A 40,433-nucleotide genomic window follows, 5' to 3' on the forward strand; every position below is an offset into this window, starting at 1 on the left:
GATGCTGACCTCGATGAAGGCGGATGTGTTTGCAGCCCGCTCCATCGCGCTGGCCTGTGCAGTCGCAATTGATATGGAGACCGCGACCGGCCACAAGGACTGGACCACACGGGCGGCGTTTCTGACGCCCATTGCCAAGGCATTCGGCACCGATGTCGGCAATGAGGTCGCGCATACCGGCATTCAGGTGCATGGTGGCATGGGGTTCGTCGAGGAGACCGGTGCCGCGCAATATGCCCGCGATGTGCGCGTGACCACGATCTACGAGGGCACTAACGGCATTCAGGCGATGGATCTGGTGACCCGCAAGCTTTCGGACGGGGGCGAGATGGCGTTCAAGCTGCTCGATGAGATCGAGGCGCAGGCCGAGCAGGTGCGCGCCAAGATACCGGCGCTTGCCGATCTGGCCGAAGGGGTCTGGCAGGCGTCCGAAAGCCTGCGCGAAGCGACCGAGTGGATGGTCGCGCAAGAGGAAGTGACCGACCGGCTGGCCGGAGCGGTGCCTTACTTGCGCGCCTTTGCACGGGTGCTGGGCGGGCATTACCACCTGTCGGCGGCGATGGCCGAGGCGGATGGGCCCCGCGCGGCATTGGCGCGGTTCTATATCACGCGCCTGTTGCCGGAGCATACAGCGCTCCTGACCCATGCGCAGGGCGGGTCGGATGATCTTTACGCATTGAGCCTGGATGACCTCGCGGCGTAAGAGACGCCCAGCAGGCGCCCGCTGAGGGGTCCGCCGGAAAAAGGACAGACATCGTGGACGGATCAGTCGAAGGGTTGCGATACCCCTGGGAGAACGCGCCCGACAGGGGCGAGGCGGTCCAGGTGGCGGACGGTGTGCTGTGGATGCGCTTGCCGCTGCCGATGAAGCTCGATCATGTGAATGTCTATGCGCTGGATGACGGCGACGGCTGGACGGTGATCGACACGGGTTTTGCGTCGCGCCTGACGCGGGAGGTGTGGGGCGCGTTGATGGCGGGGCCGCTTGGGGGAAAGCCGGTCACGCGCGTGATCGTCACCCATCATCACCCCGATCACGTAGGCCTTGCGGGCTGGTTCCAGTCGGAACATGGGGCCGAGCTGATCACAACACGCACCGCCTGGCTCTTTGCGCGGATGCTGATGCTGGACCGGCAAGAGGTGCTGCCCGAAGAGACGCTCGCCTTTTACCGGAGCGGCGGCATGGCCCCCGAGATCCTGGAAAAGCGCAAGGCGGAAAACCCCTTCAACTTTGCCGATGTGGTGGCCCCCATGCCGCTGGGCTATAGGCGGATCAAGCAAGGCGACGTGATCCGCATGGGCGGGCGCGATTGGGATGTGCATATGGGCAATGGCCATGCGCCCGAACACGCCACTTTCTGGAGCCGCGACGATCATCTGGTGATCGCGGGCGATCAGATCCTGCCCTCGATCAGCCCCAATATCGGGGTCTATGCCACCGAGCCGATGGCCGATCCGGTGAGTGATTGGATCGAAGCCTGCGAGCGCCTTGCACCGCTTGCGCGGCCAGATCACCTGGTGCTGGGCGGGCACAAGCTGCCCTTTACCGGTTTGCCAATGCGGATGCGGCAGTTGATCGACAATCATCACGGCGCGCTCAAGCGGCTGATGGGTGCGCTGGACAGCCCAAGGACAGCCGCGGATTGTTTTTTGCCGATCTTCAAGCGTAAGATCGGTGAGGGGGAGTACGGTCTGGCTCTGGTCGAGGCGATTGCCCATGTCAGCCACCTCTATCAGTTGGGCGAGGTGACGCGCAGCCGCCGCGACGATGGCGCCTGGCTGTACCAACGCAAGGGCTAGGCGATGGACAACAAGATCAGGACCACGGCAGAGTTGAACGAGGCAGATGCGCTGCCCCGGGTGCATGAGGTGCATGCGGGGGCCGAGGACCGCGCATGCATGCCGCAGCCGCCCGAAGACATGAAGAAGGCCGTCGAGCGGAAAAGCGCGGCACGCTGGGCCTATGAACGGATCATCCTTTACATCCAGAACTTTGAGAAACAGCTTGATGGTGAGCACGAGGTCGCCATGGGCTTTGCCGGGGGCGAGATCGGCGTGCTGCGGATCGAAGGGATGGGGTATTTCGACCCCGATATCGTGACATTCTACGGCAGCGATCAGGGCAGCGGGCGCACCCAGTTGATCCAGCATGTCAGTCAGTTGAATGTGATGCTGCGGGCGCTGCCCAAACCCGAGGGTCAAAGAGAGCCGCAGCGTATCGGCTTTCGTCTGGCAGCCGATCTGAGCGAGACCGCGACTGCGCCCGATTGACGTGGTGACAGGGGGTCGCGAATCCAGTATCCAGTGCCAAAATCGCGTTGAACAGGACCTATTCGATGGACGAGCATAAACACGGCGAGATGGACGTAACCGGCCAAGAAAAGACTTTTGAAGGGTTCATGAAATGGACAGTTTGGTCCGTTGTCGTGATCCTGCTTTTGATTATCTGGATGGCGATCTTTATCACTTGATCTCAGGTCCCCGGTCGCCGGATCTGAAAAGGAATTGAATAATGCGCGTTTTTGGCCTGCTTTTGGCGGCATCCGTGGCGCTTACGGGCTGTGCGGCGCCGTCCCCCTTTGCCAGTGATGAAACGGTCGCGGCGGTGTCGTTTCGCAATGAAGGGCCAAGCACCCTGACATTGCTGACCATGCTGAACAACCGCACCGATGCGGGGGCGCATACCTCGCTGGTGATCGGCGCGTCCGAGCGTATTCTCTTTGACCCCGCAGGCTCGTTCAAAGCGGCGGGAGTGCCCGAACGCAACGATGTTCTGTTTGGCATCTCCCCCCGAACCGAGCAGATCTATATCAGCGCCCATGCGCGCAGTACGCATCGCGTGGTGGCGCAGACCATCCAGGTGACCCCTCAGCAGGCAGAGCTGGCCTATCGCCTGGCGCTGGCCAACGGTCCGGTGCCGGGGGCGTTTTGTACCAGTGCCACGGTTGCCCTGCTCCGGCAGATCCCGGGGTTTGAGGGGCTCGGCTCCACCTTCTATCCGGCAAACCTGATGGCAGAGTTCGGGCAACTGCCGGGCGTCGAGACAGTCGTGCACCGCGAAAACGACGACCCATCGCTCGAAGCGGCGCTTGCACAGCTGAACTGAGCCCGCGGCCCCGGACTATCCCAGAAGATAGAGCATCCCGTAAAGTGTCGCTGCGCCCGCGCCGACAGCGGCAAACACGTTGCGCGTCACCAGTCCGACGCCCACGGTCGCGGCTGCCGCCGACAGGCGCGCGGGGTCCAGCTCTCCGCCGGTGGCATCGGGCCACAGGATCAGCGGCGCGACCAGGGCCGGCAGGATCGCCACGGCGGTATAGCGCAGGTGCCGCAGCACCCATTCTGGCATTGCGCGGTCGCCGACCAGGCCCAGAAATACAAATCTCAGGCAATAGCTGCCCACGCCCAGACCGATGATGACGATCCAGGTGGTGACAGGATCAAAGGCGCCGCTCATATCCACCTCCCGCGCGCCCTGAGCCACAGCTCTGTCTGTGCCCCGGCCATCATGCCGACCACGCCTGCGATAATCAGGGCCAGATTAAAGGGCATGCCGTTCGCCATGATTGCGACCGCAATCGCCACCAGGGCGGCGACCACATGCGCCGCCGTGCGCAACATCGGCACGGTCAGCGCCAGAAAGGTGATGGGCACCGCGAAATCCAGCGCCCATTCCGGCGGGATCTGGTTGCCCACAAGGGCGCCCACCAGCGTGAAAACATACCACATCGGGCAGACCGGTGCCACGGTGCCAAAGAAATAGGCGACCTTTTGGGCCTGCGTCATGCGGGTGTCTTTTTCATACTGGGCGATCGAGCAGGCATAGGATTGATCCACCAGGAAATAGGCCGCAATCGCGCGCTGCCACAAAGGCGTGCCGCCCAGATGAGGGGTAAGGGAGGCTGAATACATCGCCATCCGCAGATTCACCGCCAGAGCGGAGGCCAGAATGATCGCGGTCGGCGCGTTCTCGACCAAAAGCTGCAGCGCGGTGAACTGTGCGGCCCCTGCGACCACGGCCACCGAAAACAGCAGCGTTTCCAGAACGCTCAAGCCTGCCTCGGTCGCCAGAACGCCGAAGAGCATCGCAAAGGGTGCCACAACCAGAACGAAGGGCGCGCCGTCCCGGAACCCCCGCCAAAAGGCCGATTTCGTGGTGGTGGATGTCATGAGATGTCCCTAGATTGCCGGGAGGGAGTTATCGGCGTTTCGGGAGGGATGCAATTGGCCAAGGCCAGCACGACGGAAGATTTCATAATTGCACCGGATCCGTCCGCTCCGCGCCTGACGCGCGCGGTCGAGGGTGTGGATCAAAACGGCGAGATCAGCCGTATCTCGGTCGTCGAAGAGCGTCCGCTTACGATCTTTCTCAACAGTCAGGAGATCGTGACGGCCATGACCATCGGGGATTACCCGGATTATCTGGCGCTGGGTTTTCTGCTGAATCAGGGCATGCTGAAATCCGACGATCAGATTACGGGCGTGGATTATGATGACGAGCTGGAAACGGTGGTCGTGCGCACAGCCTCGCAGACCACCTATGAGGACAAGCTCAGGAAAAAGACCCGCACGAGCGGTTGTGCGGTCGGGACCGTCTTTGGAGACATGATGGAGGGGCTGGAAGGGGTGACCCTGCCTGCCACACCGGTGCGAACCTCGTGGCTTTATGAGCTGGCTTCGCGGATCAACCGAACCCCGTCGCTCTATCTGGAGGCCGGGGCGATCCACGGCACGGTTCTGTGTCATGAAGCCAGACCGCTGGTCTATATGGAGGATGTGGGCCGCCACAACGCGGTCGACAAGATCGCGGGATGGATGCTGACCGAGGGCGTCAAAGCGGAGGACAAGATCCTTTATACGACAGGGCGGCTGACCTCGGAAATGGTGATCAAGACTGCGATGATGGGCATTCCGGCACTGGCCTCGCGCTCGGGCTTTACCGCATGGGGAGTTGAAATCGCGCGCGAGGTTGGATTGACCCTGATCGGTCGGATGCGGGGGCGGCGCTTTGTGTGCCTGAGCGGTGAGGACCGGCTGATCCGCGATGCCGATCCCGCTTCGGTCGCCGAGGAAGACGGCAAGCATCGCCGCAAAAGTGCGGTCTCATGATGCGGCTATTCGGAGAGAGCTCGTGACCCCGCCGCTTGGAGTGATCCTGGCAGGTGGGCTTGCGCGCCGGATGGGCGGCGGCGACAAAGGGCTGCTCTCTTTGGGGGGGCAGACCATTCTCGCCCGGGTGATCGACCGTCTGTCGCCCCAGGTCGCAGGCCTTGGTCTTAACGCCAATGGCGATCCGGCGCGGTTTGAAGAATTTGGCCTGCCGATCCTGCCCGATACGGTCGAGGGGTTCGTGGGCCCGCTTGCGGGCGTGCTCGCAGGGCTCGAATGGGCGGCGCAAGAGGGCGCGGACAGTATTGTCACCGCCGCGGCCGACACACCGTTTTTCCCCGCTGACCTTGTGCCCCGTCTGCAGCTCGCCTCCGAAGGGATGGCACATCCACTGGTTCTGGCCGCAACCCCCGACCCTGACAAAGGTCAGGTGCGCCATCCCACCTTCGGTCTCTGGCCCGTGGCCCTGCGCGCCGATCTGCGCGCCGCGTTGCAGGGTGGTTTGCGCAAGGTGGTCCTGTGGACCGACCGGCATCAAGGGCGCGAGGCCGTCTTCCCGGTCCACCGGGTCGATCCGTTCTTCAACGTCAATACGCCCGAGGATCTGGCCCGGGCTGAAACGCTTTTGGCAGGAAACACATGAGGCTTTACGGTGTCGTCGGTTGGAAAAATGCAGGTAAGACCGGCCTGATGGAACGTCTGGTGGCCGAAATCACCAACCGTGGCATCACAGTCTCGACGGTCAAGCATGCCCACCATACGTTTGACGTGGACCATCCGGGCAAGGACAGTCATCGCCACCGGGTGGCGGGCGCCACCGAAGTGCTTCTGGCCTCGCGCAACCGATTTGCGCTGATGCACGAACTGCGCGCGGAAGACGAACCGACGCTGGAGGCGCTCCTGCCCAAACTTGCCCCTGTCGATCTGGTGCTGATCGAGGGGTACAAGCGCGACACGCATCCCAAGGTCGAGGCGCATCGCTCCGTGACCGGCAATCCGCTGATCGCGCCCGAGGATCCAACCGTGCGCGCGGTGGCCAGCGACACCCCGCTCGATCTGGATCGCCCGGTTTTTGATCTGAATGACACGCGCGCGATTGCCGATTTCATCCTGTCAGAGGTTGGCTTGTGACACCTTTCGACACCTTTGCGATGGTCGATTGGTCGGGGGGAAATGATACCGGCCCGACCCCGCGCGCCGATGCGATCTGGGTGGCCGTGGCCCGTGCCGGGCAGGTCGACGCGCCGGTCTATCTGCGCAATCGCGGGGCCGCCGAAGCATGGCTGGCAAATTTGATCGACGCGGAGCTTGCCGCAGGGCGGCGTCTCTGCCTGGGGTTTGACTTCCCGTTCGGATACCCCGCCGGGTTTGCGCAGGCCTTGACCGGAGCCGCCGATCCACTCGGCTTGTGGGCCTGGTTTGCCGAGCGGATTCATGACAGCCCCAAATCAAACAACCGCTTTGATGTCGCGGCGATGATCAACCGGGATCTGGGTCACGGCCCGGGCCCGTTCTGGGCGAACGGACTGCGGCGCGATATCGACGGGTTGCCGCGCACGAAGGCAGGATATGCCAACCCGTTCCCCGACCGTCGGGCTGTGGAACAGCGGGCAAAAGGCGCCTTTACCTGCTGGCAGATGGCCGGAGCCGGGGCTGTCGGCTCTCAGGTGATGATGGGCCTGCCGGTGCTGGAGCGGCTGCGGTCCCGGTTTGCCGGCTCGGTTTCGGTCTGGCCCTTTGAGCCTCTGGAACGCCCTGTGGCCTTTGTGGAGATCTGGCCTTCGCTCACTGTTGATGCTGCGCCCGAGGGCTGGATCAAGGATGCCTGGCAGGTCCATGAGGTGGCGCGCGTGCTCGCGGGTATGCCAGATCAGGAGCTGACAACGGCGTTGACCGTAACCGCCCCGGAAGAGGGCTGGATCCTCGGTGTGCCCGCAGCACTGGAGCCACCCCCGCTGCGCAACGATTGCTTTGCCTTGCCCGCCGGGGTGGACTGGACCCCTGTGGATGAGGCGCTTGAGCTTTTGCGGACCCGCCTGGCGCCGGTCACCGGAGTTGACGTCGCGCCGCTGGACCGGGCCTTGGGCCGGATCCTGGCCGGTCCTGTCAAAGCGCTACGCTCAAACCCACCACAGCCCAACACGGCCGTCGATGGCTACGGTTTTGCAGGGCCTGCGCCAGCTGGGCCCCAAGCGATGCCGTTGGTCGCAGGCCGGGCGGCGGCCGGGGTGCCTTTTGCGGGGTCAGTTCCGCCCGGTGCGGCGATCCGTATCCTGACCGGTGCTGCGTTGCCCGAAGGTGTGGATACCGTGATCCTGGAAGAGGATGTGACCACCGATGGCAGCCAGATCGCCTTTCGCGGGCCTCTGAAACGGGGGGCCAATACGCGCAAGGCCGGTGAAGATGTGGTTGCCGGAACCGAAGCCTTGCCTTTAGGTCGGCGCCTGACGCCTGCTGATTTGGCACTGCTTTCGGCAGTGGGCGTCTCCGAGGTCAGCTTGCGCAAACCCCTGCGTGTCGCCGTGCTGTCAACGGGCGATGAGTTGGTGGAACCGGGGGTCGCTGCAGGTGTCGGCCAGATATTCGATGCCAATCGCCCAATGCTTATCTCTATGATGACCTGCTTTGGCTTCGTGCCTGTCGATATGGGGCGCGTACCGGATGATCGTGCGGCGTTGAAGGCGACGTTGAACCAGGCGGCCGAGGTGGCGGATGTCATTCTCAGTTCCGGCGGGGCGTCTGCAGGGGACGAGGACCATGTCTCGGCGCTGTTGCGGGAGGCGGGCGCGATGCAGGAATGGCGCATCGCGGTCAAACCTGGACGGCCACTGGCTCTGGGACTTTGGGAGGGAACCCCGGTATTCGGCCTGCCCGGCAATCCGGTGGCGGCGATGGTGTGTACACTGATCTTTGCGCATCCTGCGCTGGCGGTTTTGTCGGGGCAGAGCTGGGCGGCACCGCAGGGGTTCACTGTGCCCGCTGGTTTTGAGAAGCGGAAAAAACCGGGGCGCCGCGAATACCTGCGCGCGCGGGTCCGGGAGGGACGTGCGGAGGTGTTTGCCTCCGAAGGGTCCGGACGTATCAGCGGGTTGAGCTGGGCAGAAGGGCTGGTTGAGATCGGCGATGACGCGCGCCACATTCACCCCGGCGATCCGGTGCGGTTCATCCCTTATGGCAGCTTTGGCCTCTGATCCGGGTGCTGCGCATTTTCTGACACAGAAAATGGCCAGAAACTGTGTCAGTTTCTGGTGCTTTGGTCGAATGCTGCCATTCTATGCCTGATGCCGGTTGGTGATCCAGCGGCACTGATAGGGTGCGAAATCAAGGGTTCCCGCAACAGGATCGATCCGTTCGCCTGACAAGATATCCACCCACGCGTCGCCCTCAATCAGATTCAGATGGATCGTATCCATCATGACCGTGGCGTCGCTGACATTATGCAGGGCAAAGATGGATTGATCCCGATCAAGGCTCTGCCGCCACACGCCAAAGAGGCGGTCATCGGTTTGCAGGGTGAACTGTGTCGCATTGGGATGAAACGCCGGTTGCTTGGCCCTCAATTCGATCCGCGCCTTCATTGCGGCCAGCATTTGTGCGGTCACGCTGTCTGGATCATCGAGCAGCGCTTGCAGTGCGGGATAATCCCAGTGATGGCGGTTGATCGCGCGTTTCATGCCGGTGCGAGCGACCTTGTCGTGGTCATTCGACGTGGCGAGCAGGGTGTGGATGTAAAAGGCCGGAATGCCTTCCAGCGCCATCACGATGGTTTGCGAGGTCAGCACCCGCGCCATCTGATGTGCGTCTTGCCCCGCAAACGTGCCCTTGAGCGCTTCGAACCAGGTGATGTTCAGCTCATAGACCGATTCCCTGCCCCCCAGCGCCCGCATCGAGGCATCGCCGCCAAAGTCGGCCGTCGCGGTGACCATCGCCTCGATCTGATCGGGGGGCAGGATCCCTTCGGCGGGGCGCATGCCGATCCCGTCATGGCTGGCCGAGAAATTGAGATAGGCACAGCCAAGCTGCGCGGGCGGCATCGCGGCCTGCCATTTGCGCAGATACCGGGCCGAACCCGACAAGAGCGCATGCAGGATCAGCGGCGGCAGCGGGAAGTTGTAAACCACATGCGCCTCGTTCCGGTTGCCGAAATAGCTGAGGTTCTCGGCGCTGGGCACATTGGTTTCGGTCAGCAGGATCACCGGCTCCACCGCGTAATCGCTGAGCAGTCGCATCAGCCGCACGATCGCATGGGTCTGGGGCAGGTGAATCGAGGGGCTGCCCACCTGCTTCCACAGGAAGGCCACCGCATCGAGGCGCAGGATCCGCACGCCATTGTCGATGTGCAGCCGCATGATCCTGAGAAATTCAACAAGCACATCCGGGTTGCGGAAATCCAGATCGACCTGATCATGGCTGAAGGTACACCAGACATGGCGCAGGCCGTTGGCGGTCTCCACCTCGCGCAGCAGAGGGTGGGTGCGCGGGCGCACCACTTCAGAGAGATCGTCATCCGGTGAGGCTTCAAAAAAGAACCGGTCATAGGGTGGGTGCCCCTGGATGTAGTCGTTGAACCAGGTGCTCTGGCTTGACACATGGTTCAGGACCAGATCCGACATCAGCTTGAACTCACCGCCGATGCGCTGGATATCCTGCCAATCGCCCAGCGTCGGGTTCACGGCGGTATAGTCGCTGACTGCGAACCCGTCATCGGAGGTGAACGGAAAGAACGGCAGGATATGCACGCCGTTCACTGTCCCGCGCAGGTTGCGGTGCAGAAAATCACGCAACAGATCCAGGGGTTTATGTGCCCCGTCCATGATCGAGTTGCCATAGGTGATGACCAGCGCGTCCTGCTCGGACCAAAACGAATTGCCCGGAGCGCGCCCGCGCTTGCGCCGCGCGCGGCCTTTGGGCCAGAACGCCTCTATGATCTGGCTGGCCAGGATATGGGCGTCGACATCAGGATAGATCGCGGCGACCAGATCGGCCAGCCGGAGAGAGAAGGCGTCTTTCATGCGGTGTTACGAGGCCGCCTGGGTTTCAGGCAGCGTCAAACCACCCAATGCGCAGATATGGGCCACAACCGCCTCGATACCGTGCCCGTCCTTGAGGCGGGCGAAGACAAAGGGGCGTGTCCCGCGCATACGCGTCGCGTCCCGCTCCATCACCTCCAGAGAGGCGCCCACATGCGGCGCCAGATCGGTCTTGTTGATGATCAACAGATCCGATTTGGTGATGGCGGGGCCACCCTTGCGCGGGATCTCCTCGCCCGCGGCCACGTCGATCACATAAAGCGTGATATCGGCCAGTTCCGGGCTGAATGTCGCCGACAGATTGTCGCCACCGCTCTCGATCAGCACGATATCGAGGTCCGGAAACCGGCGGCTCAACTCCTTGACGGCGGCAATGTTGATCGAGGCATCCTCGCGGATCGCGGTATGCGGGCAGCCGCCGGTCTCAACCCCCTTGATCCGATCCAGTGGCAGCGCCTGCATGCGCATCAGCGCCTCGGCGTCTTCCTGGGTGTAGATGTCATTGGTGATCGCCGCGACCGAGAGATGATCGCGCAGCGCCCGGCACAGACCCGCGGTCAGGGTCGTTTTTCCGGCGCCGACCGGTCCACCGATGCCGACGCGCAACGGTCCGTTGGGGGATGACATGTCAGAAACCTCCGATTGAGAGGATAAAGTAACCGATCCCAAGGGTCAGGCACAATGGCCCATAATATGCACGGTCCAGGCTGGCAAAGGGCTCTTCGGGCGTCAACCTGCGCCAACCGGGCATGAAGGCCGCCAGCCCGCGCGCGATAAAGACCAGCGCGATGAAGGTCATCAAGAGGCCGCGCGCCGGAAACCACATCAGATGGGGCAGGATCGCTGCAAAAAACAGGATCCCCGTCACCGTCGCACAAGAGACCGCGCCGGGCATCCTGGTGATCTCGTGCGAGCCGATCACCGCGCGCGCGAGGGCAGTCTCGTCGTTGATCGGCATCCAGTAACCGATTGCCCATAGCAGGTGAAAGGCGGCAACCACGATCAGAACGCCGGTAACGGAGAGGGCAAGTAAACTCATGAGCGAAAAAGCCTCGTATATTCGATTTCGTGCTGCATCGAGGCGATATCGGCGGCAAAGCATGAGGTGCCGATATCCTCGGTATCCAGATCTGCCGTCTCCCGCGCCAGGGATTGGCAGAGCTGTGCCATCCGCGCCAGCACCTTCTGGCCTTCGGTCTGACCCAGCGGGATCAGCCGTATCGCCGCAGAAGTCAGATTGGCGGCAAAGGCATGCAGGAAGCTGGCCGCTGTCAGGACCGGATCGATCCCGGCAAGCCGCGCAGCGGCACCCACCGCCACGGGATAGGTCGCGGGCGGTGTCGTGGTGTTCCAGATCGCGGCTGTCGTGGCAGCGAATGCCTCGCCTTGCAGGTCCGTCTCCATCCGCCGCTCGGATGACGGGCAGAGCGCGCGCGCCAGGTCATCGATCAGCGGCAGCCGTGCGGTGCCGGTCGCGTGATAGGCCGCGTGCAGCAAAATGGCATCGGATCGGCCCGCGCCATGGGCCAGAACATCTTCAAGCCATGCCTCGAACCCCGCACAATCGACGACATCACCGGCGGATACCGCGTGCTCCAGCCCGTGCGAATAGGCGAACGCCCCCACCGGATAAGCAGGGGAGAGCCATTGCATCAGTGTGAGGTGGGCCAGATCAGTGGGCATGGGAATGCGTCCGCCCATGGCCGTATGCCCCACCTTCGGGGGTGAAGGGTTCGGTGACCTGCCGTGTTTCGGCCCCAAGCAGGGACAGCATTTCGGCAATCACATGATCGGGTTTGATCAGCAGGCGCGCGGGTTCGATCTGGCAGGGGGTGTGGCGGTTGCCGATATGCCAGGCCAGCCGGACCAGATCCGAACCGGTGATTTCCAACAGCGGTTCCGGGGCCGCGATCACAGTAACTTCGCCGCCCCCTTCCAGCAGCAGAACCCCGCCATGGTCCAAAGATGTGGTTTGCGGCAGGTCGACCAACATCTCACCGGCCGAGGTCTCAAGGACTTTGCGGCGCAGGAACCTGTCATCATAGCTGAGTGCGATCTCGGCCACGGGCGTGTCATGGCCATGGGCATGGTACTGACGCGCGATCAGGCGGGGGGTGGTCATACGCACCCCCCGATCCGGATCAGAGGTAGTACATGTCGCCGAACACGTGACGCACGATGTCTTCGCGTTTCAGCCCCTGTTTGGCCAATTCTGCATCGCTCATCGCGTTGAGCGTTTCTACGCGGCGCACGCGGCTGTTGGCTTGTGCGATCATGACCAGCGTGTTGCCGATTGACTGAAAGATCGTGCCCAGGCCAAAGCCGGGGACGGTGCGCGGTGTTTGAGATGTCACATGTGCCATCGTCTTGCCATTCCTTGCGGTTACGGTGTCCTCCCGTTGCAAGGAAATAGTCAGCCACACTGACATAAGCTATGCCCATAGATGCAACCCCGGTCTTCGCCACACACAAGGCTGAGCGTCCTAGTGCAGCAGTTTTGAATAGACATGCGCCGCGATCATCTCGCGCCGCAAGCCGCGCGCCAGCAGCGCCTCGTCGCTGAGGGCCTGGAGCTTGAGATACTCTGGCAGATAGGCGTGGCGGATCGCGCCGGGGTTGAAGCCAAAGCCGATGCTGGAGAGATACCAGTCGATATCGGATGTGTCGTGTCGTGCCTGTCTCATGCGCGGAAACCTCCGGTTTGGTGACGGGTGGCTTCCTCCCCTCGCCCCCAGGATAGGCCAAAACTCTCAGGCAAGGAGATGAATTCTTAGTTAAGTGCGCAGTCGGTGCGGCGATTGGCGCAGATTTCAGCACCTGCCGTGCATTTTGGCAAATCGCAGTCATCTGGGATCCTTTTTAACTGTGAAACCGGGTGGAATATCTGCCGAAATGGGCCTCGCGATGGCAATTGGGGCACAGAGCAAGGGTGTTTTCGACCGTGTCATCGCCATTCTCGGCCAAAGGGACGATGTGATGCACCTCAAGATAAGGCCGATCCGCGTGCGTCGTGAACGGGGCAGGGCGGCGGCATCCGTCGCAGATGCCATCGGCCAGACAAAGCCGCTCGGCCACGACATCCGGGTTCCGACGATAGCGATGAATGACCAAGGCCTCGCGTTCGGGCCTGTTCTGCGCGCTGTTGAGACGGGTCCGACGGCTGGCCGCGCTGTCGGTTCGGGCCGCCGCGATGCGCGCCTGGAAATCGTCTTGCACCTCGGCATATCCGCGCAAGTCGCCCAAGTGCAGCCTGTTTTCAAACCGTTCCACCAGGCGACGCAACCCGGTGCGCCGGGTCTGACGCTGCTGCTCATAATAGGCAATGTGATCCGAAACCGAAGCCAGCCCGCGCGCCAGCGCCTTGGGGCCGTCCTCTTCCAAGATGCGGGTCAATGTGTATTGAACCGTCGCCTCACTGACCGAGCGTTTGTATATTCGCCCTTCGATCATGCAGCGCATCACGCCGATGGTCAGACCGACGCTGCCACGACTGGTTCCAAAGCGCCCATTCACCTGGAGGCGCGCGTTCTCCTTTGACAGCTCACCCGCGATCACCGCGCGCGTGGCCTCGAAACAGGCTGCGATTTCGGGAACAGAGATACGGGCCATGACCGGTCAGAACAGGAAATACCGCTGTGCCATCGGCAGCACCTCGGCGGGTTGGCAGGTCAAAAGCTCGCCATCCGCCCGCACCTCATAGGTTTCGGGGTTCACCTCCACCTGCGGCGTGGCGTCGTTCAGGATCAGATCCGCCTTGCCGATCGTGCGGGTGTTCTCGACAGCCAGCGTCTTTTTGGCCAGGCCCAGAGTGTCCCCGATCCCCGCCGATTGCGCAGCGGCAGAGACAAAGGTGACGGCGGAGTGTTCCACCGACCGGCCATAGGCGCCGAACATGGGCCGGGAATAGACCGGCTGCGGCGTGGGAATCGAGGCGTTGGGATCGCCCATCTGTGCCATCGCGATGGTGCCGCCCAGCAGAACCATCTCGGGTTTGACGCCGAAGAACGCCGGGTTCCACAGCACCAGATCGGCGCGTTTGCCAGGCTCGACACTGCCGATTTCATGGCTGATCCCGTGGGCGATGGCCGGGTTGATGGTGTATTTCGCGATATAGCGACGCACCCGCAGGTTGTCGTTGTCGCCCATTTCCTCGGCAAGCGCACCGCGCTGCTTCTTCATCTTGTCGGCGGTTTGCCAGGTGCGGATGATCACCTCGCCCACGCGCCCCATCGCCTGACTGTCCGACGCGATGATTGAAAACGCGCCCATATCGTGCAGGATATCCTCGGCCGCGATGGTCTCGCGCCGGATGCGGCTTTCGGCGAAGGCCACGTCCTCGGGGATCGACTTGTCCAGGTGGTGGCAGACCATCAGCATATCCAGATGTTCCTCGACCGTGTTGACGGTGAAGGGCCGGGTGGGGTTGGTGGAGGAGGGCAGGACATAGGCCTCGCCACAGATCTTGATGATATCGGGGGCGTGGCCACCGCCCGCGCCCTCGGTGTGAAAGGCGTGGATCGTGCGGCCTTTGAGGGCGGCGATGGTGTTTTCCACGAACCCGGATTCGTTCAGCGTATCTGTGTGGATCATCACCTGCACGTCCATCGCGTCCGCGACCGAGAGACAGCAATCGATGGCCCCGGGCGTGGTGCCCCAATCCTCGTGCAGCTTCATGGCGCAGGCACCTGCCAGCACCTGCTCCTCCAACGCCGCGGGTAGGGAGGCGTTGCCCTTGCCTGCAAACGCAAGGTTCATCGGGAAGGCATCGGCGGCTTGCAACATCCGCCCGATATGCCAGGGGCCTGGCGTGCAGGTGGTCGCCAGTGTGCCGTGCGCCGGACCGGTGCCGCCGCCCAGCATGGTTGTCAGACCCGAATGCAGAGCCTCCTCGATCTGTTGCGGGCAGATGAAATGGATGTGGCTGTCAAACCCGCCCGCCGTCAGAATGCGCCCTTCGCCCGCGATGGCCTCCGTGCCCGGACCGATGACGATATCGACGCCCGGCTGCGTATCGGGATTTCCGGCCTTGCCGATGGTGTGGATGCGCCCGTCCTTGAGACCCACATCCGCCTTGTAGATGCCCGAGTGATCCACGATCAGCGCATTGGTGATCACGGTATCGACCGCCCCTTCGGCGCGGGTGACCTGAGACTGCCCCATCCCGTCGCGGATCACCTTGCCGCCGCCAAACTTGACCTCTTCGCCATACATCGCGGCGTTGGCCCCGGTGCCCCCGTTCTGAGCTGTTCCGGCCCGCTCGGCGGTCAGATCCCGCTCAACCTCGATGATCAGATCGGTATCGGCCAAGCGCACCCGGTCGCCGGTGGTGGGGCCGAACATGGCGGCATAGTCGGAACGGGCGATTTGTGTGGGCATCGGGCAGGCCTATGTTTGGGTCGAGGTTTCACGTGAGGTTGCGATGCGGTTCATGGCATGTTGTGAACGCGCGCTTCAGGACGTTTTTTTTTGATTCAGCAAGAAAGGGAATGGCACGCTTCGTTGATCTGCGAATCGTCCGAAAGAATTGACCGCCCAGACTTGACGAGGAGGGCTATTGGAAAGCCTATCCGATCGAGGCGCTTCGACTGAAGAGACTGACGGCATCTCGTGTCGGCCAATGCGAGTTGTATCGCTGCAATCGTACCTGAGCTCATCGCTGCTATTGCCTTGGGTCTGGCACTTGGCGGGTGAGAGATGTCTCGCCCGGCTCTGTTGCGTATGCGTCACGGTGCAAATCATGCCTGAAACGCCTCATCCACCTCGACCTGGAGCGCGGTCACCAGCCCATTGGTCTGCATGGCCATACCAATGACGGCCAAAAGCTCGCCGTGCTGCGCGGGCGTCATGCCCTTGGCCTTGGCGGCCGCGGTGTGGGAGTGCACGCAATAGGAACATCCGTTCGCGGTCGACACGGCGATATAGATCAACTCCTTGACCAGCGGGTCCAGATCGCCCGGGCCCATGACGACCTTCAGCCGCTCCCACGTCGCTTTCAAAAGCGCCGGGTCATGCGCCAGCGCGCGCCAGAAATTATTGATGAAATCGGTGCCGCGCACCGCGCGGATATCTTCGAAGACGGCCAGCGCCTCGGCGCTGACCTCCTCGTCCGACAAGAGCGGAACCGTCCCCATCAGACCATCGCGAAGATGCGCGCGGGCCCGCCAGAGCCGCCGCGATGTGTGGGTGCGCCCACGACCAATGTGGCGCCCGAGGCAGGCACCTGATCGAGCCCTGCGAGGTTTTCGATCCCGTAGCGGTTGGTGGGCAGCCAGGCGTAATGCGTGGCGAAATCCCCCGACGGGCCGTGATCGAGCGACAGCGTGTCAACAGCGATGGCCACGGCGCCCGTGTTTTCGATCAGCATCTGCGCGGCCTCTATATGAAAGCCGGGAAAATGCATCACACCCTCGCCATCGGCATTGCGAAAACCCGCCCCACCGGCCTTGCCCGCCCAGCCCGAATCCATCGCCACGCAGGCGCCGTCGGGAATATCGCCGTTGGCGGCGATCCAGGCGCTCAGATCGTCCGGCGTCACCTGGGCATCGGGATCGTCCTGGGCCTTGGCGGCGATGTCGATCACGGCCAGGGGGCAGACGAGGTTCGACACCGGGATCTCATCCACCGATTGCCCATCGGCCGAAAAATGCAGCGGCGCGTCGATATGGGTGCCGGTATGCTCGTTCACCGTGAGGTTAAAGAGGTTGAACCCATGTTCGGCGAAATTGAACGCTTGATCGGATGAGATGCCCGGTTCTCCGAAATAGGTCGGGAAAGCCTCGTCATAGACATGGGTCATGTCCACCACGCCGCCATGTCCCGCCGCCAAGCTCGCAGGCGCTGTGGCAAGCCCCCCGGCGGTGGCGGCCACCGTCGCGGCCGCTCCGGCCTTAAAGAAATTGCGGCGCGACAGCATCCTGTCCTTCACCGCGTTCATTATGCATACATCACACATTGTCTTGATCCTCCCGGTTCTGTGTCACCGCTCATAACGGCCCCATGACCTGTTGGTTGAACCCATAGATCGTTTGTGCCCCGGAAACGGGGATCAGCTGAACCTCGCGCCGCTGGCCGGGTTCAAACCGCACCGCCGTGCCCGCGGCGATATCCAGACGATGGCCCCGCGCGGCGTCCCGGTCAAACTCTAATGCGGCGTTGGCCTCGGCAAAATGGTAGTGGCTGCCAACCTGAACGGGCCGGTCCCCGGTATTGGCCACCATCAGCGTGATCGCCGCGCGCCCGCCATTCAGGGTGAGCGAGCCCGGTGCGGCGAAGACCTCTCCGGGGATCATTTGCGGCGCCATACGGCGCGTGCGCGGAGCACCGCGACCCCGCCCGCGAGGGCCAGCAACGCCAGCCCGATGATCCAGGCGGCTCCCTCCTCGGGGTGAACATGCGGACCTTCGCCGGGATGGGCGGCGGCCATTGTGGCGCTCAGCATCAGCGCGGCGGGTAGGGTGAGGTGTTTCATGGGGGTCTCCTGTTGTCGGGAAAGGATGCCGGATCACCGGATCGGGTTGTGAACGGTCACCAGTTTGGTGCCGTCGGGAAAGGTCGCCTCCACCTGCACCTCGTGGATCATCTCGGGCACGCCGTCCATGCATTGCGCCCTGGTGATGACCTCGGCGCCCGCCTGCATCATCTCGGCGACGGATCGGCCGTCGCGCGCGCCTTCGACCACCGCATCGGTGATCAGGGCGATCGCCTCGGGGTGGTTCAGCTTCACGCCGCGCGCCAGGCGGCGGCGGGCCACCTCGGCGGCCATGGCGACCATCAGCTTATCTTTCTCTCTTGGGGTCAGGTTCATCTCAGATCATCCAGACTTTGGGCAGGGGGGCTTGGCGGAACAGCCCGATCAAGGGGATCAGCGCGCGGCGCAGGGCAAAGCCGTCCGGGGCCAGCAGCCGCGCGAATAACAGATCCGGGGCGGGCTGGCTGATGCCGCCGGTGGGCGGCAGGAGGGCACGGGCCGCCTCCAGCAGATCGCCCGCCTCAGGTGCCGCAAAGATCAGGCTGGCCAGCGCGCGCGCGCCCTGACCGGTGGCGCGGCCTGCCAGACGGGCCTGGGCATCGCCCATCATCCGGGTGCGGTCGGCAAAGACGATGCGACCCGCCCGCGTCACCGTGATCCGGTCGTCGAGGTCGAGCTGCCGGACCGTTTCGCCCATCGCGGTGCGGCCGAAAATCAGGCTTTCCACCAGCAGCGCGCGCGCACCTGGGACCAGGGTCACATCCAACCTGCGCGCCAGGGCGGAGCCGTCGTAAAGGATCGTCTCCTGCGGCAGCCAGTCGATGCGCGCACCCTGCTGGACGGTCAGACCGGTGCAGACGCGGCCCCGGCCCGAGGCTGCGCGATAAGCGCGCTCTGCCGCCTGGGTGCTGAGCGTCAGCTGGGTTCCGGGCTGCGCCGTGGCGCGTTGATCGAACCGGTCCCCGCCGGTGATGCCGCCTGCGGTGTTGAGCAGCACAGCGGTCAGCGCCGCGCCATCGGTGCGCGGAAACAATGCCTTGAGAGAGCCTTGTTGATGCAGCCGATCCAGAACGGTGGATCTGTCGCGCGGTTTGACGGACAGACGTACCGCTCCCTGGGCGCGGGGCTGCTGGGTGGCGAGGCGGAGGGGGGCGAGATCTTGAATGGTGTGTCACCCGGGGGATTGTCTGTGTCTGTATCGCCACGCTATGCCACCTGCCCGTGGGAAGCCCAGCAGCCGGGGCGCCCTGCGACGCAGTGTTGGTCCCCATTCGCCGGTTTTGGGTGCTGGGTGATCAAAATTTGAGCATACCCGCAGCCGATTGCACCGGAAGGGCCGTCTTTCTATGCTCTGGTCAGACGAAGGGACGTTTATGGCCGGGCAGACCGAAACAGTGCTGAACGCGGTGGTGGAGGGGATCGATTCCGGTCGTCTGAAGCCCGGAGATGTGATCGAGGAGGCGCCCTTGATGGCCGCGCATGGTGTGTCGCGCACGCCCGTGCGCGAGGCGTTCATCCAGCTTGAGGCCGCCGGTCTGATCCGCCGTTTGCCGCGCAAGGGCGCGGTTCTGTTCAAGCCGACACTGGAGGAGTTTCTGGCGATCCTCGAAGTGCATGCCAAGCTCGAAGGGCTGGCCGCGGGGCTGGCCGCCCGGCGCCTGTCGCCAGCCAATGCGCGCGATCTTGAGGCGGCGGTTCGGGCCTGTGAAGCCCATGCGGATGCCCAAGGCGACGAGGGACCCGCGCAGTATTATCAGCTCAACATGCGGTTTCACGAGGTGGTGGCGATCAGCGCCGGAAATCCGGTGCTGGTGGAGATGATCAAGACCAATGCGCGCAAGCTGATGGCGTATTATCGCGCGCGCTATCGCTATCCCGGCTCGATTGCCGACAGTGCGGCCGAGCATCGCCGGATTGCCACGCTGATCACCGATCATCGGCGCGAGGAGGCCGAGGCGCTGATGCAGCGGCATGTGCAGTTCGATCAGGTGACGGTGATGGATCTGCTGGCGGCCGTGGGGTAGTCGGTGGAGCTTGCGCGTTTGGCGGACGGCGGAGTGGGGGCCGGCCCCCACACCCCCGGGAATATTTAAGGCCAGAAGAAGCAGCAGGTCAGGCCCGTGCCTGCGCGGTCTCGAAGAAGCGGGCGATGGTTTCGGCATAGGCCTTCATGTCGGCGCGCTGTTGCAGCGAGGCGCGGGCGCGGGCCGTGACCTGAGGTCCGAGGTGAGGGGCGATCTCTTCGGTGAGGGCGGCGATGAAATCGGGGGTCATTTCGGGGTGGTGCTGGGTGGTGTAGACATGGGCACCGATGGCCATGCCGGCGATGGGGCAGTCCCGGGAGCTGGCAATCGCCCGCGCACCCGGGGGCAGGGCGGTGACCTGTTCGAGATGGCTGGCATAGAGGTTGACGGTGGCGCCAAGGCTTTTCATCCATGGCATAGGATCTGTGATCCGGTTCCCGGTGAGCCCATGCACATATCCGCCGGGGTTGGGCCCGACCGCGCCGCCGAGCGCCAGGGCGATCGCCTGATGGCCGAAGCAGGCCCCAAAGAGCGGCAGGCGGCGCGCGGTGACCTGGCGGATCAGATCGAGAAGCCGGGCGATCCAGTTCGACCCATCATGGACCGAGGCAGGGCTGCCGGTGATCATCGCCCCGTCGAAACCATCGAGGGTTGCGGGGAAATCCCCGTCTTTGACCATGAAGACCTCAAACGTCCAGCCCGAGCGCACGCGCGCCATCATGGCCGGAAACTTCTCTGCGTCCTTGGGATGCGCCTGAGCGAAGTCGCTTTCATCGGTATTGGTCACCAGCAGGGCCAGATGCATTGGTGTGCGCCTCTCTCAGTCGGATATTTTCGTTTACATATTTATGAGCCTCTATAATATACATATGTTAAGAGCTTGCGGAAAGGGTAAATCATGACCGTTTGGACGCCGACCGATGACGGGTCTGCCGATCTGACCAGCCATGACAGTTATGTCGAGGGTGCGCCGCACAACACCTTTGCGCGGCTCAGGCGGGACGATCCGCTGCATTGGACCGACTATGGGCAAGGCGAGGATTTCTGGTCCGTCACGCGGCATGCCGATATCGAGGCGATGAACAAGCAGCCCGATCTTTTCTCCTCGGCTCGGGGCATCCGGATGGAGGACCAATCCTATGAGGAATACCTCGCGCGCCGGACCTTTCAGGAGACCGACCCGCCCGATCACACACGGGTGCGGCGCAAGCTGACGCGCGCCTTTGCCAAGCCCACCATCGCCGGGTTCGAGCGGGATATCCGCGATATCTGCACCGACATGCTGGACCCGGTGCTGGAGCGCGGCAGGTTCGATGCCACCCGCCTGATCGCGCGGGAATTGCCAATGCGCATGCTGGGCCGGATCATCGGGACGCCGGAGGAAGATCTGCCCTGGCTGGTGGAGAAGGGCGATGCGCTGATCGCCAATACCGATCCGGATTTCACGTCCCATGTGCTCGACAAGATGGAAACGGATGCGTTTCGGATGATGCCGTTCAACTCTCCGGCCGGAGCCGAGCTTTACCAATATGCCAAGGAGCTGATGGCGGACAAGGCCGCGCGCGGCGACACAGACGGGGTGCTGCATCTGATCCTGGAACCGGATGAAGATGGGCAGACGATCTCGGAAGAAGAGTTCCGGAATTTCTTTTGCCTGCTGGTGGCGGCAGGCAATGACACCACGCGGTATTCGATCGCGGCGGGTATCCAGGCGATGTGTCATCAGCCCGAGCTTTTGGGCCAGATGCAGGCTGGGGGTGCGGTTTGGGACACCGCCCCTGACGAGATCATCCGCTGGGCGACGCCCGCCACCTATTTCCGGCGCACCGCCACCCGGGATGTGGACATGCATGGCAAGACTATTCGCGCGGGTGACAAGGTGCTTTATTGGTTTGCCTCGGCCAACCGGGATGAGGCGATGTTCGACGATCCGTTCCGCGTGGATCTGATGCGCAGCCCGAACCGGCATCTGAGTTTCGGACAGGGCGGTCCGCATGTCTGTCTGGGCATGTGGCTGGCGCGGCTGGAGGTCAAGGTGCTCTTTGAAGAGCTTGCCAGACGGCTCAAATCCATCGAACCTGACGGCCCGCACCGCTTTTTGCGGTCCAATTTCGTTGCAGGGATCAAATCGCTGCCGGTGAGCGTGCAGCGCGCCTGAAGGAGACAGACATGAAAGACCGGTTGCGCGCGCTTTTTTGCGATCACCTGAGCATCATGCGCGGCAAATACCTGCCGCATCACAAGATCGGGGATGAGAGTACGCGGTTCTGCCTGTCTGTCTTCGGCACCCACTATGATCGCGATCTGCTGGATGCGCCGGGATCCAAGGTCAAAGCCGGTCTGCCGGATATGGAACTGCGCTGGCGGCATGATGATATCCGCGACAGTTGGGACGGCTCGACAAAGGTGGTGCTGGGCGATCTTTACGATGAAGAGGGCGCGCCGCTTGCCCTCTGTCCGCGGGGCACGCTCAAACGCGCCGTCGCCGCGTGGGAGGCCAAGGGGCTGACACCGAAGGTGGGGATCGAGCTTGAGGCCTTTGCTCTGCAGGCCGATGAGAACGGCCGGTTGCAACCCTATGACGCGCCCGGCGGGGTCGTCTATGGCACAGGGCCCTACGCCGATCCGCTGCGCTTTAACGACCGGATCTGGGAAGTGGCGGATGAGCTTGGCTTCCGGTTGGATATGATCACGGCGGAGTTCGATACGCCGCAGTTTGAGTACACGCTGATCTTTGACGATGCGGTCAAGGCGGTGGATGACATCGTGCTCTTTCGGCTGATGGCGCGTGAGATCGCTCTGGAATACGGTGTCGTGCTGTCGTTCATGCCCAAACCGATTGCCGAGGCGGGCGGGTCCGGCATGCATGTGAATTTTTCATTTACCGATGGGGCGGGGGGGAACGCGCTTTCCACCGGGCCGAAGGGCGGGCCGGATCATATGAACGATCTGGCGCGCGGTTGTCTGGCGGGTCTGTTGCATCACCACAAGGGGCTTGCAGGGCTGATTGCGCCGACGGCCGCGTCCTATCTGCGGCTGCAACCGGGGTCGCTCTCGGGTTATTGGCAGAACTGGGGGGGCGATCATCGCAATGTCACCACCCGGATCAGCGGCGAGGGCGGGGCCAAGGCGCGACTGGAACACAGGATGGCGGATGCCTCGGCCAACCCCTATACGGCTGTCGCGGCGGTGTTGCAGGCATCCCTTTTGGGGGTGAAGCAGGGTTACTCCCTCCCGCCGATTGAGACGGGTGATGGCTTTGACCGGACGGATGCGAAGGCAGGAACGGCGGATGATCTCAAAGGGGCCGTTGCTGATTTGGCGGCAGATACCATCCTGGCCGAGGCCGTTGGAGCTGAACTGGTGGCAAACCATGTCTACATGAAGCAGAAAGAGGTGCGTAAGACGCGCGACCTGGAAGGGGACGCGCTGCGCGACTTCTATGTCTGGTTTGTGTAGGGCGGGACTTGTCCCGCCTTTCTTAACGGGCCGGCGGGACAAGTCCCGCCCTACCGGCCCGAGTACTCCGATCTGGGTGCAAGAGCGAAGGTGGCCGTGCCAGTGCTTTTCCAGGACAGGTTTCGGCGATGCGCTGGCGCCCAGAAAGGCTGGTCTAAGCCGCGGGTGGGTCCGGTGTTGGCTTTTCGCAGGCCACGCATCGCTCGTCTGGTCCGCATGGCAGCTGTAAGGGGTGCGTCATTGCTGCGCTTGCGCCTCGGTGTCGCAGTTATAAGCATCTGAAAAGAAATGAATATAATCGTATGCAAAGGTATTCGGCGCCGTCCTGTCGCAGATGCGCTGAAAGCCGGACGAAAAAGTCTATCTCAAAGATAAGTTTAACAACCAAAAGAGCCTTTGGCGCATGGACACGCTGCTTCTCTCCCGCATTCAGTTTGGAGCGAACATTTCGTTCCACATTCTTTTTCCCACAATCACCATCGCGTTGGGGTGGGTGCTTTTGTTCTTCAAGCTGCGTTTTAACGCGACGGGCGAGACCAAGTGGATGGACGCCTACCGGTTCTGGGTGAAGGTCTTCGCGCTCAGCTTTGCAATGGGTGTCGTCTCGGGCATCACCATGTCGTTCCAGTTCGGCACAAACTGGCCGGGCTTCATGGAGACGGTTGGTAACATCGCAGGTCCGCTGCTGGCGTATGAGGTGCTCACCGCCTTCTTTCTCGAAGCGGTGTTTCTGGGCATCATGCTCTTTGGGTTTTCCCGGGTTCCGGGATGGCTCCACACGCTCGCAACCTTTCTCGTTGCGTTTGGCACGACCATGTCGGCTTTCTGGATCCTTGTGTTGAATAGCTGGATGCACACCCCGGTCGGGTTCGAGATGATCGACGGCGTGGCTCATGCGACCGATTGGGTCGCGATCCTGTTCAACCCCTCCATGCCCTACCGGTTGGTGCATATGTTGCTTGCCTCCGGATTGACCGTGGCGTTCCTGATCGCTGGATTTTCGGCCTTTCGCATGCTGCTCGGGGACAAGGGCCGGGATGTGCGTGCCGCGCTGAAAACTGCTCTGATCATGGGGGCGTCGCTGATCCCTTTGCAAATCCTGGCGGGCGATATGCATGGGCTGAATACGCTGGAGTATCAGCCCCAGAAGGTTGCCGCGATGGAGGGCAATTGGGAGACGGGTACGAACGTGCCGCTGCTGCTTTTTGCCATTCCCGATGAGGACGCCCGCGAGAACCGGATGGAGATAGCGATCCCCAATGGCGCCTCGCTGATCCTGACCCACAAGGCCGATGGTGAAGTTCCCGGACTGAACGATTTTGTCACCGAAGACGGGGAGGTGCTGCACCCACCTGTCGCTCCGGTCTTCTTTGCGTTCCGCATCATGGTGGGTACCGGTATGGCAATGCTCCTGCTCAGCTGGGCAGGGGTGTACTTCATGGCGCGGCGCCGCGATGCCGGAGCTGTGCCCAAGCCGCTGCTCGTGGTGCTGGTGCCCATGGCGTTTTCGGGCTGGGTTGCGACGCTGGCGGGGTGGTACACAACCGAGATCGGGCGTCAGCCCTGGCTGGTTCAGGGTGTGCTCAGCACCAAGGATGCCGTCGCCGACGTGCCGGCCCCATTTGTCGGCATGACGCTGGTAACGTATCTCGCGATCTACGCAGCCCTGCTGGCTGCCTATATCTTTGTACTCTTTTTTCTTGCCACCAAGGCGAGCCGGGGCGAGACTGTGCACCCCAGTGCGCCGCAATCGGGCGAAGCGGTCGCCCGTCAAATCCCGGCGGAGTGAAGACAGATGGGCTTGTTTGGTGATCCCGCATACTGGCTGCCACTGACCTTTGCCGCCCTGATGGGCGTGTCGATCCTGATCTATGTGGTTCTCGACGGGTTCGATCTGGGGGTCGGGGTGCTCTTTCCCTTTGCCGACGGCGCCGAGAAGGACCGGATGGTCGCCTCTATCGGACCGTTCTGGGATGCGAATGAAACCTGGCTTGTCCTGGCAGTCGGGTTATTGCTTGTGGCCTTTCCGGCGGCGCATGGAACGATCCTGACCGCGCTCTACCTGCCGGTTGCGGTCATGTTGATCGGTCTGATCCTGCGGGGCGTTGCGTTCGAGTTCCGGGTGAAGGCGCCGACGCCGCATAAACGGGCCTGGAACGGGGCGTTCTTTGTGGGCTCTTTGATGACGTCTCTGGCGCAAGGCTATATGCTGGGGCTTTACATCATGGGGCTTGAGCAGACCTGGGCAACCTGGGCTTTTGGTGCGCTGACGGCGGTCTTCCTGACCGTGGGGTATTCCTTTATCGGGGCGACCTGGCTGATCCTTAAGACCGAAGGCGCGTTGCAGATCAAGGCCGTGCGATGGGCGCGGGGCGGCATCTGGGGGCTGGTCCTTGGGCTGGGCGCGATCTCTCTCGCCTCGCCGCTGGTGAGCGAGCGGATCTGGGCCAAGTGGTTCTCGGTGCCCGAGATATTCGCGCTTGCTCCGCTGCCGCTGATGTCGGCGGGGCTGGTGGTGCTGCTGTGGCTGGCGCTGCGCCGGTTGCCCACCCGCGATGACAGTTGGGCATGGTTTCCGTTCGTGGCGTCCGTCGTGCTCTTCATGCTGGCGTTCTTTGGGTTAGCCTACTCCTTTTACCCGTATGTGGTGCCCGAAAAGCTGACGCTCTATGAGGCCGCCAGCGCACCTGAGAGCCTTTTCATCATTCTGATCGGAACCTGCGTCGTGCTTCCGATGATCGGCGGTTACACGGTATTGGCCTATACCGTTTTCCGCGGTAAGGCGCGGGATTTGCGCTATGATTGAGGGGCATGCCAGACGTCACGAGGGCGCATTTTCTGACCCAGAAAATGGCCCAGAATTTGATAAATTCTGGTGGCGCGCGGGGTCAGATTGGTCGCAATAGCGGTGGCAGAATCGCGCTGGCCTATGCTAGGTTTTGCGGTATGGCTGCATCTGACCGCAAAATCGGCGATATGCCCCCCGTAATTCGACAGCTGGACGACGGCGCGATCAATCGTATTGCGGCAGGTGAGGTGGTCGAACGGCCCGCCTCTGCTGTCAAGGAGTTGGTGGAGAACGCAATTGACGCGGGCGCCACCCGGATCTCGGTCGATGTGGTCGCGGGCGGCAAAGCGCTGATCCGGGTCACCGATGATGGGTGCGGGATGCTGCCGCGCGATTTGCCATTGGCCCTCGCCCGGCATGCCACGTCCAAGATCGATGGTGACGATCTGTTGGACATCCGCACATTCGGATTTCGCGGCGAAGCGCTGGCCTCTCTTGCGGCGGTCGGACGCCTTACGCTGACAAGCCGCGTATCGGGACATGATGCGGCGATGGTGCGGGTCGCCGGAGGGCGGATGGAACCGATCCGACCTGCCGCGCTGCGCGCTGGTACGGTAGTGGAGCTGCGCGATCTTTTCTACGCCACACCCGCCCGCCTTAAATTCCTGCGCACGGACCGGGCCGAGGGGCAGGCGATCACCGATGTGGTCAAACGGCTGGCCATGGCCGAGCCGGGCGTCTCGTTTACCCTGCGCGACGCAAGCGATGGAGGCAACGACCGTGTTGTATTCCGAGTGGATGCGGAACAGGGGGAGCTCTTTGACGCGCTGCGTGCGCGGCTGTCGCGGATCATGGGAACCGAGTTTGTTGCCAATGCCCTGCCCATCGATGCCGAGCGTGAGGGGCTGCGGCTGGTGGGCTATGCCGCGCTGCCGACGTATTCCCGGGGCGCGGCGGTGGCGCAGTATCTCTTTGTCAATGGACGTCCCGTGCGCGACAAGATGCTGGGTGGCGCGCTCAGGGCCGCCTATATGGATTTCCTCAGCCGGGACCGGCATCCGGCTGCGGCCCTTTTCATCGATTGCGATCCGACGCTGGTGGATGTGAACGTCCATCCGGCCAAGACCGAGGTGCGGTTTCGCGATCCCGGCGTGGCACGTGGGCTGATCGTGTCGGCGCTGCGGCATGCTCTGGCCGAGGCGGGGCATCGCGCCTCAAGCACGGTCGCGGATGCCACATTGGGGGTCATGCGACCCGAGCCATTGGGCGAGCCCGCGCGCGTGTATCAGATGGAGCGCGCTCCGCGCAGTCTTCCGCCCGAGCTTCCAGCCGATCCAGGATTTGCTGAAACGGCCCCTGTCTATGCGCGTGTGGTCGAGGAGGCCGAGCCAGCGCCGGAGGAGACGTCCCACCCGCTTGGAGCCGCGCGCGGACAGGTGCATGAAAACTATATCATCGCTCAGACCGAGACCGGTATGGTCATCGTCGATCAGCATGCAGCCCATGAGCGGTTGGTCTATGAGAAGCTCAAACGCCAGATGGCAGAGACCGGGGTGGCGGCACAAGCGCTGTTGATCCCCGAGATCGTTGAGGTGGGCGCGGACGAATGTGACCGTTTGCTGTCGGTGGCTGAGGATATGACCCGGCTGGGCCTGACGATCGAGCCGTTTGGTGGCGGTGCGGTCGCCGTGCGCGAAACCCCGGCGATTCTGGGGGAGGTCGACGCGCGGGCCATGATCCTCGATATTCTCGATGAGCTTGCCGATCAGAACGAGAGCACCGGCGTTCTGGCCCGGATCGAGGCGATCCTGAGCCGGGTCGCCTGCCATGGCTCCATCCGGTCGGGCCGCCGCATGCGGGCCGAGGAGATGAATGCGCTGTTGCGCGAGATGGAGGCGACGCCGCATTCGGGACAATGCAACCATGGGCGGCCGACCTATGTGGAACTGAAGCTGTCGGATATCGAGCGGCTGTTCGGGCGCACATGAAACCTTTTGTGGCCATAGGACTTCGCGGCTCGCGCTCCCCGAGCTCTCATTCGTGGCCTTTGGACGCGCGGGTTCTACGCCGTGATTGAGCTGGGTGGACAAAGCTATGCGTTCAGCGATCCCGCGGTCCTCGCCGTTCTGGCGGGCGCGGGCGTCCTGGTGTTGATCTTGATCCTGCTGATCGTCTCTGTCCGGGTCGCGGGCCGGTCAGCACGGATGATGGCGCCTGTTTCCCAACAACTGGGCGCTTTGGGCGGACATGTGCAGCAGTTGAGCCTGGGTCAGGAACAGTTGCGCGGCGGGCTTCAGACGGTTTCGGACACCCAGGCCAATGCGCAGACACAGGTGATCCAGACGATGGAGGCGCGACTGGCCACTGTTCAGCAACAGATGCAAGACAGGCTCTCCGACAACGCGATGCGGTCCCAGCGGGCACTGGTCGAGATGCAGGAGCGGATGAAGGAGAGCCTGCACGGATCGTCGAAACAGACTACTGCGTCGCTCAGTCAGTTGCAGGAGCGGCTGGCGACCATCGACAAGGCGCAGGATAACATCACCAAACTGTCCGGCGATGTGCTGAGTTTGCAGGACATTCTGTCGAACAAGCAGACGCGCGGGGCGTTCGGGGAAATCCAGCTCAAGGACATCGTGGGTAAGGCGCTTCCTGCGGACAGCTATGCCTGGCAGGCGACCCTGTCGAATGGCAAGCGGGCTGATTGCCTGATCCGGCTTCCGAATCCGCCCGGACCCATTGTCATCGATTCGAAATTCCCACTGGAGCCCTACGAAGCGCTGCGTCGGGCCAGCACCGACCGAGAGCTCGCTGACGCGGTCAAGCAGATGAAGGTCGCGGTGCGCGCGCACATAAAGGCAATATCAGAGAAATACATCATCGAAGGGGAAACCGCGGATGGCGCGATCCTTTTCCTGCCATCGGAAGCCGTCTATGCGGAATTGCATGCCAATTTCGCCGATCTTGTGCGCGAAGGGTTCGATGCGCGGGTCTGGATCGTGTCGCCCACGACCTGTATGGCGACGCTGAACACGATGCGGGCCATTCTCAAGGATGCTCGGATGCGAGAACAGGCCGGCGCGATCCGCAAGGCCCTGCGCCTGCTTCACCGCGATGTGGAGATCGTGGGGCAGCGGGCCGCCAAGCTCGACACCCATTTCCGGCAGGCGCGCGAGGATGTCGAAGGAATAGGGATAGCCGCGGAGCGCGCAGGGAAACGCGCGGCACGGCTCGACAGTTTCGACTTTGAAGAACTGGCGCCGGGAGAGGCCGAAGGGGGTGTCCCTCTGGTCAAGTCCGACGTTGATCCCGCCAGAAACTGACGCAGTTTCTGGCCAATTTCTGACCCAGAAATTGACCTCGTTTGGCGGGCGTTTCGGCGACCTGTCCGGGCCTCTGGGTTGTTTCTTGTGCAGAAACTGCGCCAGTTTCTGATCATTTTCTGTGTCAGAAAATGGGGTCAGATGGCGCCGAGCCCGGCGTCCAATGCACTCAGAATGGCTTGAACATCCCTGGACGTCAGAACCAGTGGGGGTGACAGGATAATATTGGAACCCGACACCCGGACCATGGCGCCCGCCGCATAGGCTGCTTCCTGCACCTTGCCGATCCTGGCCTTGTCGACGGCCGTCTTGGCCCTGCGGTCTTCTACCAGCTCCAATGCGCACATCAGCCCGTGCCCTCCACGCACATCGCCGACGACCTCGTGCTGGCTTTGCAAGTCCAGCAGCCCAGCATGGAGTTCCGCCCCGCGGGCCGCCGCATTTGTGGGCACATCCAACGCCAAGGTCTCGGACAGACAGGCAAGTGCTGCGGCGGCCCCCACAGGATGCCCGGAATAGGTATATCCGTGACCGATAGCGGCCTTACCCGTCTCATCACGTTCGAACACTTGGGCGATCTCTTCCGAAATCATCAGGGCACCGAAGGGGAAGTAGCCGTTCGTGATCGCCTTTGCCGTGCACATCAAATCCGGTTGCACACCCCAGTGGCGCGAGCCGGTCCAGCTGCCGGTGCGGCCAAAGGCGGTAATCACCTCATCTGCGATCAAGAGGATCCCGTGGCGCGAACAGATCTCGCGCACGCCGGGCATGAAGCTCTTGTCGGGTGGGATCACGCCACCCGCTCCCAGGATCGGTTCCATGATAAACGCGGCGATACTGCCCGGGCCCTGAAACGCGATCTCGTCTTCCAGAGCAGACAGGCAGAGCTGGGCCAGCTTCCCGGGATCGCTCTCGTCAAACGGGTTGCGATAGGTATAGGGCGCGGGGATATGATGGCATCCTGCCAGCAAGGGCTCATATGCTGTGCGGAAATTGGCATTGCCATTGACCGACGCGCCCCCGAAATGGGTCCCGTGATATCCTTTCTTAAGCGACAGGTACTTCACCCGCCCAGCCTCGCCGCGGATCTTGTGGTATTGGCGTGCCAGCCGCAAAGCGGTCTCCACACTGTCGGATCCGCCCGAGGTATAGAATGCCCGGCTCAGACCATCCGGTTCAAAGAAATCGCGCAACTCCTCGGCCAGCTGGATCACCTGATCGTTCGAGGTGCCGCGAAAGATCGAGTAATAGGGCAGCGCATCAAGCTGCTGCGCAATCGCGTCCTTGATCGCCTGGCAGGAATAGCCCAGGTTCACGTTCCACAAACCGCCCACCGCATCGACGACCTCATGCCCGTCCACATCGCGGATGCGCACACCGGTTGCACCGGTTACGATGGTCGGCGGGTGCGCCAGACTGTCGGCGGGATGGGCCATCGGGTGCCAGAGCGAGCGGGCATTCTTCTCTTTCAGAAAATTGACGTCTTTCATCCTGTCATCTCCGATCTGGCTGAGGTGTCTTGAAGGGGGAGGGTCTCGGGCGCAAAGCCCCCGATCCGACGGGTGAGATCGGCGGCACAGGCGGTCAGTTCCGCCTGCGCGCGACGCGCCAGAGCATCGCTCATGCGCGCGACGGGAACCGCCACGGCCAGCGCACCGGTGGGGCAGCGGTCGGGGCCGAAGATCGGCACTGCCAGCGAATGCACATCCGCTTCGAACCCGCCGACGGATTGGGCCACCCCGCTGGCCCGAATGCCGCGCAGGCGGGCGCGGATCCGGTCTGGATCCGTCTCGGTATGGGGCGTGTGAACCGGAAGGGGTCGCGCCAATACGGCATCGACAAAGGCGGCCTCCGAGAAGGCCAGGATCGCAAGGCCGGAGGCGGTGCCGTGAAAGCTCAGCACCTCTGCATCCTCCATCGTGACCCTTGTGCCATGGCGGGTGCTATAGTGATGCGCAATCGCGTTCAGGCGCATCCCCTGAACAACCGACATATGCGAGGTTTCATGGGTCGCCGCGCTCAACCGCGCAAGCATTTCTCGTGCAACCGACAGCAGCGGGACGGCAGCTTCGCGCAAGCTGGCCAGTCGCAGCACCTCAGGCCCCAGCCGGTAGGACGTGCCGCCATGGGATTTTTCAACGAATCCTCTCAAAGCCAGTTCGGACATATGGCGATACACGGTCGCCTTGTTCATGCCCGACAAACGAGCCAGATCGCTCAGCCCGATTTCAGGCCGTTGCAGATTGAAAAACCCTAAGAGTGACAAGGCGTTGGATACGGTTCCCATTTGTCCTGACGTGATGTGTCTGCAAGTGCCGCGGCACAAGGATTGATTTTGTCTGCGCGACGTTCTTCAATTTTCTTGACGGATGGACCCCATGCCTGTCAATCTAAATTAGAACCGATGGTTCAAATAATGAACCACGCTAACAGGGAGACCGTGAGAATGACATTGAAATCACTGAGCGTCGCATTGGTCGCGACGATGAGCCTGGGCGCGGGCGCCGCTCTGGCGGACTACCCTGAAAAGCCCGTGAACTTTATCGTGCCCTGGCCGCCCGGCGATCTTGAAGATGTGCTGACCCGTATGATCGCCGAGGATTTTCAGGCCGAATACGGCGTGCCCGCAGCGGTGGTGAACAAGCCCGGAGGTGGCGGAGGGCCCTTTCCCGGCGCCATCGAGGTCGCCAATGCGCCTGCCGATGGCTATACCATCGGATCGTTTGTGATCGGGGTGCCGGTGGTGGGCCACCAGATCGACATCCCGCCGCTGACCCCGGCCAAGTTCGATCCGCTTGGCATCTTTCTGACCTATCCCTTCGTGATCGCGACCAGCGGCGACGCGCCCTATTCGACGATCGAAGAGCTGGCCGCCTATGCCAAGCAGAACGATGTGGCGCTGGGCCATTTCGGCGATCCGCTGACACCGACCCAAGTGACCAAGGCGCTGGCGGTCAATCAGGGGTTCAGCTGGGGCAGTGACGCGGCCTTTGACGCGCTCGATTGCAACACGCTGGCATCGGGCGACGCGGATGTGATCAACACCACGCTGCAATTGATCCTGCCGTGCCTGGACGATGTGCAGGTGCTGGTCTCGATCACCGACGAGCGGATCTCGCTCGTCCCTGACGCGCCTGCCATCGGCGAGATCGACCCCTCACTCAACATCGCGCTCTGGAACGGGCTTTTCGTGACCAAGGACACACCGCAGGACGTGCGCGACAAGATCATCGCGGTGGCCGAGAAAACCGTGATGAGCGCGCGCGCGCAGGCGGTGGCCCGCGAGACCGGCGCGCTGGTCTACTGGCAAGATGCGGAAACCTCGACCGCCCGTGTGGCCACCGATATCGAGACCGTGGCGCGTATCGGCACACTTCTGGAATAAGACGCGTGGCCCGGAGGCCCGGTGGCCTCCGATGCATCTGGCGGAGCCGTCGATGAGCAGTGAAAAGGAACGCCGTTTTGCTGGACCCAGGCGCGGACAGCTTGTGTTCGCGCTGGGGTTCATTGCGATATCAGGCCTTCTGATCGTCCAGATCGGGGTGCAGACGGTCTGGGTGGATGGCGTCAGGCTGGCGGCCCAGCCCAGGTTCTGGCCCGCGGTGGGTTTGGGCCTGATGGTGGCGATGGCGGGGCTGCATCTGTGGCGCCTGCCATGGCGGAGGGTGACGCGGTTCGACCGGACCGAGGCACTGAGATGGCTCATGGTGCTGGAATATTGCGCTTGGTTTATGGCTTATGTCCTTCTGGTGCCGATCCTGGGATACCTGCCTGTCACGCTGATCTTTGTGTCGGCACTTGCCTGGCGCATGGGATATCGCAGCCGGGGCATGATGGCGATCAGCGCACTTTTCGCGATCAGCGTGGTGGTGATCTTCAAATCCTTGCTTTCGGTACGGATCCCGGGCGGTGCGATCTATGAATACCTGCCCGGCGCGCTGCGCTCATTCGCGATCCTGAACCTGTGATGGAGCTGATCGCCGACAGTCTGGCCATTCTGGCACGCTGGGACGTGGCGCTGGCCCTTTTGGTGGGGTCGGTCGGGGGCGTGCTGATCGGCGCCATTCCCGGCGTTGGACCTGCCGTGGCCATCGCGATCCTGCTGCCCGCAACGTTCAGCATGGATCCGATCGTGGGTCTGACGGTGCTTTTGGGGATCTATGGCTCTTCGATGTATGGCGGGGCGATCCCGGCCATTCTGATCAACACGCCCGGCACGGCGGTCAATGCGTTGACCACCTATGACGGCTATCCCATGACCACACGGGGGGAGCCGCGCCGTGCGCTGTCACTGGCCTATTCCGCGTCGTTTTTCGGCGGCATTTTTTCGGTGATCTGCCTGATCCTCTTTGCCCCGGTCCTGGCACGTATCGCGCCGTTGTTCGGCTCGCGCGAGATCTTCCTTGCGGCCCTTCTGGGGATCATCCTGGTGGTGGTGGCCCATCGCGGCCAGACCCTGATCGCCGCCGCCCTGGCGGGGTTTGGCATCTTTGTACAATCCATCGGGCTGGAGCCTGTCAAATACACCCAGCGCTATACTTTCGATCAGCCGTTCCTGTCGGGCGGCGTTGATCTGATCGTGGTCGTGCTGGGCCTCTTCGCGCTCAGCCAGGCGTTTGTGCTCTTGACGATGGAGGATGAGAAAACCCGCCTGACCCGGCTGCGCGGCGGTGTGTTCCAGGGCCTGCGCGAACTGGCGCGTCATCCGCGCATCGCCAGCGTGTCGGCCGGGTTCGGCGTGTTGATGGGCATGATCCCGGGTGTGGGAGAGTTCACGGCCCAGTTCATGTCCTATACCTATGCGCAGCGCACCTCCAAACGGCCCGAGGATTTCGGTCACGGCTCCTCCGAGGGGCTGATCGCGGCCGAGACGGCCAACAACGCCGTGCCTGCCGCAGCCATGGTGCCGCTCTTGGCGCTGGGCATTCCCGGAGAGGCGCTGACGGCGATGATGCTGAGCGTGTTCTACGTGCATAACGTGGTGCCGGGGCCTGCGCTTTTTCAAAACAGCATGGATTTTGTCGTCGCGCTTTACATCGCGCTCTTGATCCTGAACGTGCTGGTTATGGTCTTTCTTTTGGTGGCGACCAAACCGCTGGTGCAGGTTGTGCGTATCCCCAACCGGTTTCTGGGGGTCTGTATCCTGACGCTGAGTTTCGTGGGCGTCTATTCGCTGCGCAATTCGGTGACCGATTGTCTGATGGCGGCGGCGTTCGGGATCCTGGGATACATCCTCAAACGGCTCTCGATGCCCATCGTGCCGATCATCCTGGGCATGGTGCTGGGCGGCATCATGGAGGTCAAGCTGCGCGCCGCCATGGCGCGGGTGCGCGCGCCGCTGGATTTCATCGACAGACCGGTTGCTTTCATCCTGTTTTGCATGATCGGGGTCGTTCTTTTCATCCATATCCGCCGGGTTCTTTTGGACCGGCGAGAGATCAGGGAGGCCGAATGGCAGACCAAGCACAGATCGACGCGCTTCGGCGGGCTGATGTCGCGCCGCAAAAACTCTTTATTGAAGGCACGTGGCAAAGCGGTCAGGGCGCGCCACTCGCGATCACCTCGCCGATAGATGGCGCGGCGCTGACCACGCTGGAAGGCGCGGCAGCGGCGGATGTGGACCGCGCGGTCGCCGCTGCGCGGGCAGCGTTCGAGGACGGGCGCTGGTCGTGGCAGCCGCCTGCCGCGCGCAAGACGGTGCTGCACGCCATTGCCGACCGGATCGAGGCGGAGGCGCTGGCGCTTGCCGTTCTGGGCGTGCGGGACAATGGCACCGAATTGGCCATGGCGCTGAAGGCCGAGCCGGGATCTGCGGCGGGCACGTTCCGCTATTATGCCGAGGCTCTGGACAAGGTGGCGGGGGAGGTCGCCCCCACCGGGCCGGGCGTCCTGGGTCTGGTCCACCGCGTGCCGGTTGGTGTGGTGGGGGCCATCGTGCCGTGGAATTTCCCGCTGATGATCGGGGCATGGAAGCTGGCGCCCGCCTTGGCGATGGGCAATTCGGTGGTTCTGAAACCCGCCGAAACCGCGTCTTTATCGTTGCTTCGGCTGGCCCAGATCTGTGCCGAATGTGGCCTGCCCGATGGGGTGCTCAACGTCGTCACCGGACCGGGCCATGAGGCCGGGGCCGCCCTGGCCGAGCATGGGGATGTGGATGTGCTGACCTTCACCGGATCGGGGGCCACGGGGCGGAAGCTGCTGGAGGCATCCGCCCGCTCCAACCTCAAACGGGTCTATCTGGAGCTGGGCGGCAAATCTCCCAATATCGTCTTCGCCGATGCCCCCGATCTGGCGCGCGCGGCCAAGGTCTCCGCGGCGGGCATCTTTCGCAATTCCGGTCAGGTCTGTGTGTCCGGGTCGCGCCTCCTGGTCGAACGCGGCATCCATGATGAGTTCGTCGCCCTCTTGAAAGCCGAGGCCGAGTCGCTGCGCGTCGGCGATCCGCTGGATCTGACCACGCAGATCGGCGCAGTGAACTCCGAGGATCAGCTTGCCCGCGTACAATCCTTTATGGAGGGCGAGATCCTGACCGGAGGCACCCGTATTCTGGAGGAAACGGGGGGCAGCTACTTCGCGCCGACCATCGTCACCGGCGTGGGCGCGCAGGACCGGCTCTTTCAGGAGGAGGTCTTTGGCCCCGTCCTGTCGGTCACGCCCTTTGACAGTGAAGAGGAGGCGTTGCGGTTGGCCAATGCCACCGATTACGGGCTGGCGGCGGGCGTATGGACGGGGGGCCTGTCGCGCGCGCACCGGATGGTTGCGGGCATCCGCGCGGGTGTGGTGCATGTCAACACCTATGGCGGGGCGGACAATACCGTGCCTTTGGGAGGGGTGGGCCAATCCGGCAATGGCCATGACAAATCCCTGCATGCGCTGGACAAATACGTGGATCTCAAAACGGCGTGGATCGAGCTATGACAACCATTCTGATCGCGGGCACCTATGACACCAAGGATGCCGAGCTGAGCTATCTGGCGGAGGTGATCCGCGCCCAGGGCGGCGGTGTTCTGTGCATGGATGTCGGCGTGCTCGGCGATCCGGACGCCCAGGTGGATATCTCTAAACACGATGTGGCGGCGGCGGCGGGGTATGGGATCGACGATGTGATCGGCGCCGAGGACGAAAATGCCGCGATGCAGATGATGGCGGCGGGCGCTTCGGCCGTGGCGTTGGAGGCGTACCGCGCGGGCCGGGTTCAGGGCGTGATCGTGCTGGGCGGCACGATGGGCACCGATCTGGCGCTGGATATCTGCGCAGCACTCCCCTTGGGCATGCCGAAATACGTGGTCTCGACCGTGGCCTTTTCGCCCTTGCTGCCGCCCGAACGGATTGCGGCGGATATCCAGATGATCCTTTGGGCGGGGGGGCTTTACGGGCTCAATTCGGTCTGCAAATCCTCGCTCAGCCAGGCGGCGGGGGCCGTGCTGGGGGCCGCGCGCGCGGTGGAACCGCCAAGGTTCGACCGCCCGCTGATCGGCATGACCAGCTTTGGCAAGACGGTGCTGCGTTATATGGTGCGCCTGAAACCGGCGCTGGAGGACCGCGGTTTCGAGGTTGCCGTCTTTCACGCCACCGGCATGGGCGGTCGTGCGTTCGAAAGCCTTGCGGCGCAAGGTGCCTTTGCGGCGGTGATGGATTTTGCACCTCAAGAGGTGTCCAACCACCTTTTTGGCGGCCTCAGCGCAGGTGCGGACCGGATGGAGAGCGCGGGCCGTCAGGGCATCCCGCAGATCGCGGCCCCGGGGTGCTATGATCTGGTGGATGTGGTGGGCTGGCAGCCCTTGCCCGCGCAGTTCCAGGACCGGCCCACGCATGCCCATAACCGCCTTTTGACTTCTGCCGTGCTGACGGCAGAGGAACGCCGCCGCGTCGCGCGCACGATCTGTGCCAAGCTGGGGCAGGCCAAAGGCCCGGCGCATCTGATCCTGCCGCTGGAGGGGTGCAACGAATGGGACCGCGCGGGTGCCGATCTGCATGATGCCGCAGGGCTCGCCGCGTTCATCGACGAGGTGGGGCGGGCCTGCTCCGAGACCGTCCGGCTCCACCGGCTGGAGGCCCATATCAACGACGCGGCCTTTACCGATCTGGTGCTGGAGATCTTCGATGGATGGATCGCTGACGGTACGATCAAGATTTGAGGCTTACGCTTCCGCGTGGCGGGAGGCTGGGCCACCCCGCGGGACGGCGCTCGCACGGCTTTGTGCCTTCGGCCATGGGCGGCCGCAGCCTCAGATCTCCACGTACTCCGAGCCGCGCCGGATGCGGTGGCGGATGGTGTTCTGCTGGCCAAGCGTCTGCTCCAGAAAACACCCCTTTTGCGCGGCATGCACCAATGCGACGGTGTCCTCAAACGGATCCGGGCTGTCGATCAGCACGTCGATCTCAAAGGAGTTGGGCGCGGTTTCATAGACGCGGCCCGCCTTTTGCCAGTCCCAGACGACACGGGTCTCGACCCGCAGATCCTGCAGCGTCACGCCCAGCCGTTTGGCAAAGGCGCGGATCTGGGTCATCAGACAACCGGTCAGCCCGGCCACAAACAATGCCAGCGGCGGCGGGGCCGAAGCATCGCCGCCGTGAAACGCCCCTTCGTCCGAGGCCAGTTGAAAGCTCTCGAAAAAGGGGCGTACCATGTCGACGGCCAGCTCATTGCGCATCTTGCCCACGGCTGTGCCGGTACAGTTGAACTGCACTTGGGCCGTTTGCGGCATCTGGTCCAGATCCACGCTCATGGCTTGACGATCCGGTTGCTGAGCGTGCCGATCTTGTCGATCGTCAGATCGAACCGGTCGCCGGGTTGGAGTTGTTTTCCGATCTCCAGCCCGCAGCCCGTGCCCACCGTGCCCGAGCCGATCACCTCTCCGGGATAGAGCGTCTCGGAGGCCGAGATATGTTCGATGATGCGCCCGAAATCATGGTGCATCTGGCCCGAATTGCCGCCGCCCCACCGCTCTCCGTTTACATGCACCGCCATGTCCAGCGCTGCGGGATGGGCAATCTCATCGGCGGTCGTGATCCAGGGGCCGAGGATATTGCCGGTGTCGAAATCCTTGCCCTTTGCGGGCCCGAGCTGCCCGGGCATCTCGACCATTTGCGCATCACGGGCCGAAACATCGTTGAGGATCGAATAGCCAAAGATATATCCCGGCGCATCCGTCGCCGCGATATCGGTGCCCTTGCGCCCGATGATGATGGCCAGTTCCAGCTCTACATCTAGAAACTGCGCGTACCCGGGCCAGATCACATCCTGCCCATGACCGATAAAAGACATCCGGTTGCCCTTGTAATAGATCGGCTGATCGTACCAGACCGGCGGGATATCAAAGGCGCGGCCGGTCATCTTTTCGGCCTGGGCAAAGCTGTTTTTCAGATGCGTTTCGAAAACCAGGCAGTCGCGGTACTGAACCGGAAGGAGGGGCGGACAGAAGGTGATCTCTTCCTCCAGCAGGATCGCGGCCTCCCGGGCGGTGTCAATCAGGCAAGCCGCCAGCGCCAGGGCCTCCGGCCCGCCGTAGATGACCGACATCATATCGACAAAAAGGCTCGCATTCTCGCCCGCATGTTCGGCCGCAAGATGCAGATCCAGCATGCCGATCTCGCCCAGATCGGCGACCACGCGTTCGCGTTTCTCATAACAGACTGTTCCAAGGCGCATGTCGCTTACTCCTCCAGGATGGCCACGGCGCGGGTGAAGCCCGCACTTGCGGCTTTGATTTTGAATGGGAAGGCCGACACGGTGAACCCGGTATCGGGCAGTTGATCGAGGTTTGTCATCTTCTCGATCTGGCAGTACCCCTGTTCCATGCCCGCGCGATGCCCTTCCCAGATGATCGCCGGATCGCCGGTTTTGGCGTATTCCACCGCCGTGTGGGCAAAGGGTGCGTCCCAGCTCCAGGCATCGGTGCCGACCATGCGCACGCCCTGGCCGGTGAGGTAATTGGTGGCCTCCCGACCCATGCCGCACCCCTTGAGCAGATAATCCTCATGGCCATAGCGCGCGCCTGCCGAGGTGTTGACCAGGACGATGTCCAATGGCGCCAGTTGGTGCCCGATCCGGGCCAGCTCGGCCTTGATCTCGGCGGCGCTCACCACATGGCCATCTGGCTTGTCGCGGAAATCGAATTTGACGCCCGCGCCAAAGCACCACGCCAGCGGCACCTCGTCGATGGTCAGCGCGCGCTCTCCGTGGTTCATCGTGGAGTGATAGTGATAGGGCGCATCCACATGGGTGCCGTTATGGGTGGCGATCTGGAGCCGTTCGATGGCCCAGCCTTCGCCGCCGGGCAGATCCTCGTGTTTGAGACCGGGAAAGAACATCATCACCTGCTCGGCGGTCTGGCTGTGATCGAGATATTCGATCTGCGGCAGCATTTGCGGCGGGTCCGAAGCGATGCCGGTTTCCAGCGGTACGGAGAGGTCGATATAGCGACGGGGCATGGTCAGGCTCCTGCATGTGTGTGGTGTATAGCGAGAAGGGCAGCCCCCGCCCGGGGGCGGTCGGGGGCTGCCCGGCGCGCCGCCGGGCGATACCAGTGATCCACGCGGCCTCATCGCAACAACCCTGTCGCAATGACCGGAAAGGCCAGCACCAGACCCAGCACCGCCACCATGATGAGTGCAAAGGGCGCGGCGCCGCGAAAGATATCCGCGAGGCTGATACTCGGATCATCCAGCGTGGCCTTGATCACATAGACCGAGAGCCCGAAGGGCGGGGTCAGCAGCCCGATCTCGACGGCCAGAACCGTGATGATCCCGAACCAGATCAGATCCACACCCATCGGGATCACCACTGGCAGCATCAGCGGCACCAGGATCAGCATGATTGACGAGCTGTCGAGGATCATGCCCATCGCCACCACGATGGCACAATAGATCAGGATGATGCCCCAATAGCCCAGATCCGCGTCGGTGGCGAGCGAGCCCAGACCCGCGGGCACGCCCGAGAGCGCCAGCATCCGTGAATACATCTGCGCCGCGATGATCAGAAAACAGACCGTGGCGGTCACAAGACCGGTCTCAACCAGCACGGTCCAGAGCGATTTCAGCGTCAGGCGCCGCATCGCGAAGCCCAAGGCCAGCGCGCCGATGGCCCCCATCGCACCGGCCTCTACCGGGGTGAAGAGACCGGCATAGATCCCGCCCAGAACCAGCAGGATCAGACTGGCGATGGGCAGCGCCTTGCGGAGCAGATCCACGCCGCCGATGGCCTGGGTCCCCGCCCCACCGGGCGCGCCC

The 40,433-nt window shown here is 62.9% G+C and carries 45 protein-coding genes (1 of these 45 running past the window's edge); 21 read left to right on the plus strand and 24 right to left on the minus strand.

The features are described from left to right. The 5 genes from HEP69_RS19810 to HEP69_RS19830 all read left to right on the plus strand — a co-directional run. Positions 1-703, plus strand: the 3' portion of a protein-coding gene (locus HEP69_RS19810; RefSeq protein WP_290560232.1) for an acyl-CoA dehydrogenase. It extends 1,013 nt beyond the left edge of the window; only the last 703 of its 1,716 coding nucleotides appear in the window; the start codon falls outside the window, past its left edge; the stop codon is at positions 701-703. Between the two features lie 53 nt (positions 704-756). After that, positions 757-1,800: an MBL fold metallo-hydrolase gene (locus HEP69_RS19815; RefSeq protein WP_290560233.1), complete on the plus strand. Its 1,044-nt coding sequence runs from the start codon at positions 757-759 to the stop codon at positions 1,798-1,800. Between the two features lie 3 nt (positions 1,801-1,803). Further along, positions 1,804-2,271, plus strand: a complete 468-nt coding sequence (locus HEP69_RS19820; RefSeq protein ID WP_290560234.1) for a DUF6173 family protein — start codon at positions 1,804-1,806, stop codon at positions 2,269-2,271. Positions 2,272-2,336: 65 nt separating this feature from the next. After that, complete coding sequence (locus HEP69_RS19825; RefSeq protein WP_290560235.1) at positions 2,337-2,471, plus strand: aa3-type cytochrome c oxidase subunit IV; 135 nt, start codon at positions 2,337-2,339, stop codon at positions 2,469-2,471. 41 nt (positions 2,472-2,512) lie between these two features. Then, complete coding sequence (locus HEP69_RS19830) at positions 2,513-3,106, plus strand: hypothetical protein (protein ID WP_290560236.1); 594 nt, start codon at positions 2,513-2,515, stop codon at positions 3,104-3,106. 15 nt (positions 3,107-3,121) lie between these two features. Here the strand turns inward: HEP69_RS19830 and HEP69_RS19835 are convergent, their stop codons facing one another. Together HEP69_RS19835 and HEP69_RS19840 are read right to left on the minus strand one after the other, a co-directional pair. Beyond that, positions 3,122-3,457 (minus strand): AzlD domain-containing protein, encoded by a 336-nt coding sequence (locus HEP69_RS19835; protein WP_290560237.1) that lies wholly within the window; start codon positions 3,455-3,457, stop codon positions 3,122-3,124. Next, positions 3,454-4,170: an AzlC family ABC transporter permease gene (locus tag HEP69_RS19840; RefSeq protein ID WP_290560238.1), complete on the minus strand. Its 717-nt coding sequence runs from the start codon at positions 4,168-4,170 to the stop codon at positions 3,454-3,456. The genes HEP69_RS19835 and HEP69_RS19840 overlap by 4 nt, the downstream gene beginning before the upstream one ends. A gap of 48 nt (positions 4,171-4,218) precedes the next feature. Between HEP69_RS19840 and HEP69_RS19845 the strand changes: the two genes are divergently transcribed. The 4 genes from HEP69_RS19845 to glp are packed head-to-tail and all read left to right on the plus strand — an operon-like array spanning position 4,219 to position 8,300. Next, a complete protein-coding gene (locus tag HEP69_RS19845) occupies positions 4,219-5,109 on the plus strand; it encodes a formate dehydrogenase accessory sulfurtransferase FdhD (protein WP_290560282.1) in 891 nt (296 codons plus the stop codon). A gap of 22 nt (positions 5,110-5,131) precedes the next feature. Next, positions 5,132-5,752 (plus strand): molybdenum cofactor guanylyltransferase MobA, encoded by a 621-nt coding sequence (mobA, locus tag HEP69_RS19850; protein ID WP_290560239.1) that lies wholly within the window; start codon positions 5,132-5,134, stop codon positions 5,750-5,752. Next, on the plus strand, positions 5,749-6,240 hold the full coding sequence (mobB, locus tag HEP69_RS19855) for a molybdopterin-guanine dinucleotide biosynthesis protein B (RefSeq protein WP_290560240.1): 492 nt from the start codon (positions 5,749-5,751) through the stop codon (positions 6,238-6,240). Before mobA ends, mobB begins: the two co-directional genes overlap by 4 nt. Then, positions 6,237-8,300: a gephyrin-like molybdotransferase Glp gene (gene glp / locus HEP69_RS19860; RefSeq protein WP_290560241.1), complete on the plus strand. Its 2,064-nt coding sequence runs from the start codon at positions 6,237-6,239 to the stop codon at positions 8,298-8,300. Before mobB ends, glp begins: the two co-directional genes overlap by 4 nt. Before the next feature lie 81 nt (positions 8,301-8,381). On the opposite strand, the gene HEP69_RS19865 is transcribed toward glp, so the two are convergent. From HEP69_RS19865 to HEP69_RS19935, 15 genes are all read right to left on the minus strand, one after another. Further along, positions 8,382-10,121 carry a sugar phosphorylase gene (locus tag HEP69_RS19865; RefSeq protein ID WP_290560242.1) on the minus strand — a complete coding sequence of 580 codons (1,740 nt, stop codon included), beginning with the start codon at positions 10,119-10,121 and terminating at the stop codon, positions 8,382-8,384. A gap of 6 nt (positions 10,122-10,127) precedes the next feature. Continuing rightward, positions 10,128-10,766, minus strand: a complete 639-nt coding sequence (ureG, locus tag HEP69_RS19870) for an urease accessory protein UreG (RefSeq protein ID WP_290560243.1) — start codon at positions 10,764-10,766, stop codon at positions 10,128-10,130. A gap of 1 nt (position 10,767) precedes the next feature. Beyond that, the gene (locus tag HEP69_RS19875) at positions 10,768-11,178 is read right to left on the minus strand and encodes a DUF3995 domain-containing protein (protein WP_290560244.1); all 411 of its coding nucleotides are present in this window, start codon (positions 11,176-11,178) and stop codon (positions 10,768-10,770) included. Further along, on the minus strand, positions 11,175-11,822 hold the full coding sequence (locus HEP69_RS19880) for an urease accessory protein UreF (protein ID WP_290560245.1): 648 nt from the start codon (positions 11,820-11,822) through the stop codon (positions 11,175-11,177). The genes HEP69_RS19875 and HEP69_RS19880 overlap by 4 nt, the downstream gene beginning before the upstream one ends. Further along, entirely contained in the window at positions 11,812-12,261 is a 450-nt protein-coding gene (locus HEP69_RS19885) for an urease accessory protein UreE (protein WP_290560246.1), read from the minus strand. Before HEP69_RS19885 ends, HEP69_RS19880 begins: the two co-directional genes overlap by 11 nt. Positions 12,262-12,280: 19 nt before the next feature. Further along, positions 12,281-12,502 (minus strand): DUF1127 domain-containing protein, encoded by a 222-nt coding sequence (locus tag HEP69_RS19890; protein ID WP_290560247.1) that lies wholly within the window; start codon positions 12,500-12,502, stop codon positions 12,281-12,283. 120 nt (positions 12,503-12,622) lie between these two features. Beyond that, on the minus strand, positions 12,623-12,823 hold the full coding sequence (locus tag HEP69_RS19895; RefSeq protein ID WP_290560248.1) for a hypothetical protein: 201 nt from the start codon (positions 12,821-12,823) through the stop codon (positions 12,623-12,625). A 175-nt stretch (positions 12,824-12,998) separates the two neighbouring features. Beyond that, positions 12,999-13,748, minus strand: coding sequence for an HNH endonuclease signature motif containing protein (locus HEP69_RS19900; RefSeq protein WP_290560249.1), 750 nt, complete (start codon positions 13,746-13,748; stop codon positions 12,999-13,001). Between the two features lie 6 nt (positions 13,749-13,754). After that, a complete protein-coding gene (gene ureC, locus HEP69_RS19905) occupies positions 13,755-15,515 on the minus strand; it encodes an urease subunit alpha (protein ID WP_290560250.1) in 1,761 nt (586 codons plus the stop codon). A 359-nt stretch (positions 15,516-15,874) separates the two neighbouring features. After that, entirely contained in the window at positions 15,875-16,270 is a 396-nt protein-coding gene (locus tag HEP69_RS19910; protein WP_290560251.1) for a carboxymuconolactone decarboxylase family protein, read from the minus strand. Beyond that, on the minus strand, positions 16,270-17,091 hold the full coding sequence (locus HEP69_RS19915; protein ID WP_290560252.1) for a cyclase family protein: 822 nt from the start codon (positions 17,089-17,091) through the stop codon (positions 16,270-16,272). Before HEP69_RS19915 ends, HEP69_RS19910 begins: the two co-directional genes overlap by 1 nt. Before the next feature lie 31 nt (positions 17,092-17,122). Next, the gene (locus HEP69_RS19920) at positions 17,123-17,428 is read right to left on the minus strand and encodes an urease subunit beta (RefSeq protein ID WP_290560253.1); all 306 of its coding nucleotides are present in this window, start codon (positions 17,426-17,428) and stop codon (positions 17,123-17,125) included. Continuing rightward, entirely contained in the window at positions 17,425-17,607 is a 183-nt protein-coding gene (locus tag HEP69_RS19925; RefSeq protein ID WP_290560254.1) for a hypothetical protein, read from the minus strand. The genes HEP69_RS19920 and HEP69_RS19925 overlap by 4 nt, the downstream gene beginning before the upstream one ends. Before the next feature lie 33 nt (positions 17,608-17,640). Next, positions 17,641-17,943, minus strand: a complete 303-nt coding sequence (locus tag HEP69_RS19930; protein ID WP_290560255.1) for an urease subunit gamma — start codon at positions 17,941-17,943, stop codon at positions 17,641-17,643. 1 nt (position 17,944) lies between these two features. After that, positions 17,945-18,640 (minus strand): urease accessory protein UreD, encoded by a 696-nt coding sequence (locus HEP69_RS19935; protein WP_290560256.1) that lies wholly within the window; start codon positions 18,638-18,640, stop codon positions 17,945-17,947. 340 nt (positions 18,641-18,980) lie between these two features. Between HEP69_RS19935 and HEP69_RS19940 the strand changes: the two genes are divergently transcribed. Continuing rightward, positions 18,981-19,631, plus strand: coding sequence for a GntR family transcriptional regulator (locus tag HEP69_RS19940; RefSeq protein WP_290560283.1), 651 nt, complete (start codon positions 18,981-18,983; stop codon positions 19,629-19,631). An 88-nt stretch (positions 19,632-19,719) separates the two neighbouring features. On the opposite strand, the gene HEP69_RS19945 is transcribed toward HEP69_RS19940, so the two are convergent. Beyond that, on the minus strand, positions 19,720-20,436 hold the full coding sequence (locus HEP69_RS19945) for a type 1 glutamine amidotransferase (protein ID WP_290560257.1): 717 nt from the start codon (positions 20,434-20,436) through the stop codon (positions 19,720-19,722). A gap of 93 nt (positions 20,437-20,529) precedes the next feature. Between HEP69_RS19945 and HEP69_RS19950 the strand changes: the two genes are divergently transcribed. From HEP69_RS19950 to rmuC, 6 genes are all read left to right on the plus strand, one after another. Continuing rightward, positions 20,530-21,789, plus strand: a complete 1,260-nt coding sequence (locus HEP69_RS19950; protein ID WP_290560258.1) for a cytochrome P450 — start codon at positions 20,530-20,532, stop codon at positions 21,787-21,789. Positions 21,790-21,800: 11 nt separating this feature from the next. Further along, the gene (locus tag HEP69_RS19955) at positions 21,801-23,090 is read left to right on the plus strand and encodes a glutamine synthetase family protein (protein WP_290560259.1); all 1,290 of its coding nucleotides are present in this window, start codon (positions 21,801-21,803) and stop codon (positions 23,088-23,090) included. A gap of 403 nt (positions 23,091-23,493) precedes the next feature. Continuing rightward, complete coding sequence (locus HEP69_RS19960) at positions 23,494-24,879, plus strand: cytochrome ubiquinol oxidase subunit I (protein WP_290560260.1); 1,386 nt, start codon at positions 23,494-23,496, stop codon at positions 24,877-24,879. A gap of 6 nt (positions 24,880-24,885) precedes the next feature. Continuing rightward, on the plus strand, positions 24,886-25,896 hold the full coding sequence (locus HEP69_RS19965) for a cytochrome d ubiquinol oxidase subunit II (protein WP_290560261.1): 1,011 nt from the start codon (positions 24,886-24,888) through the stop codon (positions 25,894-25,896). Between the two features lie 140 nt (positions 25,897-26,036). Then, a complete protein-coding gene (gene mutL, locus HEP69_RS19970) occupies positions 26,037-27,866 on the plus strand; it encodes a DNA mismatch repair endonuclease MutL (protein ID WP_290560262.1) in 1,830 nt (609 codons plus the stop codon). Between the two features lie 81 nt (positions 27,867-27,947). Continuing rightward, positions 27,948-29,201, plus strand: coding sequence for a DNA recombination protein RmuC (gene rmuC / locus HEP69_RS19975; RefSeq protein WP_290560263.1), 1,254 nt, complete (start codon positions 27,948-27,950; stop codon positions 29,199-29,201). A 137-nt stretch (positions 29,202-29,338) separates the two neighbouring features. Here rmuC and HEP69_RS19980 read toward each other — a convergent pair whose 3' ends face one another. After that, positions 29,339-30,691, minus strand: a complete 1,353-nt coding sequence (locus HEP69_RS19980) for an aspartate aminotransferase family protein (RefSeq protein WP_290560264.1) — start codon at positions 30,689-30,691, stop codon at positions 29,339-29,341. Further along, positions 30,688-31,488 carry an IclR family transcriptional regulator gene (locus tag HEP69_RS19985; RefSeq protein ID WP_290560265.1) on the minus strand — a complete coding sequence of 267 codons (801 nt, stop codon included), beginning with the start codon at positions 31,486-31,488 and terminating at the stop codon, positions 30,688-30,690. Before HEP69_RS19985 ends, HEP69_RS19980 begins: the two co-directional genes overlap by 4 nt. Before the next feature lie 159 nt (positions 31,489-31,647). Between HEP69_RS19985 and HEP69_RS19990 the strand changes: the two genes are divergently transcribed. From HEP69_RS19990 to HEP69_RS20010, 5 genes are read left to right on the plus strand one after another with little or no spacing between them, the layout of a single operon-like run. Then, positions 31,648-32,586 carry a tripartite tricarboxylate transporter substrate-binding protein gene (locus HEP69_RS19990; protein ID WP_290560266.1) on the plus strand — a complete coding sequence of 313 codons (939 nt, stop codon included), beginning with the start codon at positions 31,648-31,650 and terminating at the stop codon, positions 32,584-32,586. Positions 32,587-32,638: 52 nt separating this feature from the next. After that, on the plus strand, positions 32,639-33,169 hold the full coding sequence (locus tag HEP69_RS19995; protein ID WP_290560267.1) for a tripartite tricarboxylate transporter TctB family protein: 531 nt from the start codon (positions 32,639-32,641) through the stop codon (positions 33,167-33,169). Beyond that, positions 33,169-34,773 carry a tripartite tricarboxylate transporter permease gene (locus HEP69_RS20000; protein ID WP_290560268.1) on the plus strand — a complete coding sequence of 535 codons (1,605 nt, stop codon included), beginning with the start codon at positions 33,169-33,171 and terminating at the stop codon, positions 34,771-34,773. The genes HEP69_RS19995 and HEP69_RS20000 overlap by 1 nt, the downstream gene beginning before the upstream one ends. Beyond that, positions 34,716-36,119, plus strand: a complete 1,404-nt coding sequence (locus HEP69_RS20005; RefSeq protein ID WP_290560284.1) for an aldehyde dehydrogenase family protein — start codon at positions 34,716-34,718, stop codon at positions 36,117-36,119. Before HEP69_RS20000 ends, HEP69_RS20005 begins: the two co-directional genes overlap by 58 nt. Continuing rightward, on the plus strand, positions 36,116-37,339 hold the full coding sequence (locus HEP69_RS20010) for a Tm-1-like ATP-binding domain-containing protein (protein ID WP_290560269.1): 1,224 nt from the start codon (positions 36,116-36,118) through the stop codon (positions 37,337-37,339). Before HEP69_RS20005 ends, HEP69_RS20010 begins: the two co-directional genes overlap by 4 nt. Before the next feature lie 90 nt (positions 37,340-37,429). On the opposite strand, the gene HEP69_RS20015 is transcribed toward HEP69_RS20010, so the two are convergent. The 4 genes from HEP69_RS20015 to HEP69_RS20030 form a co-directional block, all read right to left on the minus strand. Beyond that, the gene (locus HEP69_RS20015) at positions 37,430-37,930 is read right to left on the minus strand and encodes an OsmC family protein (RefSeq protein ID WP_290560270.1); all 501 of its coding nucleotides are present in this window, start codon (positions 37,928-37,930) and stop codon (positions 37,430-37,432) included. Beyond that, a complete protein-coding gene (locus tag HEP69_RS20020) occupies positions 37,927-38,853 on the minus strand; it encodes a fumarylacetoacetate hydrolase family protein (protein ID WP_290560271.1) in 927 nt (308 codons plus the stop codon). Before HEP69_RS20020 ends, HEP69_RS20015 begins: the two co-directional genes overlap by 4 nt. Positions 38,854-38,858: 5 nt before the next feature. Next, entirely contained in the window at positions 38,859-39,635 is a 777-nt protein-coding gene (locus HEP69_RS20025) for a cyclase family protein (RefSeq protein WP_290560272.1), read from the minus strand. A gap of 110 nt (positions 39,636-39,745) precedes the next feature. After that, positions 39,746-40,433, minus strand: a 688-nt coding sequence (locus tag HEP69_RS20030; RefSeq protein WP_290560273.1) for a TRAP transporter large permease subunit, incomplete at its 5' end; no start/stop codon positions are given.

Origin of the sequence: Aestuariivita sp., assembly GCF_021404545.1 — a bacterium.
GTDB lineage: Bacteria > Pseudomonadota > Alphaproteobacteria > Rhodobacterales > Rhodobacteraceae > Aestuariivita.

Bases quoted from the DNA above. Each gene is read 5' to 3' on its own strand.
- HEP69_RS19940 (WP_290560283.1), top strand. From the start codon at position 18,981: ATGGCCGGGCAGACCGAAACAGTGCTGAACGCGGTGGTGGAGGGGATC.
- HEP69_RS19825 (WP_290560235.1), top strand. From the start codon at position 2,337: ATGGACGAGCATAAACACGGCGAGATGGACGTAACCGGCCAAGAAAAG.
- HEP69_RS20015 (WP_290560270.1), bottom strand. From the start codon at position 37,930: ATGAGCGTGGATCTGGACCAGATGCCGCAAACGGCCCAAGTGCAGTTC.
- HEP69_RS19830 (WP_290560236.1), top strand. From the start codon at position 2,513: ATGCGCGTTTTTGGCCTGCTTTTGGCGGCATCCGTGGCGCTTACGGGC.
- HEP69_RS20010 (WP_290560269.1), top strand. From the start codon at position 36,116: ATGACAACCATTCTGATCGCGGGCACCTATGACACCAAGGATGCCGAG.
- HEP69_RS19885 (WP_290560246.1), bottom strand. From the start codon at position 12,261: ATGACCACCCCCCGCCTGATCGCGCGTCAGTACCATGCCCATGGCCAT.
- HEP69_RS19985 (WP_290560265.1), bottom strand. From the start codon at position 31,488: ATGGGAACCGTATCCAACGCCTTGTCACTCTTAGGGTTTTTCAATCTG.
- HEP69_RS19945 (WP_290560257.1), bottom strand. From the start codon at position 20,436: ATGCATCTGGCCCTGCTGGTGACCAATACCGATGAAAGCGACTTCGCT.
- HEP69_RS19950 (WP_290560258.1), top strand. From the start codon at position 20,530: ATGACCGTTTGGACGCCGACCGATGACGGGTCTGCCGATCTGACCAGC.
- HEP69_RS19835 (WP_290560237.1), bottom strand. From the start codon at position 3,457: ATGAGCGGCGCCTTTGATCCTGTCACCACCTGGATCGTCATCATCGGT.
- HEP69_RS19820 (WP_290560234.1), top strand. From the start codon at position 1,804: ATGGACAACAAGATCAGGACCACGGCAGAGTTGAACGAGGCAGATGCG.
- HEP69_RS19915 (WP_290560252.1), bottom strand. From the start codon at position 17,091: ATGTGTGATGTATGCATAATGAACGCGGTGAAGGACAGGATGCTGTCG.
- HEP69_RS19980 (WP_290560264.1), bottom strand. From the start codon at position 30,691: ATGAAAGACGTCAATTTTCTGAAAGAGAAGAATGCCCGCTCGCTCTGG.
- HEP69_RS19995 (WP_290560267.1), top strand. From the start codon at position 32,639: ATGAGCAGTGAAAAGGAACGCCGTTTTGCTGGACCCAGGCGCGGACAG.
- HEP69_RS19900 (WP_290560249.1), bottom strand. From the start codon at position 13,748: ATGGCCCGTATCTCTGTTCCCGAAATCGCAGCCTGTTTCGAGGCCACG.
- ureC (WP_290560250.1), bottom strand. From the start codon at position 15,515: ATGCCCACACAAATCGCCCGTTCCGACTATGCCGCCATGTTCGGCCCC.
- HEP69_RS19965 (WP_290560261.1), top strand. From the start codon at position 24,886: ATGGGCTTGTTTGGTGATCCCGCATACTGGCTGCCACTGACCTTTGCC.
- HEP69_RS19890 (WP_290560247.1), bottom strand. From the start codon at position 12,502: ATGGCACATGTGACATCTCAAACACCGCGCACCGTCCCCGGCTTTGGC.
- HEP69_RS19925 (WP_290560254.1), bottom strand. From the start codon at position 17,607: ATGAAACACCTCACCCTACCCGCCGCGCTGATGCTGAGCGCCACAATG.
- HEP69_RS19920 (WP_290560253.1), bottom strand. From the start codon at position 17,428: ATGATCCCCGGAGAGGTCTTCGCCGCACCGGGCTCGCTCACCCTGAAT.
- mutL (WP_290560262.1), top strand. From the start codon at position 26,037: ATGGCTGCATCTGACCGCAAAATCGGCGATATGCCCCCCGTAATTCGA.
- HEP69_RS19895 (WP_290560248.1), bottom strand. From the start codon at position 12,823: ATGAGACAGGCACGACACGACACATCCGATATCGACTGGTATCTCTCC.
- HEP69_RS19840 (WP_290560238.1), bottom strand. From the start codon at position 4,170: ATGACATCCACCACCACGAAATCGGCCTTTTGGCGGGGGTTCCGGGAC.
- HEP69_RS19880 (WP_290560245.1), bottom strand. From the start codon at position 11,822: ATGCCCACTGATCTGGCCCACCTCACACTGATGCAATGGCTCTCCCCT.
- HEP69_RS19910 (WP_290560251.1), bottom strand. From the start codon at position 16,270: ATGGGGACGGTTCCGCTCTTGTCGGACGAGGAGGTCAGCGCCGAGGCG.
- HEP69_RS20000 (WP_290560268.1), top strand. From the start codon at position 33,169: ATGGAGCTGATCGCCGACAGTCTGGCCATTCTGGCACGCTGGGACGTG.
- HEP69_RS19960 (WP_290560260.1), top strand. From the start codon at position 23,494: ATGGACACGCTGCTTCTCTCCCGCATTCAGTTTGGAGCGAACATTTCG.
- HEP69_RS19845 (WP_290560282.1), top strand. From the start codon at position 4,219: ATGCAATTGGCCAAGGCCAGCACGACGGAAGATTTCATAATTGCACCG.
- HEP69_RS19865 (WP_290560242.1), bottom strand. From the start codon at position 10,121: ATGAAAGACGCCTTCTCTCTCCGGCTGGCCGATCTGGTCGCCGCGATC.
- ureG (WP_290560243.1), bottom strand. From the start codon at position 10,766: ATGTCATCCCCCAACGGACCGTTGCGCGTCGGCATCGGTGGACCGGTC.
- HEP69_RS19955 (WP_290560259.1), top strand. From the start codon at position 21,801: ATGAAAGACCGGTTGCGCGCGCTTTTTTGCGATCACCTGAGCATCATG.
- HEP69_RS19875 (WP_290560244.1), bottom strand. From the start codon at position 11,178: ATGAGTTTACTTGCCCTCTCCGTTACCGGCGTTCTGATCGTGGTTGCC.
- HEP69_RS19930 (WP_290560255.1), bottom strand. From the start codon at position 17,943: ATGAACCTGACCCCAAGAGAGAAAGATAAGCTGATGGTCGCCATGGCC.
- mobB (WP_290560240.1), top strand. From the start codon at position 5,749: ATGAGGCTTTACGGTGTCGTCGGTTGGAAAAATGCAGGTAAGACCGGC.
- HEP69_RS19990 (WP_290560266.1), top strand. From the start codon at position 31,648: ATGACATTGAAATCACTGAGCGTCGCATTGGTCGCGACGATGAGCCTG.
- HEP69_RS20020 (WP_290560271.1), bottom strand. From the start codon at position 38,853: ATGCGCCTTGGAACAGTCTGTTATGAGAAACGCGAACGCGTGGTCGCC.
- HEP69_RS20025 (WP_290560272.1), bottom strand. From the start codon at position 39,635: ATGCCCCGTCGCTATATCGACCTCTCCGTACCGCTGGAAACCGGCATC.